Genomic DNA, 54,471 nt, shown 5'->3' with positions numbered 1-54,471 from the left:
CCGTCTCGCGGATCGCATCCGCGGTCTCGCCAAGGTCGAAGTTGAACATCCGTTGCGCGTTGGAAATCATGGCCGCCTCCCGGCGAATTAAACGTTGTTTCAAACAGACTTATGCTTCGGGCCCACGCTTGTCACGCGGCGAAATGCATCGGGACCGCCCAGGATCGGGCGGACAGTCGATGTGGCCAAATGCGCCCAACTCGCCCTTGCGCCGGGGGCCGGGTCGAGATGTAATAGGGTAAAACATCGCCCGCTCGGTTTGCTTCGCGTGGGTAGAATTCAGGGAGAGCCACCCATGCACGGAACCGTCGATCTCGCCAGCGATTCCCAACTGCGAACCGCGCGCGATGCGGCCCAGGCCATGCCGCTGGCGGATTTCGACGTCAGCAACCCCGAGCTGTTCAAGACGGATTCGTTCTGGCCGTATTTCGACCGGCTGCGCCGCGAAGAGCCGGTGCACTACTGCAAGGACTCGATGTTCGGGCCGTATTGGTCGGTGACCAAATACAACGACATCATGGACATCGAGACCAACCACGCGGTGTTCTCGTCGGCAGCTTCGCTCGGCGGCATCACCATTCGCGATGTCGCGCCGGACCTGCGCCGCGAAAGCTTCATCGCCATGGACCAGCCGCGCCACAGCGCGCAGCGCAAGACCGTGGCGCCGATGTTCACGCCGACCCATCTCGACGAGCTCGCGATCAACATCCGCAAGCGTTCCGCCGAATGCCTCGACAACCTGCCGAGAGGCGAGGTTTTCGACTGGGTCGACCAGGTCTCGATCGAGCTCACCACGCAGATGCTCGCGGTGCTGTTCGACTTCCCCTGGGAAGACCGCCGCAAGCTGACGCGCTGGTCCGACGTCGCCACGACGCTTCCCGGCCCCGGCGGCCTCGTCGCGACCGAGGAAGAACGCCAGGCGGAGCTAATGGAATGCGCGACCTATTTCGCCAGGCTGTGGAAGGAGCGCATCAACCAGCCGCCGAAGAGCGACCTGTTGTCGATGATGGCGCATAGCGATGCCACCCGCGACATGGACCCGAAGAACTTCCTCGGCAATCTGATCCTTTTGATCGTCGGCGGCAACGACACCACCCGCAATACGCTGTCGGGCAGCGTCTATGCGCTGAACAAGAATCCGGACCAATACCGCAAGCTGCGCGACAACCCCGATCTGATCGACAGTTTCGTGCCGGAAGTGATCCGTTGGCAGACGCCGCTGGCGCATATGCGCCGCACTGCACTCGAAGACATCGAATTCCGTGGGCGCCAGATCAAGAAGGGCGACAAGGTCGTGATGTGGTACGTCTCCGGCAACCGTGACGAGGACGTGATCGACCGCCCCTACGACTTCATCATCGACCGCGCCCGGCCCCGCACCCACCTTTCCTTCGGTTTCGGCATCCACCGCTGCGTCGGAATCCGGCTGGCGGAACTACAACTAAGGATTATATGGGAAGAAATCCTCAAGCGGTACGATAATATTGAGGTAACAGCCGAACCGAAGCGGGTATATTCGAGTTTCGTCAAAGGCTACGAGACCCTGCCGGTCCGCATCGCCGGCTAACCCCTGAAAGCCCTACCGGGATTTACAAACATGAACGTCCAGACCTCCATCAGAGCCGACAAGAAAGAGCTTCTGCGCGCCGCGCGCGAAGAGGCCTATTCGACGCCGCTCAGGGATTTTCACCCCGGTGCGCCAAGACTGTTTCAGAATGACACCCTATGGCCCTGGTTCGAGCGGCTGCGCAAGGAAGAGCCGGTTCATTACTGCGAGAACGCGCCGATCGAGCCCTATTGGTCGGTGACCAAATACAACGACATCATGCATGTCGACACCAACCACGGCATCTTCTCCTCCGATTCCACGCTCGGCGGCATTTCGATCCGCGACGTGCCGCCCGGTTACGACTATCCGAGCTTCATCGCGATGGACCAGCCGCGGCACTCGGCGCAGCGCAAGACGGTGTCGCCGATGTTCACGCCGACGCATCTGGACGAACTGGCAAAACTGATCCGCGAGCGCTCGCAAAAGGTGCTGGACAATCTGCCGCGCAACGAAACCTTCAACTTCGTCGAGCGCGTCTCGATCGAACTGACCACGCAGATGCTGGCCACCCTGTTCGATTTCCCCTGGGAGGAGCGGCGCAAGCTGACGCGCTGGTCCGACGTCTCGACCGCGCTGCCCAAGAGCGGCGTCGTGGACTCGCCGGAGCAGCGGCGCCAGGAGATGGACGAGTGCTACGCCTATTTCTCGAAGCTCTGGAACGAGCGCGTCAACACGCCGCCTAGGAACGACCTCTTGTCGATGATGGCGCATAGCGATGCCACGCGGCACATGGACCCCGACAATCTGATGGGCAACATCATCCTGCTCATCGTCGGCGGTAACGACACCACCCGCAACACCATGAGCGGCTCGGTGCTGGCGTTGAACGAGCATCCGGATCAATACCAGAAGCTGCACGACAACCCTGCCCTGATCGACACCATGGTGCCGGAAGTGATCCGCTGGCAGACGCCGCTGGCGCATATGCGCCGCACCGCTCTGGTCGATACCGAGATCGGCGGCAAGAAGATCAAGAAGGGCGATCGCGTCGTGATGTGGTACGTCTCGGGTAACCGCGACGAGGAAGGCATCGAGCGGTCCGACGAATTCATCATCGACCGCGCCCGTCCGCGCACGCACCTGTCGTTCGGCTTCGGCATCCATCGCTGCGTCGGCATGCGCCTCGCCGAGCTGCAGCTCAAGATCGTGTGGCAGGAGATGCTGAAGCGGTTCGACCGCATCGAAGTGGTCGGTGAACCAAAGCGGGTCTACTCCTCCTTCGTGCGCGGCATCGAGCAACTGCCGGTCCGCATTCCCGGATGAGCGCCGAGCTCAATCCGCCGGAACTGGCGGAGGCGATCAACGCCAAGGGCTTTCCCGGCGCGGCGGGTGTCCGCATCGTTGCCATCAAGCCGGGCTACGCCGAGATCGCGTTGGCGCGCCGCGACGACCTGCTGCAGTTCTTCGGGCATTTTTTCGGCGGCGTCATCACCTCGCTCGCCGATCATGCCGCTGGAATGGCCATCACGTCCGCTCTACCGAAGGGCAAGATCGGCGTCACCGTCGAGCTCAAGGTTAACTTCCTCAGCCCCGCCGACGGCGCGGAGCTGATCGCCCGCGCCAAGACGCTGAAGATGTCGGGCTCGATCAGCGTCGCCACCATCGAGCTGTTTTCGAAAAAAGAAGGCGCCGAAACGCTCTGCGCGTTCGGCACCGCCACCATGCGCGCGATGGATCTGCCGGCCGAGTTGCGGCCGCGCTAGGCGCGAACCGATAAATCCAGAACGGTCGGCGGATGTCCGCTTTACTGCGCATTTCCGGCTCAAATCGGACGGAGCGTGAGGTCCGGAAAGTGCCGAACTATGCGGACGTGGTGCTTCAGTCCCCGGTCTGGCGCGGCGTCGTGCCGCCTGCGCTGTTTGGCCAGATCCAGTCGCGGATTTGCGGCATGTCCTCCCCATGCTCGCGCACGTAGCGCGAATGCTCGATCAGCGCATCGCGGAGTTTCTGTTTTACGTGGGCGGCCGCGATGCCGAGCCCCGGCACGCGCTCGATCGCTTCGATGGCGAGATGGAAACGGTCGAGCTGGTTCAATACCACCATGTCAAACGGTGTCGTGGTGGTGCCTTCTTCGGCGTAGCCGCGCACATGCATGCCGCCGTGGTTGGTACGGCTATAGGTCAGGCGGTGGATCAAATAGGGATAGCCGTGATAGGCGAAGATCACCGGTTTGTCGCGGGTGAAAAGGCTGTCAAAGTCCCGGTCGGACAGGCCGTGCGGGTGCTGCTCCTTCGGTTGCAGCGTCATCAGGTCGACCACATTGACCACGCGGATCTTCAAGTCCGGCAGCGCCTTGCGCAGCAGGTCGACCGCGGCGAGCGTCTCCAGCGTCGGAACATCGCCGGCGCAGGCCATGACCACGTCGGGCTCGGCATTGGGGGCTTCCGTGCCGGCCCACGTCCAGATGCCGATGCCCGCCTCGCAATGCGTGATCGCCTCGCGCATCGACAGCCATTGCGGGAAGGGCTGCTTGCCCGCGACGATCACATTGATGCGGTCATAAGTGCGCAGGCAATGATCGGCGACCCAGAGCAGCGTGTTGGCGTCCGGTGGCAGATAGACGCGGACGATATCGGCTTTCTTGTTGGTGACGAGATCGATAAAGCCGGGATCCTGGTGGCTGAAGCCGTTGTGATCCTGACGCCAGACATGCGAAGTGAGGAGATAATTGAGCGAGGCGATCGGGCGCCGCCAAGGCAGCGCGCGCGAGACCTTCAACCACTTGGCATGCTGGTTGAACATCGAATCCACGATGTGGATGAAGGCCTCGTAGCAGGAGAAAAAGCCGTGTCGGCCGGTAAGCAGATAACCTTCGAGCCAGCCTTGGCAGAGATGCTCGCTCAGCACCTCCATCACCCGGCCGTCACGGGCGAGGTGAACGTCATAGGGTTCGATCCCCTCCATCCAGATGCGATCGGTTGCCTCGAACACCGCGTCCAGCCGGTTGGATGAGGTTTCGTCCGGGCCCATGATGCGGAAATTGCGTGCGTCCGCATTGAGCTTGACGACATCGCGCAGAAACCTGCCGAGCTCGCGCGTGGCTTCGGCGACCGTGCCACCTGGGCTGGGGAAGTCGACGGCATAGGAGCGAAAATCCGGCAGCTTGAGTTCGTGTTTGAGCAGGCCGCCATTGGCGTGCGGATTCGCCCCCATCCGGCGGTTGCCTGTTGGCGCGAGCCGCTGCAGTTCGGGCACAAGCCCGCCGTTCGCGTCGAACAGCTTCTCGGGCCCGTAGCTCCTCATCCACTGTTCAAGCAGTTTTAAGTGATCGGGATTGCCGCGTGGATTGGTGACCGGCACCTGATGCGCGCGCCAAAATCCTTCGACCTTCAGGCCATCTATCTCTTTCGGCCCCGTCCAGCCCTTCGGGCTCCGCAACACGATCACGGGCCATCGCGGCCGGTGGAAGCTGGTCGTTTGGTTGCGCGCGCCTTGCTGGATCGAGCGGATGCTGGAGAGCGCGACGTCGAGCGCATCGGCCATCAGCCGATGCATCACATGCGGATCGTCGCCTTCGACGAACAGCGGCTCGTGACCGTAGCCTCTGAAGAGATCGCGAATCTCCTCATCGGTCATACGCCCCAGTATAGTGGGATTGGCGATCTTGTAGCCGTTGAGGTGCAAGATCGGCAGCACCGCGCCGTCATGCACGGGACTAAGGAACTTGTTGGAATGCCATGATGCGGCGAGCGGGCCCGTCTCGGCCTCGCCGTCGCCGATCACGCAAGCCACGACCAAGTCGGGGTTGTCGAACGCGGCGCCATAGGCATGCACCAACGCATAGCCGAGCTCGCCACCTTCATGGATCGAGCCCGGCGTTTCGGGCGCCGCATGGCTCGGAATCCCGCCAGGGAAAGAGAATTGGCGAAACAGCTTTCGCAGGCCATCCGCATCACGCGTGATGTCCGGGTAGACTTCCGCGTAGGTGCCTTCGAGGTAGGTGTTGGCGACCATGCCGGGGCCGCCATGGCCAGGGCCGCAGACATAAATGGCGTTGAGATCATAAATGCAGATCGCGCGATTGAGGTGGGCATAAATGAAGTTGAGGCCCGGCGTGGTTCCCCAATGCCCGAGCAGCCGCGGCTTGATGTGTTCCGGCTTGAGCGGCTCCTTGAGCAGCGGATTGTCGAGCAGATAGATCTGGCCAACGGAGAGATAATTGGCGGCGCGCCAGTAGCGGTCGAGCAGTTCCAGGTCCTCGGCGGATGCTCGTTCGTTAGGGTTTGTCATCAATTGCATGCTGACCTCCTGGGAAACATGCGAACAACCGACCCCCAAACCCGCCGATCCGTTCGATTGCGTCAGGTTAAAATGCGAATTTGACGACAGGTGCTTGAGCCAGGTCAAAAGCGCGTGCCCGATGAGGAGGCATGGGATGATCCGGTCCAGGGCATCGTCCCTCGGCGCCTTCTCGCCGGCATGTTGCGCGCCGCTACAACGGCAGCCGTGCGGTCCGTCTCAAGCGCGATTCGCCTGGTTCCGGCAGAACCCGCCGCAGTCTTGTTTCCCTGGCTAGCCCCGGCCGACAAGATGAGCCGCGGAGCGCCAGGCGTGAAGCGACAGCGCTTCGAGGCTTCGTACCGTATCGACGCGAAGCAGTGCGGCGTCGGCGGTAAGCGTCCCGTTGGCGACCGCGCCGAGCGACGCGCTGCGATGGGTGCGCAGCACTTCGTCGAGTTGTGTCGTGCAACGCTCGAGCTCGGCGATGGCCTCGTCAGGCGGGATCGCGCGCGGACCGGCCATGGCGTCGGCGCCGCGCAGACCCGGCACAATCTGCGGCGATCCGGCAACGCGGGGCGGCACCGCCACACCGCGCGCGATCGCGGCTGCGCTTCGCATCGCTTCTGCGCATAGCTCTCCGGCGCGGATGTCCTCCGGTCCGGCCCTCACCGAAGCGAAATGGATTCCCCCTTTCGCCAGATCCGTCAGCCGGGACGCGTGGTCGAGTGCATGCAGCGTGCTGGTGAGACGCCGTTGCTCGTCGTCAGTGTCGGGCGGTCCGGTCATATCAGACAGGAACAATTGCGCCTGGCCCAGGGCGTCGGCCGCGTCCTGCAGCGATACGGCGTCCTTCCCCATACGAATTGGTTTTGCGCTGCCGGCCAGCGCCGCCTCGACCGAACCGCACACGGTGACGAGCACCCGCGCGATCGTTCGACGCACCGCCTCCACGGCAACAACCGGACTGGTGAGCGCCAGGGGTTCGAGGCAGCGTGTGAGCGGTGAGCCGCGCTCGGGCAGGATACGCTCGACCAGTCGCGTGAACCAGTTGACCAGCGGCAGCAGGACCACCACGCCGACAACATTATACGCCGTGTGATAGCCGGCCAGCAGCGTGACGCCATCGAAGGTGCTTGTCGCACGCTGAAGCAGAGGGATGACGACCGGGAAAAGCACCAGCGCGATCAGGGCGGCGATCAGCTTGAAAAGGACATAAGCGAGGGCCAGCCGCTTGGCGGTGGCGCTCGCGCCAATCGCGGCCAGCGCGGAACTCGTCGCTGTTCCGATGTTCTGGCCGATGATCAACGCACAGGCCTGGTCCAGCCCGATCGCACCGGCATAGTGACCGGATAAGGTCACCGCGACGGCGGCCGTCGACGACTGCATCAGCGCGGTCATCACCAGTCCGATCACGACCAGCACCAGAACGCCGTACAGGGCCGACCACCACCGGACTTCGGGACCTCCGAGAACCGCCGGCAGGTCCGCCGGGTGCAATCGTTCGGCCAGCCCACCCATGCCCTGCTGCAGGGTCGTCAGCCCAAAGAGCACAAGCCCGAACCCGGCGAGAGCGGCGCCCGCGCCGGATATTCGCCCGCGCGTCAGAAGCTTGGTCAATGCGCCGATGAAGATCATCGGCAACGCCGCGGCCGTGAGCGAGACGCGGACGCCTATGAGCGCGACCAGCCAGCCGGTCCCCGTGGTGCCGACATTCGCGCCGAAGACAAGGCCCAGCCCTTGCGGGAACGTCAGCAAGTCCGCGCTGACGAGTCCGATCGTCGTCATGGTCGTTGCACTGGAGGACTGCACCAGCAGCGTCACGACGACGCCCCAAAAGGAGCCTTGCAGTGGCGTTGCCGCCGCCTTGCTGAGCATCGCGCGCAGGGCGGAGCCGGCCAGCGTCTTCAGGCCTTCGGTCATCACGGTCATGCCAAGCAGGAAGAGCCCTACGCCGCCGAGTACCGAGATTGCCGTGGACATGCGGGCTCCTGAGGTGAATGACGGTCAGGCCAGCTCTCGCACTGTAGCGCAGTTGCACCGATCACGCAGCAAGGGCTCGCATGAACAAAGCGATATGCCGGACCAGGCATAACCAAACCCGGATGTCGCGGAGCCTGTCATCGGGCGCGCACTCGCGCGACCCGTTGGCTCATCCGGGCTACGCTTGCTGACAGCTACCCGGTACCATCAAAATTGGTACATCCAGATTGCCGGCTTTGCGAACGTTTCAGTTTTCGTATCATCGCAACCACAGGAGCTCTCTTGTGCGCGCGCTCCGGCGAGAAAACCGCGTTGGCTCAATCCAGCCCCCTGTACCGCAGCCAAGGGCATATATCTCGTCGGGGCGCGCAAGCAAGAATTTCCTGGCGCGACGCTCCTCTCGGAAGATATTGCATGGTGACAATGCGCGGCACGGATTTGCCGGCCGCGCTAGGCGTTAGAGCGGCGCGACGCGTCTTTCCCTCCGGTTGAAGAAGACAATATATAAATTCTTGATCGATGAAGCTTTGTCGTGCGCCGGATCATCATCCTGCTCATTGAGCTTGTCGCGATGTCGTCGGTGCATCACCGCTCTTACAAGCCACCTCCAAAGGCTGTTACGGTTGCGTTGCGGTCAACGTTCCCTGGCAGCGCTGTCGGCCTGACACGGCGGATTTCAAGCCACTTATGCGCAATCAAGAAACGGATTTTGTCGTGAGTGCCAATAAAGCGATGAAACTTGCAGTGATCGGACGTGGTTTGATCGGGGCGGCGGCGGCGCGCCATTTGTGCAAAATGGGCCATGATGTCGCGCTGGTCGGGCCTGATGAGCCGGCCGATCTTTCGCGCCATAGCGGCGTGTTTGGGAGCCACTACGATGAGGGCCGGATCACGCGGCGCTTCGATTCCGAGCCATTCTGGCGACAAATGAACCGTGCCGCGATTTCGCGCTACGGCGAGATTTCAGCGGAAAGCGGCTTGGAATTCTACCGGGAAGTCGGCGTGCTTCACGTGGGCCCTGTTGAAAGAAGTGACGTCGCTTCGGTTGGCAGAATCGCTGCTGAGGCCGGGATCTTTTGTGAAGCATATGATGATGCCGGGCTCGCGGAGCGATTTCCGTTTCTCGGATTTACGACCGGAATGCAGGGCTATTTCGAGCCGAAGAATGCCGGATACATCAGCCCGCGCCGCCTCGTGCGTGCGCAGACGATCGCGGCCGAGCGTGCCGGGGCGCGGATCATCGATGAGCCTGCGCTGGGGATTTCGGAAAGCGGCTCCGGTGTGACGATCCGGACGCGATCGGGCGATGTCGAGGCCGAGCGCGTTCTCGTTGCGGCAGGCGGGCATAGCCAATCACTGCTCGGCCAGTCATTGGGGTTTACGGTCTATAGGCGTACCGTGGCGATGTTTCGGCTTGGCGCGGCGGAGGCGCAACGTCTGACCGGAATGCCGTCGATGCGCTGTCTCGGGCCCAAGGGCGAGAATCCCTATATTCTGCCGCCAATCGCCTATCCGGATGGCCGAACTTGGTTGAAGCTCGGTGGTGATCCGGTCGATCTTCCGCTCGAAAGCGAGGCGGATATCAAGGCCTGGTTCCGATCGGGCGGCTCGATTCCCGTGGCTGATGGGCTTGAAAAGCAGATCCTTGGTCGTATTCCCGGTCTGGATTTTGAAGAACGCCGCGTCGTACCTTGCATGACCACCTATGGCACAACAGGCCTTCCCTGCATCGGGCCGCTGTCGGAGCGTGTCACCGTCGCATTCGGCTGCTACGGGAAGAGCGCGAAGTGTTCGGACGAACTGGGTCGACTGGGTAGCATGGCGCTGCTCGGTGAGGTCAGAGCCGAGCTCGCACCCTGACTTAAGCGCCCTCCGTTGACACCGTCGAGCGGCGACACGACATATCCCGTACCCGCCGACCGAGCTCACCGCCGAGGACGAAGAAATGGACGCGCCCCGCAACATCGATCCCGTTCCCGCCGATTCCGACAATGCCGTCGTGCACTGGCTGACGAACGAAACGCGCGATCAGCGCTTCATCGACAATATTTTCGCCGAGCTGTGCGTGCGGCTTCAGCACGCGGGCATTCCGGTCAAGCGGGCGACGCTTCATCTCCTGATCTATCATCCGCAATGGCTTGGCGCCCGCATCATCTGGGCGGACGGGATGCGCGAGGCCGAGATCAATAGGGTCGATTACGATGTCAGGGAGCGATCCGAATACATCGGCAGTCCCGCCAACGAAATCCATGACGGCGCCACCGAGGTGCGCGAGAACCTCGAACGCGCTTCCCAGCTTGGCCGCAAGCATGCTCTCTACGACGAGATGCGGGCGAAAGGCCTGACCGACTATGTCGCCTGGCCGCTGTACCACACGCTCGGCAAGCGGCACATCGTGACCTTCGCAACCGACTGCCCCGGCGGTTTCGACGACGCGCATATCGCCGGCCTAAAAAAGCTGCTGCCGGTTCTGGCGCTGGTCAGCGAAATCCGCATGAAGAACCGGCTGGCGCGAACGCTGCTCGAAACCTATGTCGGATCACACGCCGGCGAACTCATCCTGGCCGGCGCCACCAGGCGCGGCAGCGGCACGACGGTGCGCGCCGCCATCATGATCTGCGATCTGCGCGAGTTCACAAAGATCTCAGACAACTGGCCGCGGGATGACGTCATCGATCTCCTCAACGGCTATTTCGACGCGATGTCGGAGCCGATCGTGCGGCATGGCGGCGAAATACTGAAATTCATCGGCGACGGCCTGCTCGCCATTTTTCCGCTCAGCCAGCCGTCGGCCTGCGCCAATCTGCTGCGCGCCGTGACCGATGCCCGGCAGGCCATGATCGCCCTGAACGAAGCGAACGGAAAGACCGGCCGTGCGCCGCTGAACTACGGCATCGGCATCCACGTCGGCGACGTCATGTACGGCAATATCGGGTCGCGCACCCGGCTCGATTTCACCGTCATCGGTCCCGCGGTCAACATGGCTTCGCGGCTCGAGGCGCTCACCAAGCAATTGGGCAGGACGGTGCTGCTATCGAAAGCGTTCGCCGAGCTGGCCAAAAACGAGTTCGATCTCGAACGTGTCGGCGAACATCCGGTGCGCGGATTCAGTGAGCCGATCGAACTGTTCGCCTATCACGGCTGAACGCCGATGATCTAGGCTGGCCCACGCGCGCATCCGCTCAGGAACAGGCCGGTCGCGACTTGCGCGCGACGCTCGAGCTCGTTGCGGTCCGGCGCTGGCGCGTGACCGAACATCACGGCGCGTTGCGGCTGGAACGCGAGCATGCCGAGCAACATGCCGGCAGCGACCTCCGCATTCTCGATATCGATCAGGCCACGCTTCGCTTGCGCCTTCAACCAGTTCGCCAGCGTGCTTTCGGTTCGCTTGATCGCCTTGGTGTAGAAGGTATCCGCAATCTCGGGAAATTGTTCACTCTCGCCCAGGATCATGCGCTGAAGCGCAATCACCTCGCCGTCCAGGATCAACTCGCCACAGGCGATCAGCGCTGCGCATAGCGCCGCCTTGATGTCGGTCCCCTCGCACGCCTTCAGGCGAACCACGGAAGCGAAACGATCGAGCCGGTCCGTGATCATCGCCTCGAACAACGCCGACTTGTTCGGAATCAGGCGGTACAGCGTCTTGGTGGAAACGCCGGCACGCCGCGCCACGCTCTCCATGCTGGTGGCGGCGTAGCCGGTAGACGAGAACTCGTGGCGCGCGGCATCGAGGATCACGGTGCGCGTCTCATCGTCGGACCGCGCCTGCGGTCGCCCGCGACCACGCGGTGCTTTCGATACCGCACTTCCGCCCGACACTCTCGCCTTCGTGATCGCCATATCGAGCCATGCCTTTAGCTGATGCCTGTCATTCCATTGACAGTCCGAATATGGGCTTTATTTTGGAAAATATCAAGTTTCCAAATTAATGGAGGGCCGCCATGAGCGCCCAGACCGCCTCTCTCCAGTCTGTTGAACAGCTTCCGGCCGAAACCGGCCAATCGCAGGTTCCGGTCCCCGCTCCCTCCCACGAGATTGTGGCAGCAAGGCCCGAGCCCGACCGAAAGGGCCGCTTGAAGCGCGTTTTGCTGGCGGGAGCCGCCGTCGCCGCGCTTGTCGCCGCATCCTGGTATGGCTGGGACTACTGGACGGTCGGTCGCTTTCTGGTTTCGACGGATGACGCCTACGTGAAGGCCGACAACACCACGATCGCCCCGAAGGTCTCCGGCTATCTCAATCAGACCCTGGTCGGCGATAACCAACATGTGAAGACGGGTCAGGTGCTGGCGCGGATCGACGACCGCGACTTCAGGGTCGCGCTCGATCAGGCCAAGGCCGATGTCGCCGCGGCCGAGGCTGCGGTCGAAAGCAAGCGCGCGCAGCTCGACGTGCAGCAGGCCGTAATCGACGCAGCCAGGGCCACGCTGGACGTCGATATCGCGGCGCGGGTCTTCACCGCTCAGGAAAACAAGCGCTATACCGACCTCGCCGCGACCGGCTATGGCAGCGTGCAGAATGCGCAGAACGCGCAGGCGCGCGACAACACCGCCCTTGCCGCCATCGAGCGCGACAAGGCAAATCTGGCCTCTGCGCAAAAGCAGGTCGAACTGCTGAAGGCCGAGCTGGCGCAAGCCGTTGCAGCCGACGCGCGCGCCAAGGCGGTCGAACGACAGGCCGAACTTAATCTGTCCTACACGACCATCACCGCTCCAATCGATGGCGTTGTCGGCAATCGCACGTTACGCGTCGGGCAGTTCGTCCAGGCCGGCACCCAGTTGATGTCGCTGGTGCCGTCGAACGGCGCCTATGTCATCGCGAATTTCAAGGAAACCCAGCTTGGGAACGTCCGCGCCGGCCAGCCGGTGGATATCGAAGTCGACATGTACCCGGGAAAGGCCGTGCATGGCCATGTCGACAGTCTTGCGCCGGCGAGCGGACAGGAATTCGCGCTGCTGCCGCCGGACAATGCCACGGGCAATTTCACCAAGGTGGTGCAGCGCATTCCCGTGAAGATCGTGCTCGACGGCGCCGATGCGGCTCTCCGGCCCGGCATGTCGGTCGTTCCCAGCATTCAGACCAACACCGCGACAGCGGTTCGCCCGCAACCTGCGCCCCCTCACCCCGTGACGTCGCAGCTCGCCTCAAACAGGTGATGCCATGTCGGACCTTGCCCTCACCCATCCAGCATCGGCGCCGCGTGCAATAGCCGCGCCGGCCGCGCTACCTGGCCGCGCCAGCGCGACCGTGTGGATTGCCATCCTCGCCGCCATGATCGGCGCCTTCATGGCGATCCTCAACATCCAGATCACCAACGCCTCGCTGCTCAATATCGAGGGCGGCATCGGCACCGGCGTCGACAACGGATCATGGATCTCGACCTCCTATCTGATCGGCGAGATCGTGGTGATCCCGCTGACCGACTATCTCAGCCGGGTGTTTTCCTTCCGCAACATCATGCTGAGCTTTGCCTCCCTGTTCGCCGCCTTCTCGGTCGCCTGTGCCTTCGCCACGGACCTGCCGACGATGATCGCCTTGCGCGCCTTCCAGGGATTTTTCGGCGGCGTGCTGATCCCGATGGCGTTCACGCTGGTGTTCACCAAGCTGCCGAAGGCGCAGCAGCCGATCGGGCTCGCGATGTTCTCGCTGGCGGTGACGTTTGCACCGGCGATCGGTCCCACCATCGGCGGATATCTCACCGAGAATTACGGCTGGCAGACGATCTTCTTCGTCAATGTCATTCCGACGGCGGTGATGGTCGCGACGCTTTACTTCACGCTCGAGCGCCAGCCGCTGAACCTTGGCCTGTTGCGCGAGGGTGACTGGTTCGGCATCGCCACCATGGCCCTTGGCCTCTCCGCGCTGCAGGCGGTGCTGGAGGAAGGCAACAAGAACGACTGGTTCGGCTCGCCCTTCATCGTGAAGCTGGCGCTTGTCGCCGCCGTCAGCCTGTCGCTGTTCGTTGCCAACGAACTGATCGTCGAGAAGCCGCTGCTGCGCCTGCGCCTGCTCACCCAACGCAACTTCGGGCTCGGCACCGTTGCCGCTGTCTTTATCGGTTTCGCGCTGTTCGGCTCGATCTACCTGCTGCCGGCCTATCTCGGCCAGGTGCAGCGCTACAATGCCGAGCAGATCGGCACCGTATTGGCGTGGACCGGCCTGCCGCAGCTATTGCTCATTCCGCTGGTGCCGAAGCTGATGGAGCGCTTCGACATCCGCTTCATCGCCTTTACCGGCACCGCGATCTTCGCGGCGAGCTCCTTCATGAACACGGCGATGTCGCTCGACTATTCCGGCGACCAGCTTTTCATCCCCAACATCGTCCGCGCCGTCGGCCAGGCCCTTCTGCTGACGCCGCTGAGCGCGATTTCGCTGGGCAGCGTGGCGCCGCAGGATGCAGCCGCCGCCTCCGGCATCTCCAACATGATGCGCAACCTCGGCGGCGCCATCGGCACCGCCATGCTCTCCACCATCGTTACCAAGCGCGAGCAATTCCACTCCAACATCATCGGCCAGGCCGTCGATCTCGGGCGCGAGGAAGTGCGCCAGCGGATCGCGACGATGACGGATTACTTCATGGCGCATGGCATGAGCGATCCTGCCAGTGCGCGCCATCAGGCCATCATTGCCCTCGGCAAGACCGTCAAGCAGCAGGCGTTGATCATGGGCTTCAGCGACACCTTCGCAGTGGTCGGCATCGTACTGGTGCTGGCGGGCATCGCCCTTCTCCTGACCAGCAAGCCGAAGGGTGCCGCAGCGGGCGGCGCGCATTGAGGATGTTCGAACGGAAGCCGAACTGTAACTGCGCTTCATCCAGCACTGACGAGGAGATTTCAATGACAAACACGATTGCCGAACGTGGCCGGGGGAGCTTGCAGCCATCACGAACTTTTTAGTCCTTCGTTATCGCCTGCAGGGCTTCAAAGATCGGTCGCCAGTCACATTTTCTATGATGATCGTCATCTTTGAGTGCCTGTCATTGGAAGGAGTGAAATATGGGCCAGGTTATCCAGTTTATCCCAAGATCTGAGCGCGAGCGCATCCGCCTTATTCGAGAAGCTCGCGCGATTTACGACAGCATTTTCCCGCCGGCCGCTCCCCTGAAGGAGCAGGCGGCCAGGGCACTGACCATTCCCGCGGTCGGTCGGGCCAGTGCGCTTCGCACCGACGAGATTCCATCGTGATCATGGTCATCGCCGCGCATCTCGATCGGCGCAATCAACTCCGCTCGCATTGCAGGCGATGTCAGAGATCGGCGTGTCGGGCGGCTACGCGAATTTTGGGAAACCGTAAGCCAATCACCCTGGGGCGTGCCTTACATCGCGAGCGCCGATGTTGGAGATAGAATCGCCCGGCTCGCCGTGCGGCTGAGAGTCTCCGATCAGATCAATCTGGCTTTATCAAAATGATGGTAGCGTTTCTGGCAATGGTGAGCGCTGTATCTTTGCCGCCCATATTCTCGACGCGCTGCGCGCTGGCCGCCAGGCGATTGATTGGCGGACTTTCGATCGGCCGACAAATCGCAGGAGAAATGCTGAGCCGAATCGTCATCTCGGTGACCTGCCTGTCGGGCGATAAGTGCCGAAGGTTCAGCACAAGGAGACGAGATCGCCTCGCCGCGCCCCCTCACCTATCCCGCGGAGTACATCGCGGATGAGCCTGCCAAGCCGACGGCAGCTGCAAGGATAGCCCGGCAATCAAAAACGATGTTTCCCACTCAGATATGTGGGGCGTAACGGGCTTGCTTCAAGACCCCGGTCATCCTGTACAACCGCCGGCCGAAGCTACAACCTGCGGGGTGACGAAATGGGTGCATTGACCGATCATGCGGTGATTATTGCCGGCGGAGGCCCGACCGGGCTGATGCTGGCCGGCGAGCTTGCCTTGGCGGGCATCGACGTAGCCATTGTCGAGCGTCGCCCCGGCCAGGACCTCACCGGCTCGCGCGCCGGCGGGCTGCACGCCCGCACCATCGAGGTGCTCGATCAGCGCGGCATCGCCGACCGGTTCCTGTCGCAGGGACAGGTGGCCCAGGTCGCCGGCTTCGCCTTTATCCGTCTTGATATCAGCGACTTTCCCACCCGGCACAATTACGGGCTGGCGCTATGGCAGAATCATATCGAGCGCATCCTCGCCGGCTGGGTCGACGAGCTTTCGGTGCCGGTCTATCGCGGGCGCGAGGTGACGGGCTTTGCGCAGGACGAAGTCGGCGTCGACGTCGCACTGTCCGACGGAAAGTCGCTGCGGGCGAAGTATCTCGTCGGATGTGATGGCGGCCGCAGCCTGATCCGTAAATCAGCCGGCATCGATTTCCCCGGCTGGGATCCGACCACCAGCCATTTGATCGCCGAGGTCGAGGTCGCCGCGGAGCCGGAATGGGGCATGCGCCACGACATCAGCGGCATCCATGGCCTGAGCAGGATGGAGGATGGCGGGCCGGTCCGGGTCATGGTGACCGAGCAGCAGATTGGCGCTACCAGCGAGCCCACCTTGTGCGATCTGAGCGCGGCGCTCGTCGCCGTCTACGGAACCGACTATGGTATCCACAGTCCGACCTCGATCTCCCGCTTCACCGACATGACGCGGCAGGCGGCGTCCTACCGACAGGGGCGTGTGCTGCTGGCCGGCGACGCCGCGCATGTGCATTACCCCGCGGGAGGACAGGGCCTCAACACCGGCGTGCAGGACGCGGTGAATCTCGGATGGAAGCTGGCCCAGGTGGTCAAGCAGACCTCGCCGCAAAGCCTGCTGGATAGCTATCATGCCGAGCGCTTTCCCGTAGCGGCGCGCGTGCTGCGCAATACCATGGCGCAAGTCGCGCTGATGCGTCGCCCCGACGACCGCGTCAAGGCCCTGCAGGAAACCATGTCCGACCTGCTCGGCATGGATGCGCCGCGCAAACGTATCGCCGCGATGATGTCCGGCCTCGACATCCACTACGACCTCGGCGAGGGACACCCCCTGCTCGGCCGCCGCATGCCCGATCTCGACCTGATCACCGCGGGCGGCCCGCTGCGGATCTACACCCTGCTGCACAAAGCCCAGCCGGTGCTGCTCAACCTCGGGGAGCCCGGCGGCCTCGACATCACGCCGTGGGCGGATCGGGTACGGCAGATCGACGCGCAGTATGCCGGTGCGTGGGAGCTTCCGGTGCTTGGCCCGGTCACAGCTCCCGGCGCCGTGCTGATCCGGCCCGACGGGCATGTGGCCTGGGTTGGAGACCAGACCCAAGTTGGACTCACCGATGCGCTGACGATGTGGTTCGGACCGCCCGCCGCGGCGTAGCGACGCGTGGCCGCCCCGGCGGCCCTTTTACCCTTATTGCCGATTTCTTGCCGATTTCTCCCAAGATGAGACGCTCCATGCGCTCGAACGCAAGCGCGGTCTAACAATCAATCGACGACTTTGTCGGCATCTTTAAGCCGACTGTTTGCGGATCTCCCCGCGCTCTGCCACTGTTCAGCGCGGTCAGCGATCTTGTCGTATTCCTCGGCGACCCGCAACAGTCGCCGAGTTTGTCCGACATCGTGGTATCTCCTCGCCCTCGCGCGCGTCGCCTGGGCGCGCTCTCGCCAGTATTTCGGCTCTTTGATCGGGTCACGCATGCAGCTGGTAAAGCAGATTCCAATGCGTCGCTCCCAAACATATGTGTAGCGCCGAACGCTCGTAACTCACGAATTGTTAGTAGGGCCGAACAAACTTTGACATCGCCGCCGGGTGCGCGCCTCGGTCAAGACAGCAGCCGGCCCCTGATCCAGACGCGTATCGAAGCGAGCCTGCGATGCCTCCAACCGCCACGAGAAAATTTCCACTTTTCCCCGATTGAATTCCAGACGTGGAGCCTTTGCCGCATGCCGGGCTAAACGCTTTGCCACGAACTGAAGGCATGCTGATAGCGGCGACGGAAATTGACTGCCGTCGCTCCGGCAAGCTCAGATGGAGTTAGCGAGTTGGCGCGACACCGACAGGATGGCGTGCATGGTCTCGGCCGGTACCAGCGTTGGATGGAGATGCGTGCCTTCCAGTTTCACGACCGGCCATCCCCGCCGTTGCGCTTCCAGCATGGCGTGATCGTAGATCGGCGAGCATTGAATGAACCCGGCTGGAATGTGATCCCAGCCGGCGAGTTCGATCGTATCGTCGAACCAATCGACCGATAGTTTTGGTAGTCCGCGCTCGAATTCCGCGAAGGCGATCGGGTCTCTCGCCAGCAGGTCCAGGCCAACGAGGGACGCGCGTTTGGTGTCGCCGGCGAACCATCGTGACCAGACGGAAGCGTGCCGTCGTCGGCCGCGAGGCCTCTGATGAAATCGAAAAGCGCAAGCCGGACAGGCGTGGCAGGGCCACGCGACGGCGGCACCTCGCCGTCAACGATGACGACACCGCGACAGGGCAGCCGGTGCGCAAGATCTGCGACCAGCGCACTGGCGGAGCTGTGGCCGACCAGGATCGGCTCGTGACACGATTTGATGCGCTGGAGCAGGTGCGACGTCCATTCGCGCCAGGCCGGCGGCGATGGCAGGTCGTCGAGTACGTCAGGTATCTGGACGTTGTGTCCCGATTTCCGCAGCTCTTCTGCCGTAGGCTCCCAGCTCAATGCCCGAACCAACGGACCGGGCACAAGAACGAAATTGAGACTCATACGAATTCCGCAAACCGAATTATCTCGGCGCCATGATACCGCCGAGGGTTGCGCGGGCACAAGCTCGACACGGCTCGCAGCCGACCACGTGGCTTTCATCGAGCTCGCTTCAATTCGAGTTGGGCTACCGCTGCGGCCGGATCAGTCGGGTGCCATTCAATCCCGGTGTGCCGCTTCCCAATCCTTTGCGGCTTTCACCAACTCCTCGAAAGCTGCGCCGCTTTCGAGCAGCGCACGTTTGAGCGCGGGCTCGAGCGGCTGCTCGGCGCCGGCATCGTCGAGCGGCATCTTGTCCGCACGCACTGCCTTCATCAACCGGGCGATCTCGCCTGCCGCGTGGGCCGGTGTGTGCATCAGCACCAGCCGGCGCATCGGCATGGGGTTGTTCGGCACGTGACAATTATCGCATTGCGCATCGCGCATTCGCAGCGCCAACGTCCTGTAGGTGGAGTCGAGCCTTGGCAGATAGGGATTGTCTTGCCGGAACAATCCGTCGAATAGCGTTACGCGCGGCTGGATGCGTCCCTCCTTGTCCATCCACATCCATTTGCCATCGAACTTTGGCGATATCGGTTGCGTTGAGACAACAGGGCTGTCGCTGCCGCGCTCGGTAAATTGCCCGATGACGATCTTCGCGGTCTTTGGATTGACCCAGAGCAGAACCGAGTTCGCGGCCTGATAAACACCCCACTTTTCCTCGTGGTGCCAGAAGGGATAGGGAAACTGCCCGGGCGGCAGCCGGTTGCGGAATCCTGCCCGCAGGCGGATCAGGTACAATCGCTCGCGCCCGACATACTCGATGCTGTATTCGCCGCTGTACATGAACAGCGAGAGATAGAGGCCGGCAATCACATCGGGCGCAAACTGCGTGAGATTGGTGTTCTCGAGCGCTGCTGCGGCGTCCTGATTCCGGCGGCCCCACAGCAGCCGCGGCGCGAGGCTGCGCCGCAGCGCGGAGTCGCCGAACAGGCTGCGCCGGCATCGGTCGAAGGCCGCCTGGTCCGAAGGTGACGCGGGCGGACAGACTTGCTGCAACTCCAGTGCGACCTCGGCGGCCATCTGCGCGATCTGCGCAGCAAGGTCGGGCAGATCGTCGTCGATGTCAGCGGCATCAGCGGCGAGGAAGGCGGCGAGCAGCAGCGCGCCGCCAGTCACCAGGCGCCTTGAGATGGCGCCGAACATGGGCCTACCGCACAGGCTTCATGTAATTTGCCACGAGATGATCGGCGACCTTGCGCCCCATCGCGTCTCCGACCTCCAGCGAATTGCGGAAATGAATGCCGCCCCAGATGCGGACCTCTTCGTGCTCCTTGGCCATCTGCGCAAAGCTGGTGAACTGGCGTGAAAGCCGCGCGTCGGACGTATCGGTCGCCGTGAAGTTTTCCGTTCCGTTGCCGAAAACAGCTTCAAGAACGCCTCGCGCCGCACCCGCGTTGATCCCCGCCTGCGACGGGTATTCCGGATGCATCGGCGTGGTGTTCAGCGGCAGCCAGCCGGCGTCGCGTTCAGTCGCATCGTTGCCGTCCTGGTCGCCGTTGCGGATCGCGGTGACAGGCCGCCAGAAATTATATTGGAATTTGGCGTCCCAATCGACGATGAAGCAATTGGCGAGAGCCATGGACATCAATGCGAACACGCGCGCGCTATCTGCTACGGAGAGATTGTGACGCGCAGAAGCCTGCCTGGCCGCCTGGAACCATGCGGGCCCAAGATTGGCCTGTGTCCAGAAGCGCACGGCGTCGGATTGCGCGTCGGTCCGCTTCGTGCTTTTCACGCCGCCCATTTCCCTGGTCTCGTTGTAGTCGCGCGCGTAAAGCGCACTGTTGAGGGCCGGGGGCGGAGCCGGGCGGAACTGACTGGCGCTGTCCATGCCCCACGGCTTGGCCGTCGCATATTGCGGGAAGATTGGCGGCGTGGTCGGCACCCAGACGCCGGGCGTCGTAAGCGGGCGGTAGGTGTCGGGCATATTTGTCGCGTCGCTCTGCCGTTCCGTGAACACGGCGTCCGCAGCGCTTTTGCCTAAATCGATACCTGCGGCCCTTGCCGGATTGTCCGGAATGTTTTTCATCGTCTCCGCAAAGGCTGCATCAATCCGTTCCTTCTGGCCGGGATACTGGCGCATGAGAATTTCGCGGGCCGCCGCTGCGGCCGCAGCCTCGGCCGAGGCATTCGGGTTGGCTGGAAGCTCCGGTATGTAACGCGAATACCGGTTCTGCACCGAGTTGACCGCGTCGGACATCGACACGTTCACCAGCGCCATACTGCGCGTCCATGGATTACCGGCGACATTGACCGCCTTCATCACGTCCATGGCGGTGTTGTTCCAGTCGCCGATGACATCAGCGCGGACCGGTGTATTGGCTGAAATCAGGGCCAGGCCGACGATTGCAACTTTCAGCACGTTCATCGTTGCCTCCTCGAAAAGTTGGATTTTCGAAATGACTTCCAAAAAATGGGGTGTGAATGTACCTCCGTAATCATCTTGTCGTGCGCACAGCCGCAATCGCGCCCATCATGCGAAAGCGTCGTCCAACGACGATGAGTCCATTGCAGACTTCGCCAAGTCGTCCGATTGCGACAGCATTTAGCGATCGTCGAGCTTGCGCTCGGCCGTATCCGTTGCCGGAGCCGTCATCGCCGACCAACGGTCGTCAAAACTCGCAGCCGGGAGCTCATTCGCATCAACCGAGAGGCCTTTCGCAGTCGTGCCAGCGGAGACGACAGTGCCGTCGGTCCAATGCAAGTGCGACTTCATGGTGGCGGCCGTTGCGGCGACAGCGAGCAGGGCGACAGCCACGAACCCGGTAATCGTTCGATGCCTCGTCATCAGAGCCTCCGTGGTCCGAAAGCCCCCCTTAGGTTAGGTCACGGGAACCTCGCGAAAGTTCAACAGCGATGCGGCAAGTATCGGTGACGCGAATTCACAGATCCGACAACGAAGGTGTCCCAATTTCAAAACATTCGGATCCGGCGTGACCGTCTCGGCCTTGATGCGTGGGCACGCAATGGGGTCTACGTAAACGGGAATACTGCCATGAGCGAGATATATTCCGGACGTTGTCTCTGCGGCGCGGTGGGTTTTGAAGCAAGGGGTCTGCCGCCCGGCCCAGGCGGCGAGGCGCCGGCTGCCTATGCATGGTAGAGGCGGCGTGCCCAAAGGAATATCTTCATCTGTGCGCAATTGGGTAACTCAGCGAGCGAGTGTCTGTTTATGCGCCCCTCCATTATCTGTCACATGAGCACGTCGATTGACGGCCGCCTTCATCCCAGCCGCTTTACATCGGCCGCAGCGGGCGTCTCGTCCGCTGTCCTGCGCGGACACTATGAAAAAATTCACGAGAGCTTTGGCGCCGACGGATGGATCGTCGGCCGCAAAACCATGAGCGAAATGACCAAAGGATCCGAACGGGCGATCCCCAATGCGCCGAAGGTTGCGCGCGAAGCCCATCTCGGCAATCGCGGCGGCGAAAAACTGGCCATCGGTATCGATCCATCGGGACGCGTGCACTACGGCAAGGATAATGTGGGCGGCGATCATGCCGTGGCGGTTCTCGGCGAGCAGGTCTCGGACGCCCATCTTGCAGAACTGCGCATGGACGGAGCGTCTTATGTATTTGCGGGTCCGAAGGGCGATGATCTGGCCGGCGCGATGGAGCGCATCGGCTCAATCTTCGGCGTGAAGAAGCTGCTGCTTGAAGGCGGCGCCAGCATCAACGGCGCTTTCCTCAAGCACAGGCTGATCGACGAGTTCAGCACCTTGATTTTTCCTGCCGTGGACGGCGTCGCCGGAACCCAGAGCATTATCGACTACCACGGCCCGGAGGGTGACCGGCCCGGTGCCGGGCAAGCGCGCCGGCTTGCGAGACACTTGAAGGCGGAATGGTCTGGCTGCGTCACGCCGTGGAGCGCGCACTCAGTTGAAGCACCACCTAGCTCGAAGGAGACGGCGGCTCACGCCTTGGCTAAAAGGAACGGCAAGCGCCGCTGCGCGGAGACCAAACGCGGCTTTCTTCAAATCCAGCACTGCTCGTTGGTGACGGCGCGGCTTTCAATAGCTGCGATAAAGTCGCGCAGCTTGCCGCGCCAAGTGGGGAACTACTGCTGTCGGGATTATTGACCGCTATGTGCAGGGCAGCCAAATCGGCGCCCAGTTTGAGGCGATCATCACCTACCCCTGTTCCATCGCGGACGCGAGTTCTGAGAGCTTCGGCTAGCTATAGGATGGCTCACGCTCTATATTAGCAGTATCACTGATCGTAAAAACGGCTTCGGTGACTGAGAGACCGTACAGTGCTCCCGCCGCCTACAGGAGGGAGCCTATGAGTTCGATTATCTATCCATTGCATTTTCAGCGAAGGTTCGAGCGTCGGTGGGCCTCCAGGATGGTCAGCGACGGGCCGCGCCGCTCTCCATCACGAGGGACGAATACCTGTACCTGCGGACACGTTGTCACTGCTCCGGTCGGATCAACCTGTTTATCCACGGGGGCTGTCAACGAATGGCGGTGTTCCGCTTGTGGCAACAACCGGGAGACGATCGCTGATCCCGGCATAGGCTCAACGCAGCCAGTTCGATGAGCGACTGGGGTGCCTTGTGCCCGGCAAAAGTGCGCGCGCGGTGAACTGAAGCCGCTCCTGCAAAAGCTACTCTGACACGGCAACGAAGAGCGCAGAATTCTCGCGGCTCGACCTCAAGCAAGGAGGCTCTGATGACAGGCAACATATTCAACAGCAAGGGTATGCGCGTCGGCACCCTAGTAGGTCGAGAAATTTTCGACCGTCATGGCACGAAGCTATATGACCTCAAAGGGATCAACATCTACCGAGTATCCGGAGAGTTGGTTGGTCATCTCAGTGACGCGAGCGGTTCGGACAAACGGCTCGATAAAGCGACCGACCGCTTGTTCACATAGGGCAAAGGCAAGGGAAGCCACCATCTCGATACAGGATAGTAACGACTCGAGCTCCGCGTCTGCCCGCGCAGTCAATCACACATCGAAATACTGCCGGCCCAAATCGTAATTGCATTTGCCCGGATAGAAGCAGCGTACTGGTTGGCTGCTGGAATTCTTTCGTCCATTGCAATCACTTCTTCTTAGGACGATCAACGCGGGCCTCACGGAACTCTTGCGGCCCCTTAATTAGCCGGCGCTTACGGTCTGCCCGATCCTCCGCAGATGCTTTTGAATCAGCGATGCGATCGATTGCATTGGCAGCCAATTCCCGAGCCCGCAATTTCTGATCTTTGCCCGATAACCGGCCTTTTACTTTCACGTCCAGACCAAGTTCAACCAGACGGCGCGTTGCCTCTGAAAGAGTAGGCTTATCGGGTTGGTTCTCGGCCCATCTCACAATGGATGCTCGCAGGACGGGGGCGGCGCGAAATCCCATCATCGGATCGCGTCCTGTTGCGGTTCGCTCCCGCTTCCTTGCTTTAGTTGGTCTCGACATGATGCAGTGATCCAAGCGCAAGACAACGGACATGTACTAATGCTGTTCCTTAGGCTGAGCGCTCTCGAAGATGAATGCTGCCTGGAAAATTGGTCCTGCGCTTGTGCGAACTTCGATAGCCATGTGATTCCGCTCGCCCTGCGGAGAGAGATCCCTCGCCAAGCCAGCAAGAACAGTCGCGGCCTCGACCTCAGCCGCCGTTTGATCGTCCAGCTCCACCCCCTCTTCATCCGCGTAGAGAGTTTCGCCATCCCTTATGTCAAAGTAGTAGCGGATCATGGGGCTCTCCTTCTGTTGGGAGCCGGCAGGGGTTTATCTTGGCGCTCCTGCGTGTCGCGTGCGCGATAGCAGACAAGTGATCGAGCCTTCTAATGTTCCTGTCATGACTTTATCGTTGAAGGAACTGGCTGCTTGATTACCTTCTTTTTCGCCGCCGGAGCCGCGATCAAACCATCCCGGATCGCCTGCTTTCGCGCAAGCTTGCGCATCCGGCGTACAGCGTCGGATTTCTTTCTTGCAGCCTCCTCTGACGGCTTCTCGTAACACCGGCGCCTACGCATTTCCCTGAATACTCCCTCGCGCTGCATCTTCTTCTTCAGCACGCGCAGGGCTTGCTCAATATTGTTGTCGCGGACGATTACTTGCATGAGTCGATCCTCGCGTTTGGGCTGGTAAACAGGACGGGTCCTGTTGCCAGCCAATTGCACAGGAACTTCGATGAACGGCGATGTGAGGATGACCGCGTCGGCGATTGCTTCACCGATCCGAAGCACCGGGGCTATCCCAGTGCGACGAGCGCTTTGGTGACAGAACGTGACCACTCCGGGCCGATCGTGTCAACCGGAACTCGCCATCCGCAATCCAATCCGTCGAAGCTCGGGGAAGCGAAATTGACCTGCTTGGATGCTTCGCAAATAAGTTGGTCCGGCCCTTGAAAAACCGCAATAGTTGTATACGTCGCAACTATTCGATTAGCCGCTGTGCCTTGTTGATCGCGCCCGCGGGCTCCTTTTCCAAAGACATCGACGACGTTGAATTGGCTCGCATGATGGTTGCGCGACATGCTCGCGCTTTGGAGAAAGAAATGACGACTGGTACTGTGAAATGGTTCAACGGCCAAAAAGGCTTCGGGTTCATCCAGCCGAGCGACGGCAGCACTGATGTCTTCGTGCACATCAGCGCGGTCGAGCGCGCCGGACTTGCCGGGTTGGCCGAGGGCCAGAAGGTTACATTCGAGATCAAGACCGACCCGATGCGGGGTAAGGTAAGCGCGGAAAATCTTTCGCTGGCCTAAAGCCGGCCGCGCCTTTCCACGGATGTACTGGAAAGGCGTCATGCCCGCTCAACTCTAGGGGTTGAGCGGGTTATTGTCATTGGAGTGGGAAGGCAAGCGCATGGCTGGCAGGAAACCTGGCGACCCCTCCCCTGAAAGCATCGCCAGAGCGCACCGTCAAAGGATTGCAGCCGAACAAGGAAAGCAGGCCATGGCGGATGTCGAGCGGCGGGCTGTTGCTGTTCGCGAAAACATGGCGCGCTTGCGAGCTTTGAGGGAAGCTGCAGAGGCAAGGCGCGAAGCCCTACCTGATCAACACGGCGCATTGGCAGTGAAAAGCAGGAAGAGGCAACCGACCTCAAGACCGCGCCGTCGTCCCGTCGCGTGAGTGCCTTCTCCGCTATCCGCTGGGGACATTGCCAGACATGCCGCTAAACGAGCATGCGACCCCTTGAATATCATCGGGAAGCTTGCGGACCTTGGACGCGAAGTCCTCGGTTAAAGGCCAGCACCATCGTCCGGCAAGCCGGCACCGCCCCCTATACAATTGCGGCATGACTGCTGTAGCCAGATGAGAATGCCGCCCCTAGCCGTTTTGTTCTAAGCCAATCCCAAGGCCCGGCATCGGCTCAGGCGAGCCTGATGTCCCAGAGGCCCTCTTCACGGCAGGCGATCAGCTCGTCGCGAAGAAGCTCGCTCACGAGCGCAATCGCAGTCGAGCCGGGATGATCGATGGGAGACGCAAGGGTCAGTTCGCGCATCGGCGACGGTTTTGATATCGCCGCCATTTCCAGCCGGCCGCTGGCGACTTCCTGGCGCACCGAGGACGGCGGTAGCAGCGTGTATCCGAGCCCCTCCTCGACCAGGCTGGTCAGCACCCGGAACGAGTCCGCTTCCAGTTTGACGTCGAGCTTCAGCTTCTTCTTCGCCGCCGCCTGCTCGATCAGCGCGCGGAGGCCGTGCGAATGACTAGGCAGCACGAGGCGCTGTTTCAGCAGCCAGCCGATATCGACCTGCTTCTTTTTCGAAAGGCCGCTGCCGCGCGGCCCGACGGCGACGATGGGATCGCGGCCGAGGCTTTGCACGGCAAGATGCAAATCGCTAGAGGGACCATAGATCAGCGCCAGATCCATCTCGCCGCGGTGCAGCCATTCCGTCAGATGGCCGCTGTAGCTTTCGACGATGCAGAGCGAGATGCCCGGATAGGTGTCGACGGTGCGGCGAGCGAGCCGCGCCGAGATGACGTAGCTCACGGTCGGCACGAGGCCGAGCACCACGCGGCCCGACGGCGGTCCGCCGGCGGACTGGATCTCGTCACGCACCTGGTCGATCTGCCGGACGATGCCCGCGGTGCGCGCGAGCAGAAGCCGGCCGGCATCCGTCAGCACCATGCCGCGGCCGTTCCGGGTGAACAGCTCGGCGCGCAATTCATGCTCGAGCAGCTTGATCTGGCGGCTCAGCGCCGGCTGCGCTACCCGCAGCGTGTCGGAAGCCTTGCTGAGGCTGCCGAGCTCCGCCACGCAACTGAAGGTCCTGAGCTGCCTGATATCCATTACTTGCCAATCTTCGAAGGCAGGTTCATACGCTATAACAATTCAGCATAGGGGCCCTGCCGCCGTTTCGCAACGGCCCGCGCCTTAGGCAATTGACATCAACACCATCCATCGCCAGAAAAACCAATGACCGCACAAGAGCAACAAGACGAATTCCACGACATCCGCGACGCCGTCGCAAAACTCTGCGCCCAGTTCCCCGGCGAATACTGGCGCAAGCTCGACCGCCAGATGGCGTATCCGAAGGAGTTCGTCGATGCGCTGACCGAGGCCGGCTACCTCTCGGTCCTGATCCCCGAGGAATATGGCGGCTCCGGGCTGAAGCTCTCGGCGGCGGCGGCGATCCTGGAAGAGATCCAGCGCGCGGGCTGCAATGGCGGCGGCTGCCATGCCCAGATGTACACGATGGGCACCGTGCTGCGGCACGGCAACGACGCCCAGAAGGCGAAGTATCTGCCCGGCATCGCCAGCGGCAAATTGCGGCTGCAGGCGTTCGGCGTCACCGAGCCGACCAGCGGCACCGACACCTCCTCGCTGAAGACCGTCGCCAAGCGCGACGGCGACCACTACGTCGTCAACGGCCAGAAGATCTGGACCAGCCGCGCCGAGCATTCCGACCTGATGATTCTCCTGGCGCGCACCACGCCGAAGGAGCAGGCCAAGAAGCGCACCGATGGCCTTTCGGTGTTCATCGTCGACATGCGCGAAGTCAAGGGCAAGGGTCTGGAGATCCGCCCTATCCGCACCATGATGAACCACGCCACCACGGAAGTGTTCTTCACGGATATGCGGGTGCCGGCCGAAAACCTGATCGGCGACGAGGGCAAGGGCTTTCGCTACATCCTGTCCGGCATGAACGCCGAGCGCATTCTCATTGCAGCGGAATGCATCGGCGACGCCAAATGGTTCATTGCGAAGGCCACCGCCTATGCCAAGGAGCGCGCAGTGTTCGGCCGCCCGATCGGACAAAATCAAGGCATCCAGTTCCCGATTGCCAAGGCCTACGCCGCGATGCGCGCCGCCGAACTGATGGTGAAGGAAGCCACCCGCAAATACGAGGCCGGTCTCGATTGCGGCGCGGAAGCCAACATGGCCAAGATGCTGGCGGCGGATGCTTCCTGGGAAGCGGCCAATGCCTGCGTGCAGACGCATGGCGGCTTCGGCTTCGCGGAAGAATACGACGTCGAGCGCAAGTTCCGCGAGACGCGGCTGTATCAAGTCGCGCCGATTTCGACCAATCTGATCCTGTCCTACGTCGCCGAGCACGTGCTCGGCCTGCCCCGCTCCTACTGAGTATATCAGATGCTGCCATTGGAAGGATTGATCGTCGTCTCCGTCGAACAGGCCGTTGCCGCACCGTTCTGCAGCTCGCGGCTGGCGGACGCCGGCGCGCATGTCGTCAAGGTCGAGCGCCCCGAGGGCGATTTCGCCCGCGGCTATGATGCGGCGGCGAAGGGCCAGAGCAGCTATTTCGTCTGGCTCAACCGCGGCAAGAATTCGCAGGTGATCGACCTCGCGACCAAGGAGGGCCGCGCCGCACTCGAGGAGCTGATCGCGAGCGCCGACGTGCTGCTGCAGAACCTCAAGCCGGGCTCGATGGACAAGCTCGGCTTCTCGCTGGAGCGGCTGAAGAAAGACTACCCGGCGCTGATCTGCTGCACCATTTCGGGCTATGGCGACAGCGGCCCCTATGCCGACCGCAAAGCCTACGATCTCCTGATCCAGGCCGAGAGCGGCCTTGCCTCGATCACCGGCGGCCCCGAAGGCCCGTCGCGCGTCGGCATCTCCGTCGTCGATATCGCGACCGGCGCCACCGCGCATGCCGCGATCCTCGAGGCGCTGATCGCGCGCGGGCGCACCGGCAAGGGCGCCGATATCAGGATCTCGATGTTCGACGTGATGGCCGACTGGATGGCGGTGCCGCTGATCAATTCCGAAGCCGGCAATCCGCCGAAGCGGATGGCGCTGGCCCATCCCTCGATCGCACCCTACGGCGTGTTCAATTCAAAGGACGGCAAGGGCATCCTGATCTCGATCCAAAGCGAGCGCGAATGGAAGAAGCTCTGCGCCGAGGTGCTGGATCAGCCCGACCTGCCGAACGATCCGCGTTTTGCCAACATGGTCGAGCGCGTGCGCAACCGCCAGCTCACCGACAAGACCGTGGCCGACGCCTTTGCTTCGATGAATCGCGTCGAACTGTTGAAGCGCCTCGACGAGGCCGACATTGCCTTCGCCGAAGTGAACACCATGGCCGACCTTGCGGTGCATCCGCATCTGCGCCGCGTCGAGGTCGATACGCCCAACGGCAAGGTGAGCTATGCCGCGCCGGCCGCGATCTTCGTCGGCGAGGAGCGGCACTATGGGCCCGTACCCGCCATCGGCGAACACGTCGAACTTCCCGCAGCCCGTATCAAAAGCCTGAAGTCATGACCGAAGCGGCTACAAAACTCGACCTCGACCATCTGCGCCAATGGATCGGCCGCAGCACGGAAGCGTCAGACATCGTCACCGCGCAGCTCGTGAAAGGGCTGCGCGCAACGCTGTTTCAGGACATCGGCGAGCCCAAGACGGGCGATGCCGCGCCGTGGACCACGCATTGGTGCCTGGCGCAGCCGGTGTTTCCGATGTCGATGCTCGGCCCTGATGGGCATCCGACCCGCGGCGGCTTCCTGCCGCCGGTGCCGCTGCCGCGCCGGATGTGGGCCGGCGGCGAAATCGAGTTCATTGAGCCCTTGCGCGTCGGCGATGAATCGACGCGAAGCTCGCGGATCGCTGATGTGACGGTGAAGACCGGCTCGACCGGCACGCTGTGCTTCGTCTCCGTCGAGCATACGGTCACGACGCCGCGCGGCGTCGCGATCCGCGAACGTCAGGACATCGTCTATCGTGACATCGGCGGCGCAGCGCCGGCTTCACCGGCAAAAGCCGCTCCGCCACCGCCGGTCGCCAAGCATCGCGAAAGCCATGTCAGCGATCCCGTGCTGCTGTTTCGCTACTCGGCGCTGACCTTCAACGGCCACCGCATCCATTACGATCGCGATTACGTCACCAAGGTCGAGGGCTATCCGGGCTTGATCTTCCACGGCCCGCTGCAGGCGGCGCTGATCGTCGAGTTCGCGGCAAAACTGCACGGCGATTCGGCGCCGAAGAAGTTCAGCTATCGCGGCGTGCAGCCGCTGTTCGAAGGCAGCGAGTTCTCGATCAACGCCAACGAGACCCACGCCGGCATGGAATTGTGGATCGCCAACGCCGAGGGGCAGCCGACAATGAAGGGCACGGCGAGCTGGTAAAACTCCGCCGGGGCGTGCACTGACAAATTCGCCACGAGTAGCTTGACCCAGATCAACGCTAACTTTGCGTCCACATGGCCTGGATCGTGCAACACCGACCGACCCATGTCGTATCCATGGCGAGAGCAGTTAATTCGAAGAACCGGCTGCAAGTGCGCCGCGTGGTGGACGTGCCGCTCCGCGAGGTCTCCGGTATTTGTTTGGGTCGCGGCCGAAACGGTCGAATGTCCCTGATAACGGTCGGCGACCACGCAGCGAAGGTCGCGTGGTTTTCTCTTTCGCGCACCGACGACACCGAAATCCGCTGGCAGACGAACAACATTTCGAAGCTTCCCGGATCACTGCTTCCCAAGCGCGACTCCCAAATCGAGGCTGTCTGCTCAGATGGCCTCGGACGCATTCTCCTACTCCAGGAGACGCCTCCGCGTGTCGAACTTATCGACCCCAAGGCACCTAAGGTGGTGGCGTCGATCGACCTCGCCATCGAAGGGCGCGACGAAATTGCACGGGCTTGGTCCCGCCCGAAAGGGTCGCGGGGCGAAGGAATGGCCCTCCTACGCGGAGGTCATTTGCTCGTCGCAAAGGAGAAGGAACCGGCGGCCCTCATTGAGTTCGGCCCACCAAATTCGCGGTCGCGCGGCCTTGTCCAGGGCGGCGCACTGCGGGATGGTGAGCCATGGCGGACTAAGAAGGGTCATCACCGGTTCGTTGCTCTCGCAGTCTGGTATCCCGACAAGGCGATGGCCAAAAACTGCGCCGATTTCAGTGATCTCGAGATAGGTCCGGATGGCCATCTCTATCTGCTCAGCGACCAGTCCTGCACAATTGCGCGGCTGGATGATCTTCGAGCAGGCGGAGGTACCGCTGCGCTCCTCAATGCGTGGCGACTAGGCGAAATGGACGGCAAGCCGGAAGGCCTCGCATTCACCGCAGAGGGTCATCCGATCGTCGGGCTCGACACGCGAAAACCACGTCGAAATCTCGTCTTGCTGGAGCCGGCGGTTGCACACCTCCGCAGGCGCGGCGAGAACCTGTGACCTGCCACTCTTTTTTCCCTGGCGCTGGGAATCGCCCTACCTAGCCATGACGCGCTTGACTACCATAGTCGCGATGCCCGCGAGCACGGCCTTGGAGGAGCTTTCATGCGTTTTGCGATCGGTGACGCGACCGTCGACATTATCGTCGATGACGACGATTTTGTCCTTCCATTGTCGGAGTTCCTGCCGGGAGCCGATCCGGAATTGCTTGAGACGCACCGCGGCACACTGGAGCCTGAGTTTGTCGATCGCGCCAGAGATCTGGCCAGGTTCGCCATCCAGAGCTTTGTGCTTCGAACCGGCGGAAAGACCCTGCTGATCGACAGTTGCATCGGCGATCACAAGGACATTCCCGAAATCCCGGCCTGGCACCAGCGGCGCGCGAGTGGTTTTCTCGACCGGCTAGGGCAAGCCGGCGTCGATCCGGCCGAAGTCGACCTGGTGTTCTGCACCCACCTGCATGTCGATCACGTCGGCTGGAATACGCGGCAAGACAATGGCCGCTGGCAGCCGACCTTTCCCAACGCGCGCTATCTGTTCGGTCGCCGCGAGCTTGCTGACTGGATGACGCAACACGATGCCGGTCGCGCGTTGCCGATTCATGCCCGGGCCCTCGAGCAGAGCGTCATTCCGATCGTCGAGGCAGGCAAGGCCGATCTGGTCGACGACGGCCATGAGCTCGGTCCAGGTCTGCAGCTTGCGCCGCTGCCGGGCCAACCCAGCGGCCAGATGGGGCTCGTCGTGAACTATGCCCGGGATCGCGCGATCTTCTGTGGGGATGCCGTGCACCACCCGCTGCAGGTTTTTCAGCCGGGCCTGTCGACGTCGACCTGCGTCGATCAGAAGCTGGCGGCCGTGACACGAAAGAAGATCCTTGCGGAGGCTGCTGACAGCGGCCGGCTCGTGGTGCCGGCGCATTTTCGCGGGCCCTGCCGCGCGCATATCCGCGCGAATAGCAGGGGCTACGAGCCGGTGTTTGGACACGGACAGGGATAAGCCCGGGTACTGAACACTCGCTCAGCATAGGTGCCATTCGTGACGTGGCGACAGTCTCGCTTGCCGACCTCCGTACAGCCGCCCTAATCTTGCAAGCGGAAACGCGACCAAGAAAAATGCAGAGGGAACCGACTGGCATGGCTCAGCAGGGTGCAGTGCGTCCTTCCGAAACGGGGGTTTTTGACGCGGTCGTGGTCGGCGCCGGCTTTGCTGGCCTCTACATGCTGCATCGGTTGCGGGGGCTTGGATTCACTGCACTGGTTTACGAAGCTGGCGGCGGCGTGGGCGGGACGTGGTACTGGAATCGCTATCCCGGCGCCCGCTGCGACGTCGAGAGCCTGCAGTATTCCTTCTCGTTCTCGGAAGAGCTGGATCAGGAGTGGAACTGGTCTGAGAAGTATTCGCCGCAGCCGGAAATCCTCGCTTACGCCAACCATGTCGCCGACCGCTTCGACCTGCGCAGCCAGATAGTTTTCGACACCCGCGTCACCGCAGCAACCTTCAACGAGGATACCGATAGCTGGCTGATCGAGACCGATCGTGGCGACAGGGTTACGGCGAAATTCTGCATCATGGCGGTTGGCTGCCTGTCGGCGCCGAACCGCCCGGCCTTCGAGGGCATGAACGACTTCCGCGGGCCGATCTATCACACCGGCGAATGGCCGCACGAGGGCGTCGACTTCACGGACTTGCGCGTCGGCGTCATCGGCACCGGCTCGTCCGCGATCCAGTCGATCCCGATTATTGCGCAACAGGCATCGCAACTCACCGTGTTCCAGCGCACCGCGACCTGGTCCGTGCCGGCGTGGAACGAGGCGCTGTCGGCGGAATATCTGAAGGAAGCCAAGGCGCATTATCCGGAACTGCGCGCGAAGGCCCGCGCACGCCCCACCGGCTTCTATTTCCCGTTCAATACCGAGCCGGCCCTGCAGGCAACTGCGGAGGAGCGACGACAACAATATGAAACGGCGTGGCAGCGCGGCGGGCTTCCCTTTCTCGGTGCCTATGGCGATCTGCTGTTCGAAAAATCGGCCAACGACACCGTCGCCGAATTCGCGCGGCAGAAGATCCGCGGCATCGTCAGGGATCCCGCGACCGCCGAGCTGCTGTGCCCGCAGAACGTGTTCGGCTGCAAGCGACTCTGCGTCGATACCAACTACTTCGAGACCTACAACCTGCCGCATGTGAAGCTGGTTGATGTGTCCAATATGCCGATCGAGCGTTTCACCAAAGACGGCATCGTGGTTGATGGTACCGAATATCAGTTCGACGCGATCGTTTCCGCCACCGGCTTTGCCGCCATGACCGGCTCATTCGACAAGATCGGGATCACCGGCCGCGGAGGCCGCACGCTCGCCGAGAAATGGCGCGCCGGCCCCCGCGCCTATCTCGGCCTTGCTTCGGAGGGATTTCCGAATCTCTTCATGATCACCGGTCCCGGCAGCCCGTCGGTGCTCGCAAGCATGATCCAGGCGATCGAGCAGCATGTCGACTGGCTGGCCGATTGCCTCAGTCACATGCGCGATGTCGGCGCCCGCAGCATCGAGCCCGTTCAGGCAGACGAGGACGCCTGGGTGGCGCATGTCAACGACGTCTCGACGGTCTCGCTGCGTTCGACCTGCAGCTCCTGGTATGTCGGCACCAACATTCCCGGACGGCCCCGCGTATTCATGCCCTATATCGGCGGCTTTCCGATCTATGTGCAGAAGTGCAATGAGGTGATGAACAATGCCTATGACGGCTTTGTGCTGAAGGGCGCGCGCTCCAGCAACGCGCCGCCGCAGGTGCGCCTCACCGAACGTTGGCAGGTGCCGCTTGATATCGAGGTGATTTCACCGGCCGCCGTGGCCGCGAAGCGGGTACCAGTGGTTTGAACCAGGAGATGACGAGACATGACCCGCCATCGACCGGGTATGCTTTGATCCTAGCGCAAACCATGATTTCGAGTGATTTTGACAGGGGGAAAGTCATGCGGTCTCGCGCCAGGCACAGATTTACGCTGTTGTGCACCTTTTGTATCGTTGTACTCACTGCTTTGAGCAGCGTGGCTCGGTCCGAAGTTCCGTTCACGTTTACCGTGCCGCAAAGCAGGGTCCTCGTAAAAGTCTCCGACCCATCGTTCCTTCCTGATGCGGCGTCGAGTGCCAAGCCCAACTACTTCAAGGTGATCCGGCAGGAGCCGGTGCTGATCGTCAGCGGCTGGCTGGAGCCAGCACCGAAATATAGGGGACTCAAGGCGTTCTGGGAGAGCGAGTCGCGGTCTCCAGCTTTCGCCGGCCCTCTCGCACCGATTCAGGTCGAAATGCTGAAGGAGGGCGCGTGGGAGGTGGTGGCATACGACGTGTCCATCCGAGGCGCCATCCAGTCGAATTTACGGGCCGAGCGGGTCGAGGCCGGTACGTGGATCGACCTGCATTTATCCACCATGGCTCGCGNCCACCCCGTCCACAAAGCTGCGCGCTGACCTGCTCGCCGTGCTGCGGAAAGTNGCAGGTGCTGAAGAAATAAAACGGCTCTCGGTCATAGCCGTTGTCGCCCGCGGCTCCGATCCGTGGATCCGCTCAGCTCGGCGGGCTAGACCTGCCCTAAAGCTCGTGCAAGTCTGGTGCCGCATCCAACGGAGGTGACGCTACTCCGGCGCGCCGTCCTGCTTCTAGCCGCGTGCCACAATCCTGAGCGAACCGTTCGCCCCATCAACGCCGCAACGAGAACAACGCTGAAGGAGACGAGACATGAGCCGCCATCCTGACTTCGTGCCTCAAGGCGTGATCCCGGCCGTGCTGCTGCCGTTCCACGAGGATTTCTCGATCGACGAGCCGAATTTTCGGGCTCACTTGCGCGATGTCACGGCGGTGCAGGGACTATCTGCCATCACGATCAATGCTCACTCCACCGAGGTCGCTTCGTGCACGCGCGACGAACAACGCCGCGTCATGGAGATCGCGAGCGAGGAAGTCGGCGACAGACTGCCGATCATTCATGGCGTGTGGGCGGACGGCAGCCTGGAGGCGGCGCGGATCGCTCGGCAGGCCGAGGCCGGCGGCGCTTCGGCGCTGCTGGTATTCCCGCCGGCGCCCTTCACCCTCGGCCAGTCGGCCGAGATGGCGCTCGCGCATTTCAGGACCATCAGCGATGCGACCGATCTGCCGCTGATCGTGTTTCAGTATCCATTGGCCACCGGCCAGGGCTATCCGGCGGCGACGCTGGAGCGATTGTTCGACGAGGTACCGACCATCCGCGCCATCAAGGACTGGACGCCACAGGTAGCGCAGCACGAAAGTCAGATTCGCGCATTGCAGGGACGTGCACGCCCCATCAACGTGCTGTCCACCAACAGCGCTTGGCTCTTGAGTTCGCTGGTGCTCGGCTGCAATGGCCTGCTTTCAGGCAGCGGCAGTGTCATCGCCGACCTTCAAGCCCGGCTCTATCGCGCCGTGAAAGCCAACGATCTCGCGGAAGCCCGCCGGCTGAACGACCGGATCTATCCGACGGCGCGCGTGTTTTACGCCGATCCCTTTGTCGACATGCACAACCGCATGAAGGAAGCGCTGGTGCTGCTTGGCAAGCTGCCGCGCGCGGTGGTGCGCCCGCCGCTGGTCAAGATATCGGACGCGGAAATTGCGCGGATCCGTGACGCGCTGATCGAAGCAGGGCTGCTCGGCACCCCGGCGACGCTGGGACGCAACGCGGCATAGCGGCCCGCGACCAGGCACGCGGCTTGACTTCGCGAACCAATCCATCGACAGGTGGACGGCTTCGTCGCCTCTTCCTTGCAATGACGGAACGCCAACAAACCATTCCTGGGAGCCGCCCGATGTCGTCCCGAAAGCCCGCCGCAACAAAGAGCGAGACTGTCACCGTCAAGGACGCCACCTTCGGCCTGCTGCGCGCGTTCGGCATCAAGCGCGTGTTCGGCAATCCCGGCTCCACTGAATTGCCGTTCCTCAGCGACTGGCCCGACGACATCGATTACGTGCTCGGCCTGCAGGAAGCCTCCTGCGTCGGCATGGCCGATGGTTATGCGCAGGCGACCCGCAACGCCGGCTTCGTCAATCTGCATTCCGGTGCCGGCGTCGGCAATGCGCTCGGCAATATCTACACCGCCCATCGCAACCAGACGCCGCTCGTCATCACCGCCGGCCAGCAGGCGCGCTCAATCCTGCCGCTGCAGGCCTTTCTCTATGCCGAGCGCGCCTCCGAATTCCCGCGGCCTTACGTCAAATACAGCGTCGAGCCGGCGCGCGCGGAAGACGTGCCGGCCGCGATCGCGCGGGCCTATTATGTGGCGATGCAGCCGCCCTGCGGGCCGACCTTCGTTTCGATCCCGATCGACGACTGGACCCACCCGGCGCAGCCGGTCGAGGCCCGCCATGTCAGCCGCGAACTCGGGCCCGACGCCGACGCGATGAAGGCGCTGGCCGATGCACTCATCGCCAGCAAACGCCCCGCTCTCGTCGTCGGCCCCGCCGTCGACCGCGCCGAAGCCGTCGACCTCATGGTGAAGGTGGCCGGGAAGACAAAGGCAGCGGTGTGGGTGAGCCCGTTCTCGGCGCGCTGCTCGTTCCCGGAACGCCATCCGCAATTCGCCGGCTTCCTGCACGCTTCGCCCGGGCAGCTATCGGACACGCTGCGCGGCCATGACCTCGTGGTCGTGATCGGCGCGCCGGTCTTCACCTTCCATGTCGAGGGCCACGCCGCGATCTTCGACGGCGCCACCACGATCTACCAGATCACCGACGATCCGGATGCCGCCGCCGTCACGCCATCGGGCGCCAGCATCATCGCCACCATGAAGCCGGCCCTTTCGATGCTGCTCGATTTGCTGCCCGAGACGAAGCGTGCGATGCCGCCCGCCCGCGTGCTGCCACCGGCGCCAGTGGCCGCCGATCCGCTCCCCGTCGAATTCCTGCTGCATTCGCTCTCGCAGGCCATGCCCGACAATGCAGTGCTGGTGGAGGAAGCCCCCTCGCATCGCCCGGCGATGCAAAAGTTCATGCTGATGCGCGGCCAGGACAGTTTTTACACCATGGCAAGCGGTGGCCTCGGCTACAGCCTGCCCGCCGCGGTCGGCATGGCGCTGGGGCGGCCGGGCGTGCGCACCGTCTGCCTGATCGGCGACGGCTCGGCGATGTATTCGATCCAGGCGCTGTGGACCGCCGCGCGCCGCAATCTGCCGCTGACGGTCGTCGTGATCAACAATGCCGGCTACGGCGCGATGCGCTCGTTCAGCCAGGTAATGCAGGTGCGTAATGTGCCGGGCCTCGAATTGCCGGGCATCGATTTCGTCAAGCTCGCCGAAGGCATGGGCTGCCACGCCGTACGCGTGACGAAATCGTCCGAACTCGCCGGCGCGCTGAAGAGCGGGCTCGCCTATGACGGCGTCAGTTTGATCGAGGTGCTGGTGGATTCGGCGGTGCCACTGCTCTACGCGCAGAAGAGCTAAGCCAAGCCTCTCTCCCCGTCATTGCGAGCGAAGCGAAGCATCCATGCCTCCACTTGCCGCACCATGGATTGCTTCGTCGCTTCGCTTCTCGCAATGACGGGGAGAGATGTGTGGCCGTCTCATTGCGGCAGAGCTATGCGCGACGCACCGCAGCGACTTCCCCCGCAAGCCGGCCATAGTCTGCCCAGACCAGATTCAGAAACAGCGGCGGCTCCTGCCCCGCCAGCAGCATTTGCGCATGGCGTTCCTTTGCGCCATCCATTTCCCACCACTTCTGCGCCGATGTCGCGACCTTGCGAAAGTGATTGAGCATGCCGGAAAACTGCCGCCGGTCGGCGCCGGCGAGGCTGGCGCAATGATTGAGCCAGTTGAACCCGGCGATCACTGATATCGCGAGGTCATTCATGGTATTGCCGGAGAATTCGATCACGGTGTCTTCATGCGGCCGCTGGCGAAGATAGGCATCCAGTATCGCACTTTGCGAATCCGCCTCCGCGAGCAGCTTGAATTCACCTCGTGGCACCATCAGGAGATAGCGAACGGCCTCCAGCCGCGTATGATCGCAGACCGTCTGCTTGTCGGCGCCGGCATCCGAGGGCTTCCGCTTGCACGCCGGATAGACCCACTTTCCGTTGTCGGCATCGTCGAGATATTGCCTGCCCTGCTTCTCGATATCGGCGAGCAGCGCGTGCGGAGCATCCGGCGCCGGTGCAGCTTTTCCGAATAGCCAGGCACGCCAGCTCATGACGCCTCATTTGATTCAAACGCCCGCCAATTCGCCCTGCAAGTTCCATCCGCGGAACGTTACTTGACCGCCTTCTACGTTCGCACGAGAGTTCATTATGGGGCAACCGTGGAGTGAATGTCATGCAACAGGCAATTCTCGGAAAAGCAGCCCTCGCGGTCTCCGTCTTCGCATGCGCGACCATGCTCTCATTTGGCTGGAGTGAACAAAGGGGCGTTTCGCTGTCCATCGAACGCGCGCAGGCGCAGATGGTTGACCCGTCGACCCCGGCCATCACCACCCGCCGGTCGGCGCGGCGGGTTGGCCGCGCGACGGCGATGGGCGCCGGTGCTGTCGCAGCCGGTGCTGTCGCCGCCGGAGCGACCGCTGCGTATTATGCCGGCGGCGGCCCCTACGCCTATTACGGCGGCCCGGGCGCATATGGCGGTCCCGGCTATTACGGCGGCCCCGGCGTATGGAGCCAGGACTACGCGGCACGCAATGGCATCATCTGCCAGCCCGGCACCCTGGTCCGCCTGGAAGACGGCCTGATGCACAGGTGCCAATAAGGTAGCCAAATGGGAAGGGCGGCCGAAGGACCGCCCTTCTCCTGCGCTCCAGTCCGGTGTGCAAGCGGCGACGCCTCAAAGCCCGTCGATGAATCGTTGCAGGGCGGCATTGATCGCCTCGGGCGCCTCCTGCTGACCCAGTGCCCGATGCCCGGCAGGATCGGCGTTCCGGATCATGACGCAGTCGATCGCGTTCATGTCAATTCCTGCGTGACGTTCCGGCTCAGGCCAGCCAGCAACTGGGGAAGCTTCGCCAGGCCCTCGGCGCTGGCATCGTGGAAGCGCTTCAGTGCCGCCAGCTTTTCCGTCTCTTCCGGCCTGACCCGCGCCATCGTGGCGAACAGGCTGTTCAGGCGCGACCGCGCCAGCCACTCCTCGATGTTCGCCTGGGCGCGCCAGCCCATGCGATTCCTGGTCGAGACGGCCAGCATGCGCAGCCAGTCCGTATCGAGAACCGGGTTCGGCACCGGTGTGCACAAGGCGTTCTTCTGCGCATCGTCGGCGAAAGCCGTTTCGATGAAGCCGATCAAGCCTGCGCTGAAAGTCGGTTGGCAGGTTCGTGTCATCTGAATGTTGATACGGCTGCCGTCCCATATCGGAACCGGCGGCTTTCGCGAAATGCCGCTGGCCGAGCAATCGACGATCAGCGAATTCGGCATCAGCGCCACCTCGCCATGATCGAGGACGAGACGATCGGGATAGACGGCCTTCAGATAGCCCTTCCGCACGACATTGCCGATCCGTCTCAGTTGAACCAGTTCAGCTTCAGTGATCGTGGCGCAGCGGTAGATGGTCGGCGTGACCTGCGGGTCGAGGCGCAGCAATTCACCACTTGCCTCCAGCCGTTCGAAGAGATCGGCAATGTCGGCCGCGGCGCTCAGCGCTTCGAACTGCCGGGTGAGGCTTGCGACGAGAGCGAGCAGGAACTCATCGCCCGGCTGGATATTGGCGCGGTTGATGAACCAGGCGTCGCGCGGCATCACCCAGTGGATCCGCGCCGGGTCGACCCCGTGACCCAGCAACCAGAGACAGGCATCGATCCCGGTCTTTCCGGGACCCACCACGACAAAATTCTCCGATCGCGCCGCCATGCCTGGAAGCAGGTTTGGCGGAATGCATTTCACGCCGGGAGCGACCGAAAATCTCGGCTCGCGCGTCGAGGGAATGTCGAATGTCAAATAGGCGCTGTCGACCACGCGCTTGCGAACGGCGACACGATGCCGCCGGCCGGTGAGCAGGGACTCAAACGTGTCGTCCGCCGTGACGTTGCACATCGGAAAAAACTGCACGCGCCCCGAAGGAAGCAGGCGCTGCTGCATGACCTGGTCGAAATAGGCCAGCACCTCCGCGCCGCTCGCCAGCGAATACAGGCCCTCGTTCAGGCCCGCGACATCCAGCCCGGGATGGCTCAACTCCCGCGAACTGACGCCATAAAACCTGGAGGGCTGGTGAAGGCGGACGAAGGGATAGGCGTCGTTCCAATGGCCCCCCGGCTTGTCGCGCCGGTCGACCATGATGATCCGAGCATCGCTGTTCGTCAGCACCTCGTCGGCAAAAGCCATCGCCGCGGCGCCTGCGCCGATCACGAGGTAGTCGGTTTCGTGGCTGTCCATAATCGAACCCCCAAGAACCAATTGTACGCATCAAGTATGGATTGCTTCGCTTCACGCGCAATGACGTGGTGAGAGATGACCTCAGCTTACTTCCCGTAACTCTCCCGCATCTTCGCCTGGATCTTCGCCATGCCCGCGATCCAGCGGTCGTAATTCTCGGTCTTCTTGCGCATGTAGCCGAGCACCTGCGGGTGCGGCAGGATCACGAAGCTTTCCGCTTCCAGCCCCTTCAGCACGTCCTGCGCTACCTGCTCCGGCGAGAGATCGCCATCGCCGGATTGCGGGCCTTTCGGGATCGAGCGCAGCATGTTGGTGTCGACGCCCTGCGGGCACAGGATCGAAACCTTGATGTTGTCTGCCTTGTGCGAGATCGCGAGGTTTTCGGCAAAACCCACGGCCGCGTGCTTGGTGGTCGAATAGGCCGGGCTGCCGACCTGCGACAGCAATCCCGCCGCCGAGATCGTGTTGAGGAAATAGCCGCCGCCGCGGGCCTTCATTCGCGGGATCAGATGCCGCGCAGCATAGACATGGGCCATGACATGGACAGCCCAGCTTCGTGACCAGGGTTCGTCGGAGGTTCCGCCGGCATTGACCGACAGTGGATCGAAGCCGCCGCCGATGCCGGCATTGGAGCAGAACAACGCAATCGGGCCGAATTGATGCTCGGTCTCCTCGATGACGTGAAGGATGTCCTTTTCCTTCCCGACATCGCATTTGAAGGCGGCCCCGCCGATCGGCGTGGCGACGGCCCGCGCGGCGGCAGGATCGATATCGACGACCACCACCTTGGCCGCGCCTTCGCGGTGGAAGGCCTCGCACAACGCCTTGCCGATGCCATTGCCGCCGCCGGTGACAACCACGACTTTGCCGGCCACCTGCATGAGCGCTCTCCCCGTTTATTATGATCCTATGTCAGGATCATCATATCGAGAATAGCCGTATAATGGCAGGCGGCGCCGAGCAAGACGAAGCCATGCCAGATCGCATTCTGGAAGCGCAGCCGCTGCCACGCATGGAAGATCACGCCAAGTGTATAGAGCACGCCGCCCGCCACCACGAAGCCCAGCGCCAGCGGCGGCACCGCCTTCACCACGGCGTCGTATAGCGTAACGCCACTCCAGCCGAGCGCGAGATAGAGCCCGACCGCCAGACGATCGTACCGCCCCGGCACCGACAGCTTCAGCACGATACCGGCGATGGCGACGCACCACACCCCGACGAGCAGCGCGATCGCCAGATAGCTCTCCCGGAGCTGCACGATGAACGGCGTATAGGTGGCGGCGATCAAGAGATAGATCGCCGAATGATCGAAACGGCGCAGCACCCATTTGGCGCGCGACACCGGCCAGAGATTATATACCGCCGACAACGTCAGCATCGCCAGCAGGCCCGCGACGTAAACCGATACCACCGCAATCTCGAACGCGCTGGCATACACCGCGGTCAAGACGATCAAGGCGGTGGCGGCGACAAGCCCGAGCGAGATGCCGACGATATGCACGACGCCATCGGCGATCAGCTCGGCGCGGTCGTAATTCCAGTGCATGGCGTCGGCCGCCGCATGGATCGATGTCGAGGCAAGTTGCTTCAGTCTGAAAATGGTCATGCAAGCCCGCAGAAGCTGGTGAGGGTGCGACAGGATATAGGTCTTCCGAGGTCAACAAACCGTTCAAGCCACAGGCCCGAACGCCGCCATCATCCGTCGACGGGGCACACCAACGCGCGCCCGACAACAAGTTCCGGCAGAACACCACGTACCCCATCGCCGTGGCATTTTCGTGCTGCCGCGGACGACCGCTATCCTGAGGGATCCAGTCGTCCGGCGATCACAAGAGCTTGATTTTACCTCTGCAATCGCCACCTTCCTGAGCATCGCCCACCAGAGTCTTTGCACCGAGCCCCCCACCCGCATGCCTCCCAGTTTTTCAGATATCGTCGAGGAAGCGCGCCTGTCGGCGCGGGCGCTGCTGGACTACGGCGACAGCTTTTTCAATCCCACCGTGCGACTCGGCGTCACCGGCCTGTCGCGCGCCGGCAAGACCGTGTTCATCACGGCGCTGATCCATGGCCTGACCCGCGGCGGCAGGTTTCCGGTGTTCGAGCCCTATGCCACGGGCCGGATCGCCCAGGCCCGGCTGGAGCCACAGCCGGACGACGCGGTGCCGCGCTTCGCCTATGAGAGCCACGTCCGCACCCTGATCGAGGAGCGGCGCTGGCCAAACTCGACTGTCGACATCTCCGAATTGCGCCTGGTCATCGACTACCAGCGGCAGAACGGCGCAGACCGCACGCTGACCATCGACATCGTCGATTATCCCGGCGAATGGCTGCTCGACCTGCCGCTGCTCAACAGGAGCTTTGAGCAATGGTCGGCCGAGAGCCTCGCGCTGTCGCGCGAGGGCCCGCGCGCAAAACTCGCCGCGCCCTGGCATGAGCACCTGAAGACACTTGACGCGCAGGGCCGCGAGGACGAACAGGCGACGCTCGCCGCGGCAAAACTGTTCACCGATTATTTGCGCGCCTGCCGCGACGAACGCTTTGCGATGAGCCTGCTTCCGCCCGGACGTTTCCTGATGCCAGGCAACCTCGCCGGCTCGCCGGCGCTGACGTTTGCGCCGCTCGATGTGGCCATCGACGGCACCGCGCCCGACGGCTCGCTGTGGGCGATGATGCGGCGGCGCTATGAGGCCTACAAGGACGTCGTGGTGCGCCCGTTCTTCCGCGATCATTTTGCCCGGCTCGACCGCCAGATCGTGCTGGTCGATGCGCTCGCCGCCTTCAACGCCGGCCCCGAAGCGCTGCACGATCTCGAAGCGGCGCTGGCCGGCATTCTCGATTGCTTCCGCATCGGCCGCAGCACGATCCTGAGCAGCCTGTTTCGTCCGCGGATCGATCGCATCCTGTTTGCCGCCACCAAGGCCGATCACCTGCACCACTCCAGCCACGACCGATTGGAAGCCGTCTTGCGGCGCGCCGTCGCCAAGGCCGCCGACCGCGCCGAATACGCAGGAGCTGCCATCGACGTCGTCGCGCTCGCCGCGGTGCGCGCCACGCGCGAGGCGACGGTCGCGCGCGGCCGGGAGAAGCTGCCGTCGATCCTCGGCACGCCCGCGCCTGGTGAGACCGCCAATGGCGATACGTTCGACGGCGAGACCGAAGTGGCGACCTTTCCGGGCGACCTGCCCGCCGATCCCGAACAGCTGTTCAACGGCGGCTTTCGCGGCCTCTCCAGCATGCCGCACGACAACGCCGATTTCCGCTTCCTGCGCTTCCGGCCGCCGCTGCTGGAACGCAACGCCAAGGAAGAGCCCGCGCTGCCTCACATCCGCCTCGACCGCGCCCTTCAGTTCCTGATCGGAGACCGACTGCAATGAGCGAGAAGACGCCCCATCGGCGGCCGGCGACGTTCAAGCTCGGCGATCCCGGCGTCGTCGTGATCGATCCGGACGAAACCGGCCGCCCTGCCCGCGGCACGGTGCAGATCACGCCCGAGGCGGATCCCGCGCTGCTGCCCGTGCCGATCGATGCGCCCCGTGTCCCGGTGCGCCGCGGCTTTCGCTGGGGCGCGCTGTTCTGGTCGGCGGTCGGCGGCCTGGTGCTGCTCGGCACCGGGCTCGGCGTCGTCAACCTGATCGAGGATCTGTTCGCGCGCAGCCAGACGCTTGGTTACGTCGCGCTGGCATTTGCAGTGGCCGCAGGGCTGGCGCTGGCCGTCGTCATCGGCCGCGAAGCGTTCGGACTGGCGCGGCTGGCGGCGATCGAAAAATTGCATCTCCGCGCCACGGAGGTGCTGCGCAGCGACGACCGCGCCGAGAGCCGCGCCGTTGTCAACGACCTGCTCAAGCTCGCGCATCAGAACCCGCAACTGGCGCGCGCCCGCGCCACGCTTGTCAGCCATGCCGACGACATCATCGACGGCGCCGACATGATCAAGCTGGCCGAGCGCGAATTGATGGCGCCGCTGGATGAGGAAGCGCGGCGGCTGGTTTCGACTGCCGCGCAACGCGTCTCGGTCGTCACTGCCGTGAGCCCTCGCGCCCTGATCGACGTGCTGTTCGTGTTCGTCGCCGCGATGCGCTTGATCCGGCAACTGGCGCGGCTCTATGGCGGCCGTCCGGGCACGCTCGGCATGATCAGCCTGTTGCGCCACGTCATCGGCCATCTCGCCATCACCGGCGGCATGGCGGTCGGCGACAGCCTGGTGCAGCAGGTGCTCGGCCACGGCATCGCCGCCAAGCTCTCGCAGCGGCTCGGCGAAGGCGTGCTCAACGGCCTGCTCACGGCAAGGCTGGGGCTAGCAGCGATCGACGTGACGCGCCCGCTGCCGTTCACCGCGCTGCCGCGCCCCGCGCTCTCCGATCTCGCCAAGGATTTGCTCAGCAAGCGCGACGAAGAGACGACGTGAGGTTCGATTCGCTGGGAGCGTGGTGCTGGTCTCGCGCCAGCGGTTGAGCGCCGTTGGCTGGTGATGCACGAATTAAGTGTCGGCTTGCGCACGTCCTGACTCTATACACTCGGTCAAAGCTTGATCTGCCGCGAGCCTCGCACCTCGGTCGTCATGCAACTCGTCCAGTTTTTTCAAGTACGCGACTGCCGCGACTTGCAAGAGACCGAAATCATACTGGCCGATGTCACGAAGATTGGTGACGTAGCGATAGAGGGCGGAACGCCTGCTATCGTTCTCGCTGATGCTGCTGTGTCGGAGCAAGTAGTTCCGCCAGGCGAACGCACATGCGCCTTCTATGGCCCGAGAAGTCATGGGCACCTCCCAATGGTCAGAGAAAGACTGACGAGCCGTTTCGTTCCGCGAATTTCTCCGGTGTAATGCTGTTCCGTAGCTGCGCTGCAAGGTGTTTGCGCGTGGGCGATGTCGGTGCTGCGGTCGGCGACGTCGATGATGCAATCGGTTACCAGTTTGGCTGTTCCCCAGGGTAGATCTGCTGAGCAAGCGCGACGACGAGGCATGAACTCCTTCTGTAGGTGGGCAAAGGCGCATAGCGCCGTGCCCACCATCTATCACAGCGCACGCCTCGCGATGCTGGGCACGCTTGCGCTTCTTCCAACCCTACGAAGCGCGGGCTGACATATCCGATTTCGCCTAGCGCTTCACGCAATAGGACGACCGTGGTTGCGCCGCCAACGCGGCCTTCTGCTCGAAAGGCGCGTAACTGGTGTCGTAGCGCGGACACGCCAGAGCGGCACCTTGGGCGATGATCGCTCGATTGATGTCGGAGCCGTCGGCTGTGGTGCAATAGCCGACCTCGCGGCCATCGGTCTTTTCGCCGGTCAAGCGACAGGTCACCGTCCCGGAGACGAGCGTGGCCATCACGCGCCGGGCGTTCTCGCCGCGCGGTGTCCCCAATTCGGCGGCATCGACGCCTTTCAGGCGCACTCTCGTCCCCGCGACGACGACGGTGTCCCCGTCGACCACACGGGCGGGACCGCTGATGGTTGTCTTGGGGGTCACGGCATCGGGGTTCGCCAAATGCCGCTGGACCTCGCGAGCGACGTAAAACACCGCGACCAAAACGATTGCGATCATGGAGAGGCGATTGAGGAAGCCGCCGCCCGAAGGCCGCCGTTCGCTCCCGGTTCGCAGTCCGAGGACACGGAGCAGGCGCAGGCACATAAAGACCGCAAGCGCCGCGAAGATGATCGTGTAAATATCCACGTCACCATCCAATAGAAAAGACAAGACGGTGACCGGCACCAAACCAGACCCGAGCCTTCTTGTCTTCTGCCGCCATTCATTCGTTCATCGTCGCCACGGCTGCAGAATGCATCACCATTACCCCGACCGCCACGACAAACAGCACATCGAGCACACCGTGCACGTCTGACGCGAGAGCGGACAATTCGGAGCCGCCGCTTTCGGCCATTAGCGGAAGTCGCACTTTCGACTGGTTATTCGTGCAGTCGCAGCGAGGAGCCCACTTGCCACGGTGGTGCATAGGTTGGTCGGGTTGAAATCAATGGGGTAGCCGAGTAGCGAGAATCCGCCTTGGCCCGGAAACCGCAGAGAAGAGTTAGCCACTCTGTCCGTGCGCTATGCCTTCCGCAGCGTCCACACGTTTCAAAACCATGAAATGGTCGAGTACAGGTTGCCGCCGGCCTGCTTATTCAAACCTGTCTTGGCCGCGCATTCACTTTTTCTCCGTTTGTGATACCTTGTGTAGTATCAAACTCTCCGGGGACCGAGAACTGAGCGGGGAGCGCCATGAAAGGCGTCACCGAGTGGCTCAAGTCAATCGGCCTGTCGGAGTACGCCCAGCGCTTCGGCGAAAACGGCATTGACCTCTCCGTCCTCCGCGACCTGACGGAGCAAGACCTCAAGGAGCTGGGCGTCCTTTTAGGTCATCGCCGCAAGCTGCTGCGCGCGATAGCGCAGCTTGAGGACGCAGGCAGACCTAAACCGGCGGAAGCAGCGACCGAGCCGAAGCGACCGGATGAAGGCGAGCGACGCCACCTCACAGTGATGTTTTGCGATTTGGTTCGTTCCACAGCCGCGGCGCGGTTGGATCCGGAGGACATGCACGCGCTGATTGGCGCGTATCACAGCTGCATCGCGGAAGTCATAGGTCGCTATAACGGGCAGATTGCCCGCTATATGAGCGAGGGTGCGTTGGTCTATTTCGGCTTCCCCCAAGCACATGAGGATGATGCTGAACTGGCTGTGCGCGCCGCGCTCGCACTCATTGATGCCGTAGCGGGTATCCGTAACGTCGCCGAGACGCTGCAGATCCGCATCGGCATTGCGACAGGCACTGTGGTCATCGCCGAGCTTCTGATTGAGAAAATACTGGCGGAGCAAGAGGTCGTCGGCGAGACGCCAAACCTTGCCGCGCGCCTGCAAGCGATGGCGGAGCCAGGGACCGTGCTGATCTGCGCGAGCACGCGCCGGCTCACCGAGGGAAAGTTTTATTACAGCGACCTCGGCCCCGTCGTGCTGAAAGGCTGGACGAAGCCGTTCCAAGTCTATCAGGTGCTGGGAACGAGCGGCGTGGAGAGCCGCTTCGAGGCGATGCACGCTGCCAAGCTGCCGCCCCTGTTCGGGCGCGAGGAGGAAATAGAGCTACTGTTACGTCGCTGGCGACAGGTCACACTGGAAGGGGGGCGAGCGGTGACCCTTACAGGAGAGCCGGGTATTGGCAAGTCACACATCGCGTTGGCGCTTAATGAGCGGATCCAGGGTGAATCACACATTACCTTGCGCTATTTTTGTTCTGAGCATCATACCCACAGCGCATTGTTCCCATTCATCACCCAGCTCGAACGTGTTTCCGGGTTCGAGCGCGGCGATTCACCGCAGGAGAGGCTGTCCAAGCTCGGCGCGCTACTGGCGCAATCCACACACAATTCCGAACACCTGGCGGTTCTGGCCGACTTGCTGGCGCTACGGGTCGATGATCATCACCGAATGCGGGACATCACTCCGCAAAAGCGCAAAGAGAAAACCTTCGCGGCATTGCTGGCCCAGCTCGATGGGTTAGCGGCCCAGCAGCCGGTGTTTCTCATATTCGAAGATGTACACTGGATTGACCCAACCTCGCTCGAGCTCCTTGCAGCCGCTGTGGAGCAAGTGCCGCAGCTTCGGGCACTGATGCTGATCACGGCCAGGCCAGAATTCACTCCCCCATGGCCGAGTTATCCGCACACCACGACAATCCCGCTCACCCGCCTTGACCGACGCGACGGCGCGGCGCTGGTCCTGCGGGTAACCGGAGGCAAGACGCTTCCCGAGGAGGTAATGAAGCACATTCTCGCGCACACCGACGGGGTGCCTCTCTTCATTGAGGAACTGACGAAGATGGTGATCGAAGGCGGGTTGTTGCGAGAGCGTGACCACGAATACGTTCTTGACGGTCCTCTACCTTCGTTCGCGATCCCGACCACCTTGCAGGCTTCGCTGATGGCTCGCCTTGACCGGCTGTCACCGGTGCGGGATGTGGCCCAGATCAGCGCCGTCGCGGGCCGCGAATTTCATTACGAGCTTGTGAGTGCCGTCGCCGGGCTGCCGAAGCAGAAATTGGACGAGGCGTTCGACCAATTGGTGCGCTCGGAACTGGTGTTCTGCCGGGGAGAAATTCCAAACTCGGTATACACGTTCAAGCACGCGTTGGTGCGGGATGCGGCGTATGCCGGGCTGCTAAAGAGCCGGCGCGTGCATCTACACGCCGCTATCGCGAGGGGGCTCGAGCAGAAATTTCCTGAAGTCGTGCAAACTCAGCCTGAGATAATTGCCTACCACTACACTCAAGCGAAAAACTACGAAAGGGCCCTGCACTATTGGTACGAAGCCGGCAAACAATCTGCGGCCCGTTCGGCGCACAACGAAGCGATCGGTCATCTGAAACAAGGGCTGAATCAGATTCCCAACATCGACGAACCGACGCTGCGAAACAAATCGGAGTTGCTGCTCCAAATCTCTCTCGGCAACTCCCTTCGGGCGATCACGGGCTGGAGCACTGACAGTGTGAAGCATGTGTACACGCGGGCGATTCAACTGTGCCAGGAGAGCGGGCTTGACGAACATATCTTGCCTGCGGCGTTTGGCCTGTGGAGCTGGAATTTCGTTCGTGCTTCGCTTGGCGAGGCTCAAGTCCTTGCCGAACATTTGCTGAAGAGCGCTGAGGGCGCCGGCAACTCGGTTTATGATGTTCTTGGCCATGAAGCCTTGGGGTTTACCTTGTTCGCACAAGGGAAATTTGCCGCGGCCCACGCGGAGCTGCAACGCAGTATCAGTCTCTGCGACGACTCCAAGGCCGCAGAATATCTTGAACTTTCAGCACAAGATCCGCGAGTTCATGCAAGGTCCTACGACGGCATGGCACTTTGGGTGCTCGGCTATCCAGATCGGGCGTTGCGGCTTTGCGCGGACGCCCGCCGATACGCAGACGCATCGCAATATCCTTTCAGTGAGGCCATTGCACGAACGGTAGGCCTTCGCGTGCACCAGCTTCGCGGCGATGCTGCAGTCGTTGCCGGTGAGGCTAACGCCGCCATCGCATTCTGCGAGGAGCATGAGTTTGTGCACTATCTGGCCATGGCGTTGATTTTGCGCGGGTGGGCAAGTGCCGACCAGGGTGAGTTTGAGAAAGGTATCGCCGAGATTCAAGAAGGCCTGGAAAAAAAGCGAGCGACCGGGGCCTTGCTGCTGGAGTCGTACTCTTTGGGATTGATGGCGGATGCCTGCATCAAGAACAAGCGTTATGGGCAAGCGCTTGACGCTTTGAAGCAGGCGGAATCAGGACTCAATGGAGAGAACAGCGAACGCTTCTACGCGACCGAAATATATCGTCTGCTTGGCGAAGCGTACCTTAGATCGAACCAAAACCTGGATCAGGCGGAGCATTATTTTTGCAAAGGTCTTGAGGTCGCGCGCGAACAGAAAGCCAAATCGTTTGAACTTAGAGTTTGCCTGAGTTTGTGCGACTTGCATGAGCTGAGACCGGACGCCGACAGATGTCGCTCACAACTTCGCGAAGTTTATGGATCTTTTGGCGAGGGTTTTGACACGCAGGATCTCGTGAAGGCCAAGGCAAGACTGGAAAGTTCCTGGTGATGTTCAGGTGCGGACCGCAATCGGTCCAATGGGTCACACGCAGAACTGCCTGAGCGAGCATGTATTGGGAAGGACGAAGATAGTGCGAAGCACTGCTGGGTGAAAGCAGCCATCCGCGGGGCCGATAATGTCTGCGTTGGGTCATTTTCGGACCTCGGCCCGGTCCTGANGCGATGTCGGTTTTCCCCTCGCAACAGACTTGGCCTCATACGAACGTCAGGTNCCGAGAAGGGCCAACTCCGGACTCATGCGCCGCAGAAGAGTGTCGCTATTCGATCACCTCGTGGACATTGGAGAGCTACTCGGGCAACCCCGCTTTGCGAAAACCCTCAATCATCAGCTTCGCATTGATTGATAGCTGGCTCCGAGCGATCCACGCCGATATTGTGAAAGTGGGGTCGAGCTCAAGCATACCGGCTGCCGCTTCACGGGCCTCCGCGTCCCGTCCGAGATGGGCGAAAGCGGATGCGAGGCAGCGGTATGGTCCTGGATAGGAGGGGTTGTGACGCTGGGCTTTCTTCCCGGCCCTGATGGCCTCGTCAAAGCGACGAAGCTCAATAAGGGCAAATCCCATCCCGGTTAAGACTGTATATTGTTGCGGGTCTAACGGGCTCATTCGCACGGCACGTTCAAAGCTCCGGATCGCTTCTTCTGGCTGCCCCGCAATCTTGTAGACCCAACCTCTGCAGTTCCATGCACGATATGAATTTGGGTTGAGAGCAACCGCCCGGTCAGACATCTCGATCTCAGTCTCACAATCGCCGACCAAAAGTGCCGAGATCAACGCAGCAGTTGCTAACGTGTCTGGATCATCATCGTCGAGTTTCAATGCCACGCGCGTAAGCCGGACGGCTTCCTTGCGTTCGAACTGGGGGTCGACGGCATAGCTCCTGACCACATTTTCTGCGTGACAAGCAGCTGCCAGACCAGCGGCAGCAGCAAACCCAGGGTCAAGCTTCAAGGCGCGCTGGACTAGTCGGAGCGCCTCGGCCAACCCTTCGCGGGTCGATCGGAAGGCTCGCTGTAGAGCCCGGAGATAAAGATCATACGCGGTGAGGTCTTCCGGTCGCCGCCGCTTCGCCAGTGCAATTTCTGCTTGAAACAACTTTGGCTGAATAGCTGAGACAACGGCGAGCGTGACTTCGTCCTGCAACGCGAAAATATCCGTCATGTCACGCTCGAACTTTTCCGCCCAGATGTGTGCGCCCGTAGCCACTTCAATCAACTGGCCCGTGATACGAACTTTTCCGGACGCCTTGCGCACCGCCCCCTGAAGGACATAGCGCACGCCAAGTCTGCGCCCGACTTCCTTGATGTCGACGGCTTTGCCCTTGAAGGTGAAACTCGAATTGCGAGCGATCACGAACAACCATTTGAACCGCGAAAGCGCGGTTGTGATTTCCTCAACCATCCCGTCCGCGAAATACTCCTGCTCGGGATCGCCAGACATGTTCGCGAACGGCAGCACGGCGATGGAGGGCCAGTCGGGAACTGCAGGAACGCTCTCGGCCGCATCGCCCGGATTTGGGCTCGCAACTTCTCGCGCCTCCCGCACCTGTCCGACGAAGCGGAAGCCCTTGCGCGGTAGTGTTTTGATGAAGCGCTGTTCCTCGCCGGAATCGCCGATTGCGCCCCGGGCGGCATTCAGGCGGGTTGTCAGCGCCGCGTCAGATACGCTGCGCCCATTCCAAATGGCTTTGATGAGGTCGTCCTTGCTGACAACCCGCTCCCTGTTGCGGATCAGGTAAGCAAGCAGGTCAAAAACCTGCGGTGTGATCGACACCGCATCGGTCCCCCGATGCAGTTCACGCCGTTCGGTGTCGAATGCGTATTCCTCGAAAAGATAGCGCAAGCTGCCATTCCTTCTCGGGGGCGCTTCTGTAGCACCTCTAGCGCACGAAGAATAAGCCGCCGGTAAGGGAAATGTAAGCCACCAGTTAAGCGCACCAAAGCATCTTGCGGCAACTTCAGCCTAGTGAATAGTCCAGACAGGACACCCTAATGAGCACGATCCGCGGGACCACTGAGCTGGGACCTGTAACCGCAAGGCGGCAGGTCTACAGTCCGTTCGAAACGTATTGGAACGCATTTCAGGAGTGGCGCAAACGCCAGAGATTACTGGCCAACTTGTGCGACCTAAGTGACAGGGAGCTAATGGATATCGGTATTACGCGCAGCGAAATCGACTACCTCGCTTCGCATCGAGGTTGTGATCCCCGAGGCGTCCTATCCGGCGAATGAATGTCGATATCTGGCAGCGGTGGACGGTCGGAATGGTCACGACCGGAAGCGTCGTGGCGCAGTTGCTGACTTCCGATATGGGTCAAACTCGGAGTCGCGGCCTCTCCTGCTCCCGGTCCGCTCTGCACTCGAAATCGGACATGGCCAGTTCACTGCCGCCCGTCGGCTTCGGGCCAGGAACAGACCAGATCAAGACGCGGCGGAGTACTTTACTCAACGGCTCAACAAGAACTTGAAAACGGCACCGGTGAACGCCGTCGGATCACGACTCGGCGCATCGTGAACGAGATTCGGAAAGCTCAGGGAGCGAACCACCTGTAAGTATGAGTACTGTTGATAACTGCTAAAGCACGAAGACTGTTAGCCAGCTCACAATCTCTGTCGAGCCGATCAGGTTATCTTGCTTTGAGAATAGCCGCTCGGTGGGCAAAAGGATTAATACGCCTGAACGGTTTCTCGTCCCCTGCGAGCATTGCTTTTGACTGTGGTTGGAGCTTGATAGGGTGTCAGGCCATGAGCCTGTATCCTGGCGACGAAGCACACAGTTGGGAGGTGGCGATGGCGTCGACTGTGATTGGCAAGCAGGCGGTCGTGATCGGCGCCGGCATGGCCGGGCTCACGGCCGCGGGAGCACTGTCCGACCACTTCGATCAGGTAGTTGTGCTGGAGCGCGACACCCTGCCCTCGGAGCCTGCGCACCGCGCGGGAACGCCACAGGCGCGGCACGTGCATGCGCTGCTGCTCAGCGGCCAGCGCGCCCTCAGCGAGCTGTTCCCGGGGTTCGAACAGGATCTCGTGCGGGCGGGAGCCGTGCCACTCAGGGCTGGTCTCGATGTTCGCGTTGAACGCCCGGGCTACGATCCATTCCCGCAACGCGATCTCGGCTGGCTCGTTTACGCGGCGTCACGGCCGACAATCGAGCGCGCCGTGCGACGGCGGGTGGAAAGCCGCGGAAATATCACGCTGTACCAGCGCTGCCGGGTGCTGGAAGTGTTGGCCACGCCAAATGGAGATAAGGTCACCGGCGTGCGCTACGAGAACGGCGACGGCGCGAGCGAAACGATTGCGGCGGATCTGGTTGTCGACGCTTCCGGACGCGGCGCCCTCACTCTCGCTCTGCTGCAATCGATCGGCCGACCACTGCCGGAAGAGACCACAATTGGCATCGACCTCGGCTATGCCACATGCGTCTTTGCCATCCCGGAGGACGCCTCGACTGACTGGAAAGGCGCTATGACCTTCGGCCAGGCGCCCCAGAACAGCCGTGGCGGCCTCATGTTGCCGCTCGAGGGCAACCGCTGGATGGCGACCATTGGTGGGCGCCATGGTGACGGGCCGCCTGGCGACGCGGAGGGTTTCCTGACTTACGCAAAGACGTTGCGGACGCCGACGATCTACAACGCGATCAGCCGCGCCAAGCGACTGGACGGGGTCGCGCGCTACGGCTTCCCTGAGAGTGTGCGGCGTCATTTCGAGCGACTTGACGACTTGCCCCGCGGGCTTTTGCCGATCGGCGACGCAATCTGCCGCTTCAATCCCGTCTACGGCCAAGGCATGAGCGTGGCTGCGCTGGAGGCGTGCCTGCTGCAGAGGCTGCTCGAGAGACTAGGAGAAGACAGCAATCCAATCGCTGCGCTGGGACCTGCTTTCTTCGCCGAGGTGCAGACGTTGATCGAGACGCCATGGTCGGTGGCCATACTCGACTTCGCGTTTCCCGATACAAGGGGGCAACGTCCGGCGGATTTTGAGACCACGCTCAAATTCGGTATCGCCCTGACCCGGCTCGCCGCCGAGGATCCGGCCGTCCACAAGCTGACCATTGAGGTCCAACATCTATTGAAACCGCGCAGCGTCTATCGCGATCCCACGCTCGTGCAGCGGGTGCTCGCGAAGATGGCCGAGACGTGACCGATGCGGGGAGAGACTGGCGCCGGTACCTGGCTGCGATGGTTATTCGGGCAGCCCGGCTTGCCGCAATCCTTCTTGGTATCGCAAAAGGTCTTCGGCCCGCCTGAAAGGACCCAACACGTCTTTGAGAGTGGAAACACGCAGCGTGGGGTTCAGCAGCCGCAGCCGAGCCACTGCCTTATGAGCTTGCTCCGGCCGCCCGGCCATTGCATTGCTTGCGGCGGCGATCCGTAATCCAGGTTGATAGTCCGGGTTGTCCTGCAATGCCATTGCCGCCCACGATGCCGCTTCGTCATAGCGGTCCAGGAAGAAATGTGCATGCGCGGTCCCGCTTGGCGTTCTTAACGGCGGATCAAGTGGGCA

Annotated in this window: 47 protein-coding genes and 1 pseudogene; 26 read left to right on the top strand and 22 right to left on the bottom strand. The window is 62.2% G+C overall.

Annotated elements, in window-relative coordinates:
• Positions 1 to 295: 295 nt before the first annotated feature.
• The 3 genes from CQ14_RS08980 to CQ14_RS08970 are packed head-to-tail and all read left to right on the top strand — an operon-like array spanning position 296 to position 3,312.
• On the top strand, positions 296 to 1,567 hold the full coding sequence (locus CQ14_RS08980) for a cytochrome P450 (protein WP_057857545.1): 1,272 nt from the start codon (positions 296 to 298) through the stop codon (positions 1,565 to 1,567).
• A gap of 30 nt (positions 1,568 to 1,597) precedes the next feature.
• Positions 1,598 to 2,872, top strand: coding sequence for a cytochrome P450 (locus CQ14_RS08975; RefSeq protein ID WP_057857544.1), 1,275 nt, complete (start codon positions 1,598 to 1,600; stop codon positions 2,870 to 2,872).
• Positions 2,869 to 3,312 carry a PaaI family thioesterase gene (locus tag CQ14_RS08970; RefSeq protein WP_057857543.1) on the top strand — a complete coding sequence of 148 codons (444 nt, stop codon included), beginning with the start codon at positions 2,869 to 2,871 and terminating at the stop codon, positions 3,310 to 3,312. Before CQ14_RS08975 ends, CQ14_RS08970 begins: the two co-directional genes overlap by 4 nt.
• A 115-nt stretch (positions 3,313 to 3,427) precedes the next feature.
• Here the strand turns inward: CQ14_RS08970 and CQ14_RS08965 are convergent, their stop codons facing one another.
• Together CQ14_RS08965 and CQ14_RS08960 are read right to left on the bottom strand one after the other, a co-directional pair.
• On the bottom strand, positions 3,428 to 5,839 hold the full coding sequence (locus tag CQ14_RS08965; RefSeq protein ID WP_199805479.1) for a phosphoketolase family protein: 2,412 nt from the start codon (positions 5,837 to 5,839) through the stop codon (positions 3,428 to 3,430).
• A gap of 282 nt (positions 5,840 to 6,121) precedes the next feature.
• A complete protein-coding gene (locus tag CQ14_RS08960) occupies positions 6,122 to 7,810 on the bottom strand; it encodes a Na/Pi cotransporter family protein (protein ID WP_057857542.1) in 1,689 nt (562 codons plus the stop codon).
• 687 nt (positions 7,811 to 8,497) lie between these two features.
• Here CQ14_RS08960 and CQ14_RS08955 point away from each other — a divergent pair.
• Together CQ14_RS08955 and CQ14_RS08950 are read left to right on the top strand one after the other, a co-directional pair.
• Entirely contained in the window at positions 8,498 to 9,670 is a 1,173-nt protein-coding gene (locus CQ14_RS08955; RefSeq protein WP_199805478.1) for an NAD(P)/FAD-dependent oxidoreductase, read from the top strand.
• Between the two features lie 85 nt (positions 9,671 to 9,755).
• Positions 9,756 to 10,955 carry an adenylate/guanylate cyclase domain-containing protein gene (locus tag CQ14_RS08950; RefSeq protein WP_057857541.1) on the top strand — a complete coding sequence of 400 codons (1,200 nt, stop codon included), beginning with the start codon at positions 9,756 to 9,758 and terminating at the stop codon, positions 10,953 to 10,955.
• Between the two features lie 11 nt (positions 10,956 to 10,966).
• Here the strand turns inward: CQ14_RS08950 and CQ14_RS08945 are convergent, their stop codons facing one another.
• Positions 10,967 to 11,650, bottom strand: coding sequence for a TetR/AcrR family transcriptional regulator (locus CQ14_RS08945; RefSeq protein WP_057857540.1), 684 nt, complete (start codon positions 11,648 to 11,650; stop codon positions 10,967 to 10,969).
• Between the two features lie 101 nt (positions 11,651 to 11,751).
• Here CQ14_RS08945 and CQ14_RS08940 point away from each other — a divergent pair, with 101 nt between their 5' ends.
• The 3 genes from CQ14_RS08940 (at position 11,752) to CQ14_RS08930 (ending at position 14,991) form a co-directional block, all read left to right on the top strand.
• On the top strand, positions 11,752 to 12,963 hold the full coding sequence (locus CQ14_RS08940) for an HlyD family secretion protein (protein ID WP_057857539.1): 1,212 nt from the start codon (positions 11,752 to 11,754) through the stop codon (positions 12,961 to 12,963).
• Between the two features lie 4 nt (positions 12,964 to 12,967).
• The gene (locus CQ14_RS08935) at positions 12,968 to 14,581 is read left to right on the top strand and encodes a DHA2 family efflux MFS transporter permease subunit (protein WP_057857538.1); all 1,614 of its coding nucleotides are present in this window, start codon (positions 12,968 to 12,970) and stop codon (positions 14,579 to 14,581) included.
• 221 nt (positions 14,582 to 14,802) lie between these two features.
• A complete protein-coding gene (locus CQ14_RS08930) occupies positions 14,803 to 14,991 on the top strand; it encodes a hypothetical protein (RefSeq protein ID WP_057857537.1) in 189 nt (62 codons plus the stop codon).
• A gap of 202 nt (positions 14,992 to 15,193) precedes the next feature.
• On the opposite strand, the gene CQ14_RS08925 is transcribed toward CQ14_RS08930, so the two are convergent.
• The gene (locus CQ14_RS08925; protein WP_156434796.1) at positions 15,194 to 15,358 is read right to left on the bottom strand and encodes a hypothetical protein; all 165 of its coding nucleotides are present in this window, start codon (positions 15,356 to 15,358) and stop codon (positions 15,194 to 15,196) included.
• Positions 15,359 to 15,613: 255 nt separating this feature from the next.
• Here CQ14_RS08925 and CQ14_RS08920 point away from each other — a divergent pair, with 255 nt between their 5' ends.
• Positions 15,614 to 17,092 carry an FAD-dependent monooxygenase gene (locus CQ14_RS08920; protein ID WP_057857535.1) on the top strand — a complete coding sequence of 493 codons (1,479 nt, stop codon included), beginning with the start codon at positions 15,614 to 15,616 and terminating at the stop codon, positions 17,090 to 17,092.
• Between the two features lie 647 nt (positions 17,093 to 17,739).
• On the opposite strand, the gene CQ14_RS47580 is transcribed toward CQ14_RS08920, so the two are convergent.
• The 5 genes from CQ14_RS47580 to CQ14_RS08895 form a co-directional block, all read right to left on the bottom strand.
• Positions 17,740 to 17,871, bottom strand: a complete 132-nt coding sequence (locus CQ14_RS47580) for a hypothetical protein (RefSeq protein ID WP_283807214.1) — start codon at positions 17,869 to 17,871, stop codon at positions 17,740 to 17,742.
• The gene (locus CQ14_RS48175; RefSeq protein WP_199805477.1) at positions 17,835 to 18,449 is read right to left on the bottom strand and encodes an alpha/beta fold hydrolase; all 615 of its coding nucleotides are present in this window, start codon (positions 18,447 to 18,449) and stop codon (positions 17,835 to 17,837) included. Before CQ14_RS48175 ends, CQ14_RS47580 begins: the two co-directional genes overlap by 37 nt.
• A gap of 156 nt (positions 18,450 to 18,605) precedes the next feature.
• Positions 18,606 to 19,631 carry a hypothetical protein gene (locus CQ14_RS08905; RefSeq protein ID WP_057857533.1) on the bottom strand — a complete coding sequence of 342 codons (1,026 nt, stop codon included), beginning with the start codon at positions 19,629 to 19,631 and terminating at the stop codon, positions 18,606 to 18,608.
• A gap of 4 nt (positions 19,632 to 19,635) precedes the next feature.
• On the bottom strand, positions 19,636 to 20,856 hold the full coding sequence (locus CQ14_RS08900; protein WP_063800325.1) for a vanadium-dependent haloperoxidase: 1,221 nt from the start codon (positions 20,854 to 20,856) through the stop codon (positions 19,636 to 19,638).
• Positions 20,857 to 21,033: 177 nt separating this feature from the next.
• Positions 21,034 to 21,276, bottom strand: coding sequence for a hypothetical protein (locus CQ14_RS08895; RefSeq protein WP_156434794.1), 243 nt, complete (start codon positions 21,274 to 21,276; stop codon positions 21,034 to 21,036).
• Positions 21,277 to 21,660: 384 nt separating this feature from the next.
• Between CQ14_RS08895 and CQ14_RS08890 the strand changes: the two genes are divergently transcribed.
• The gene (locus CQ14_RS08890; RefSeq protein WP_245320264.1) at positions 21,661 to 22,566 is read left to right on the top strand and encodes a dihydrofolate reductase family protein; all 906 of its coding nucleotides are present in this window, start codon (positions 21,661 to 21,663) and stop codon (positions 22,564 to 22,566) included.
• Between the two features lie 591 nt (positions 22,567 to 23,157).
• Positions 23,158 to 23,361, top strand: a complete 204-nt coding sequence (locus CQ14_RS08885; protein ID WP_057857530.1) for a hypothetical protein — start codon at positions 23,158 to 23,160, stop codon at positions 23,359 to 23,361.
• Between the two features lie 172 nt (positions 23,362 to 23,533).
• On the opposite strand, the gene CQ14_RS43415 is transcribed toward CQ14_RS08885, so the two are convergent.
• The 3 genes from CQ14_RS43415 to rpsU all read right to left on the bottom strand — a co-directional run bounded on the left by CQ14_RS43415 (position 23,534) and on the right by rpsU (position 24,546).
• On the bottom strand, positions 23,534 to 23,842 hold the full coding sequence (locus CQ14_RS43415) for a hypothetical protein (RefSeq protein WP_156434792.1): 309 nt from the start codon (positions 23,840 to 23,842) through the stop codon (positions 23,534 to 23,536).
• A 93-nt stretch (positions 23,843 to 23,935) separates the two neighbouring features.
• The gene (locus tag CQ14_RS08880; RefSeq protein WP_057857529.1) at positions 23,936 to 24,178 is read right to left on the bottom strand and encodes a DUF6894 family protein; all 243 of its coding nucleotides are present in this window, start codon (positions 24,176 to 24,178) and stop codon (positions 23,936 to 23,938) included.
• Between the two features lie 101 nt (positions 24,179 to 24,279).
• Complete coding sequence (gene rpsU, locus CQ14_RS08875; protein ID WP_057857551.1) at positions 24,280 to 24,546, bottom strand: 30S ribosomal protein S21; 267 nt, start codon at positions 24,544 to 24,546, stop codon at positions 24,280 to 24,282.
• Positions 24,547 to 24,983: 437 nt separating this feature from the next.
• On the opposite strand from rpsU, the gene CQ14_RS08870 reads away from it, so the two are divergent.
• Positions 24,984 to 25,193: a cold-shock protein gene (locus CQ14_RS08870; protein ID WP_057857550.1), complete on the top strand. Its 210-nt coding sequence runs from the start codon at positions 24,984 to 24,986 to the stop codon at positions 25,191 to 25,193.
• A gap of 608 nt (positions 25,194 to 25,801) precedes the next feature.
• On the opposite strand, the gene CQ14_RS08865 is transcribed toward CQ14_RS08870, so the two are convergent.
• Positions 25,802 to 26,725, bottom strand: coding sequence for a LysR family transcriptional regulator (locus CQ14_RS08865; protein WP_057857528.1), 924 nt, complete (start codon positions 26,723 to 26,725; stop codon positions 25,802 to 25,804).
• Between the two features lie 126 nt (positions 26,726 to 26,851).
• On the opposite strand from CQ14_RS08865, the gene CQ14_RS08860 reads away from it, so the two are divergent.
• The 8 genes from CQ14_RS08860 to mdlC all read left to right on the top strand — a co-directional run bounded on the left by CQ14_RS08860 (position 26,852) and on the right by mdlC (position 37,491).
• Positions 26,852 to 28,018 (top strand): acyl-CoA dehydrogenase family protein, encoded by a 1,167-nt coding sequence (locus CQ14_RS08860; RefSeq protein ID WP_057857527.1) that lies wholly within the window; start codon positions 26,852 to 26,854, stop codon positions 28,016 to 28,018.
• Positions 28,019 to 28,027: 9 nt separating this feature from the next.
• Entirely contained in the window at positions 28,028 to 29,155 is a 1,128-nt protein-coding gene (locus CQ14_RS08855) for a CaiB/BaiF CoA transferase family protein (protein ID WP_057857526.1), read from the top strand.
• Positions 29,152 to 30,015 carry an HTD2 family dehydratase gene (locus CQ14_RS08850; RefSeq protein ID WP_057857525.1) on the top strand — a complete coding sequence of 288 codons (864 nt, stop codon included), beginning with the start codon at positions 29,152 to 29,154 and terminating at the stop codon, positions 30,013 to 30,015. Before CQ14_RS08855 ends, CQ14_RS08850 begins: the two co-directional genes overlap by 4 nt.
• Before the next feature lie 74 nt (positions 30,016 to 30,089).
• The gene (locus CQ14_RS08845) at positions 30,090 to 31,052 is read left to right on the top strand and encodes an SdiA-regulated/phytase-like domain-containing protein (RefSeq protein WP_156434790.1); all 963 of its coding nucleotides are present in this window, start codon (positions 30,090 to 30,092) and stop codon (positions 31,050 to 31,052) included.
• Positions 31,053 to 31,157: 105 nt separating this feature from the next.
• Positions 31,158 to 32,048 (top strand): MBL fold metallo-hydrolase, encoded by an 891-nt coding sequence (locus CQ14_RS08840; protein ID WP_057857523.1) that lies wholly within the window; start codon positions 31,158 to 31,160, stop codon positions 32,046 to 32,048.
• Positions 32,049 to 32,185: 137 nt separating this feature from the next.
• Positions 32,186 to 33,922 carry a flavin-containing monooxygenase gene (locus CQ14_RS08835; RefSeq protein ID WP_057857522.1) on the top strand — a complete coding sequence of 579 codons (1,737 nt, stop codon included), beginning with the start codon at positions 32,186 to 32,188 and terminating at the stop codon, positions 33,920 to 33,922.
• A gap of 858 nt (positions 33,923 to 34,780) precedes the next feature.
• Complete coding sequence (locus CQ14_RS08825; protein ID WP_057857521.1) at positions 34,781 to 35,743, top strand: dihydrodipicolinate synthase family protein; 963 nt, start codon at positions 34,781 to 34,783, stop codon at positions 35,741 to 35,743.
• 119 nt (positions 35,744 to 35,862) lie between these two features.
• Positions 35,863 to 37,491 (top strand): benzoylformate decarboxylase, encoded by a 1,629-nt coding sequence (gene mdlC, locus CQ14_RS08820; protein ID WP_057857520.1) that lies wholly within the window; start codon positions 35,863 to 35,865, stop codon positions 37,489 to 37,491.
• A gap of 133 nt (positions 37,492 to 37,624) precedes the next feature.
• On the opposite strand, the gene CQ14_RS08815 is transcribed toward mdlC, so the two are convergent.
• Positions 37,625 to 38,236 (bottom strand): hypothetical protein, encoded by a 612-nt coding sequence (locus CQ14_RS08815; protein WP_057857519.1) that lies wholly within the window; start codon positions 38,234 to 38,236, stop codon positions 37,625 to 37,627.
• A gap of 122 nt (positions 38,237 to 38,358) precedes the next feature.
• Here CQ14_RS08815 and CQ14_RS08810 point away from each other — a divergent pair, with 122 nt between their 5' ends.
• On the top strand, positions 38,359 to 38,784 hold the full coding sequence (locus CQ14_RS08810; RefSeq protein WP_057857518.1) for a hypothetical protein: 426 nt from the start codon (positions 38,359 to 38,361) through the stop codon (positions 38,782 to 38,784).
• Positions 38,785 to 38,859: 75 nt separating this feature from the next.
• On the opposite strand, the gene CQ14_RS47575 is transcribed toward CQ14_RS08810, so the two are convergent.
• The 4 genes from CQ14_RS47575 to trhA all read right to left on the bottom strand — a co-directional run bounded on the left by CQ14_RS47575 (position 38,860) and on the right by trhA (position 42,003).
• Positions 38,860 to 38,982: a hypothetical protein gene (locus CQ14_RS47575; RefSeq protein ID WP_283807212.1), complete on the bottom strand. Its 123-nt coding sequence runs from the start codon at positions 38,980 to 38,982 to the stop codon at positions 38,860 to 38,862.
• A complete protein-coding gene (locus CQ14_RS08805) occupies positions 38,979 to 40,397 on the bottom strand; it encodes a hypothetical protein (RefSeq protein WP_057857517.1) in 1,419 nt (472 codons plus the stop codon). The genes CQ14_RS47575 and CQ14_RS08805 overlap by 4 nt, the downstream gene beginning before the upstream one ends.
• An 86-nt stretch (positions 40,398 to 40,483) precedes the next feature.
• Entirely contained in the window at positions 40,484 to 41,278 is a 795-nt protein-coding gene (locus tag CQ14_RS08800; RefSeq protein WP_057857516.1) for an SDR family oxidoreductase, read from the bottom strand.
• Between the two features lie 26 nt (positions 41,279 to 41,304).
• Positions 41,305 to 42,003, bottom strand: coding sequence for a PAQR family membrane homeostasis protein TrhA (gene trhA / locus CQ14_RS08795; RefSeq protein WP_057857515.1), 699 nt, complete (start codon positions 42,001 to 42,003; stop codon positions 41,305 to 41,307).
• A gap of 304 nt (positions 42,004 to 42,307) precedes the next feature.
• On the opposite strand from trhA, the gene CQ14_RS08790 reads away from it, so the two are divergent.
• Complete coding sequence (locus CQ14_RS08790) at positions 42,308 to 43,771, top strand: YcjX family GTP-binding protein (RefSeq protein ID WP_057857514.1); 1,464 nt, start codon at positions 42,308 to 42,310, stop codon at positions 43,769 to 43,771.
• The gene (locus tag CQ14_RS08785; RefSeq protein ID WP_057857513.1) at positions 43,768 to 44,802 is read left to right on the top strand and encodes a YcjF family protein; all 1,035 of its coding nucleotides are present in this window, start codon (positions 43,768 to 43,770) and stop codon (positions 44,800 to 44,802) included. The genes CQ14_RS08790 and CQ14_RS08785 overlap by 4 nt, the downstream gene beginning before the upstream one ends.
• 693 nt (positions 44,803 to 45,495) lie before the next feature.
• Here the strand turns inward: CQ14_RS08785 and CQ14_RS08775 are convergent.
• Positions 45,496 to 46,107, bottom strand: a complete 612-nt coding sequence (locus CQ14_RS08775; RefSeq protein WP_156434789.1) for a thermonuclease family protein — start codon at positions 46,105 to 46,107, stop codon at positions 45,496 to 45,498.
• Positions 46,108 to 46,144: 37 nt separating this feature from the next.
• A complete protein-coding gene (locus CQ14_RS47570; protein ID WP_283807211.1) occupies positions 46,145 to 46,276 on the bottom strand; it encodes a hypothetical protein in 132 nt (43 codons plus the stop codon).
• Positions 46,277 to 46,614: 338 nt separating this feature from the next.
• Between CQ14_RS47570 and CQ14_RS08770 the strand changes: the two genes are divergently transcribed.
• On the top strand, positions 46,615 to 49,959 hold the full coding sequence (locus CQ14_RS08770) for an adenylate/guanylate cyclase domain-containing protein (RefSeq protein ID WP_057857510.1): 3,345 nt from the start codon (positions 46,615 to 46,617) through the stop codon (positions 49,957 to 49,959).
• A gap of 298 nt (positions 49,960 to 50,257) precedes the next feature.
• Here the strand turns inward: CQ14_RS08770 and CQ14_RS08765 are convergent, their stop codons facing one another.
• Positions 50,258 to 51,811 carry a winged helix-turn-helix domain-containing tetratricopeptide repeat protein gene (locus tag CQ14_RS08765; RefSeq protein ID WP_057857509.1) on the bottom strand — a complete coding sequence of 518 codons (1,554 nt, stop codon included), beginning with the start codon at positions 51,809 to 51,811 and terminating at the stop codon, positions 50,258 to 50,260.
• 149 nt (positions 51,812 to 51,960) lie between these two features.
• Here CQ14_RS08765 and CQ14_RS47565 point away from each other — a divergent pair, with 149 nt between their 5' ends.
• Together CQ14_RS47565 and CQ14_RS08760 are read left to right on the top strand one after the other, a co-directional pair.
• Entirely contained in the window at positions 51,961 to 52,200 is a 240-nt protein-coding gene (locus CQ14_RS47565) for a DUF1127 domain-containing protein (RefSeq protein ID WP_082649780.1), read from the top strand.
• 513 nt (positions 52,201 to 52,713) lie between these two features.
• Positions 52,714 to 54,108 (top strand): FAD-dependent oxidoreductase, encoded by a 1,395-nt coding sequence (locus CQ14_RS08760; protein ID WP_082649779.1) that lies wholly within the window; start codon positions 52,714 to 52,716, stop codon positions 54,106 to 54,108.
• A gap of 42 nt (positions 54,109 to 54,150) precedes the next feature.
• On the opposite strand, the pseudogene CQ14_RS45965 reads toward CQ14_RS08760, so the two are convergent.
• Positions 54,151 to 54,471: pseudogene (locus tag CQ14_RS45965) on the bottom strand (winged helix-turn-helix domain-containing tetratricopeptide repeat protein); the annotation flags it as partial.

Origin of the sequence: Bradyrhizobium lablabi (genome assembly GCF_001440475.1) — a bacterium.
Lineage (GTDB): Bacteria > Pseudomonadota > Alphaproteobacteria > Rhizobiales > Xanthobacteraceae > Bradyrhizobium > Bradyrhizobium lablabi.
The sequence above is the reverse complement of the archived record's forward strand: the minus strand, read 5'-3'. Positions and strand labels throughout refer to the sequence as shown.

What these genes read in the sequence shown, in the direction of transcription:
- CQ14_RS08955 (WP_199805478.1), top strand. Translation starts at nt 8,498, where the DNA reads ATGCGCAATCAAGAAACGGATTTTGTCGTGAGTGCCAATAAAGCGATG.
- CQ14_RS47575 (WP_283807212.1), bottom strand. Translation starts at nt 38,982, where the DNA reads ATGAACGCGATCGACTGCGTCATGATCCGGAACGCCGATCCTGCCGGG.
- CQ14_RS08970 (WP_057857543.1), top strand. Translation starts at nt 2,869, where the DNA reads ATGAGCGCCGAGCTCAATCCGCCGGAACTGGCGGAGGCGATCAACGCC.
- CQ14_RS08770 (WP_057857510.1), top strand. Translation starts at nt 46,615, where the DNA reads ATGAAAGGCGTCACCGAGTGGCTCAAGTCAATCGGCCTGTCGGAGTAC.
- CQ14_RS08930 (WP_057857537.1), top strand. Translation starts at nt 14,803, where the DNA reads ATGGGCCAGGTTATCCAGTTTATCCCAAGATCTGAGCGCGAGCGCATC.
- trhA (WP_057857515.1), bottom strand. Translation starts at nt 42,003, where the DNA reads ATGACCATTTTCAGACTGAAGCAACTTGCCTCGACATCGATCCATGCG.
- CQ14_RS08840 (WP_057857523.1), top strand. Translation starts at nt 31,158, where the DNA reads ATGCGTTTTGCGATCGGTGACGCGACCGTCGACATTATCGTCGATGAC.
- CQ14_RS08900 (WP_063800325.1), bottom strand. Translation starts at nt 20,856, where the DNA reads ATGAACGTGCTGAAAGTTGCAATCGTCGGCCTGGCCCTGATTTCAGCC.
- CQ14_RS08950 (WP_057857541.1), top strand. Translation starts at nt 9,756, where the DNA reads ATGGACGCGCCCCGCAACATCGATCCCGTTCCCGCCGATTCCGACAAT.
- rpsU (WP_057857551.1), bottom strand. Translation starts at nt 24,546, where the DNA reads ATGCAAGTAATCGTCCGCGACAACAATATTGAGCAAGCCCTGCGCGTG.
- CQ14_RS08790 (WP_057857514.1), top strand. Translation starts at nt 42,308, where the DNA reads ATGCCTCCCAGTTTTTCAGATATCGTCGAGGAAGCGCGCCTGTCGGCG.
- CQ14_RS08855 (WP_057857526.1), top strand. Translation starts at nt 28,028, where the DNA reads ATGCTGCCATTGGAAGGATTGATCGTCGTCTCCGTCGAACAGGCCGTT.
- CQ14_RS08980 (WP_057857545.1), top strand. Translation starts at nt 296, where the DNA reads ATGCACGGAACCGTCGATCTCGCCAGCGATTCCCAACTGCGAACCGCG.
- CQ14_RS08895 (WP_156434794.1), bottom strand. Translation starts at nt 21,276, where the DNA reads ATGACGAGGCATCGAACGATTACCGGGTTCGTGGCTGTCGCCCTGCTC.
- CQ14_RS08825 (WP_057857521.1), top strand. Translation starts at nt 34,781, where the DNA reads ATGAGCCGCCATCCTGACTTCGTGCCTCAAGGCGTGATCCCGGCCGTG.
- CQ14_RS08925 (WP_156434796.1), bottom strand. Translation starts at nt 15,358, where the DNA reads ATGACGATTCGGCTCAGCATTTCTCCTGCGATTTGTCGGCCGATCGAA.
- CQ14_RS08935 (WP_057857538.1), top strand. Translation starts at nt 12,968, where the DNA reads ATGTCGGACCTTGCCCTCACCCATCCAGCATCGGCGCCGCGTGCAATA.
- CQ14_RS08880 (WP_057857529.1), bottom strand. Translation starts at nt 24,178, where the DNA reads ATGATCCGCTACTACTTTGACATAAGGGATGGCGAAACTCTCTACGCG.
- CQ14_RS43415 (WP_156434792.1), bottom strand. Translation starts at nt 23,842, where the DNA reads ATGATGGGATTTCGCGCCGCCCCCGTCCTGCGAGCATCCATTGTGAGA.
- CQ14_RS08760 (WP_082649779.1), top strand. Translation starts at nt 52,714, where the DNA reads ATGAGCCTGTATCCTGGCGACGAAGCACACAGTTGGGAGGTGGCGATG.
- CQ14_RS48175 (WP_199805477.1), bottom strand. Translation starts at nt 18,449, where the DNA reads ATGAGTCTCAATTTCGTTCTTGTGCCCGGTCCGTTGGTTCGGGCATTG.
- CQ14_RS08860 (WP_057857527.1), top strand. Translation starts at nt 26,852, where the DNA reads ATGACCGCACAAGAGCAACAAGACGAATTCCACGACATCCGCGACGCC.
- CQ14_RS08815 (WP_057857519.1), bottom strand. Translation starts at nt 38,236, where the DNA reads ATGAGCTGGCGTGCCTGGCTATTCGGAAAAGCTGCACCGGCGCCGGAT.
- CQ14_RS47580 (WP_283807214.1), bottom strand. Translation starts at nt 17,871, where the DNA reads ATGCTGGAAGCGCAACGGCGGGGATGGCCGGTCGTGAAACTGGAAGGC.
- CQ14_RS08865 (WP_057857528.1), bottom strand. Translation starts at nt 26,725, where the DNA reads ATGGATATCAGGCAGCTCAGGACCTTCAGTTGCGTGGCGGAGCTCGGC.
- CQ14_RS08885 (WP_057857530.1), top strand. Translation starts at nt 23,158, where the DNA reads ATGACAGGCAACATATTCAACAGCAAGGGTATGCGCGTCGGCACCCTA.
- CQ14_RS08940 (WP_057857539.1), top strand. Translation starts at nt 11,752, where the DNA reads ATGAGCGCCCAGACCGCCTCTCTCCAGTCTGTTGAACAGCTTCCGGCC.
- CQ14_RS47570 (WP_283807211.1), bottom strand. Translation starts at nt 46,276, where the DNA reads ATGGCCGAAAGCGGCGGCTCCGAATTGTCCGCTCTCGCGTCAGACGTG.
- CQ14_RS08960 (WP_057857542.1), bottom strand. Translation starts at nt 7,810, where the DNA reads ATGTCCACGGCAATCTCGGTACTCGGCGGCGTAGGGCTCTTCCTGCTT.
- CQ14_RS08945 (WP_057857540.1), bottom strand. Translation starts at nt 11,650, where the DNA reads ATGGCGATCACGAAGGCGAGAGTGTCGGGCGGAAGTGCGGTATCGAAA.
- mdlC (WP_057857520.1), top strand. Translation starts at nt 35,863, where the DNA reads ATGTCGTCCCGAAAGCCCGCCGCAACAAAGAGCGAGACTGTCACCGTC.
- CQ14_RS08785 (WP_057857513.1), top strand. Translation starts at nt 43,768, where the DNA reads ATGAGCGAGAAGACGCCCCATCGGCGGCCGGCGACGTTCAAGCTCGGC.
- CQ14_RS08905 (WP_057857533.1), bottom strand. Translation starts at nt 19,631, where the DNA reads ATGTTCGGCGCCATCTCAAGGCGCCTGGTGACTGGCGGCGCGCTGCTG.
- CQ14_RS08890 (WP_245320264.1), top strand. Translation starts at nt 21,661, where the DNA reads ATGCGCCCCTCCATTATCTGTCACATGAGCACGTCGATTGACGGCCGC.
- CQ14_RS08800 (WP_057857516.1), bottom strand. Translation starts at nt 41,278, where the DNA reads ATGCAGGTGGCCGGCAAAGTCGTGGTTGTCACCGGCGGCGGCAATGGC.
- CQ14_RS08920 (WP_057857535.1), top strand. Translation starts at nt 15,614, where the DNA reads ATGGGTGCATTGACCGATCATGCGGTGATTATTGCCGGCGGAGGCCCG.
- CQ14_RS08810 (WP_057857518.1), top strand. Translation starts at nt 38,359, where the DNA reads ATGCAACAGGCAATTCTCGGAAAAGCAGCCCTCGCGGTCTCCGTCTTC.
- CQ14_RS08805 (WP_057857517.1), bottom strand. Translation starts at nt 40,397, where the DNA reads ATGGACAGCCACGAAACCGACTACCTCGTGATCGGCGCAGGCGCCGCG.
- CQ14_RS47565 (WP_082649780.1), top strand. Translation starts at nt 51,961, where the DNA reads ATGAGCACGATCCGCGGGACCACTGAGCTGGGACCTGTAACCGCAAGG.
- CQ14_RS08845 (WP_156434790.1), top strand. Translation starts at nt 30,090, where the DNA reads ATGGCCTGGATCGTGCAACACCGACCGACCCATGTCGTATCCATGGCG.
- CQ14_RS08975 (WP_057857544.1), top strand. Translation starts at nt 1,598, where the DNA reads ATGAACGTCCAGACCTCCATCAGAGCCGACAAGAAAGAGCTTCTGCGC.
- CQ14_RS08850 (WP_057857525.1), top strand. Translation starts at nt 29,152, where the DNA reads ATGACCGAAGCGGCTACAAAACTCGACCTCGACCATCTGCGCCAATGG.
- CQ14_RS08870 (WP_057857550.1), top strand. Translation starts at nt 24,984, where the DNA reads ATGACGACTGGTACTGTGAAATGGTTCAACGGCCAAAAAGGCTTCGGG.
- CQ14_RS08965 (WP_199805479.1), bottom strand. Translation starts at nt 5,839, where the DNA reads ATGACAAACCCTAACGAACGAGCATCCGCCGAGGACCTGGAACTGCTC.
- CQ14_RS08835 (WP_057857522.1), top strand. Translation starts at nt 32,186, where the DNA reads ATGGCTCAGCAGGGTGCAGTGCGTCCTTCCGAAACGGGGGTTTTTGAC.